The organism is Pseudomonas fluorescens, assembly GCF_000967965.1.
GTDB classification, from domain to species: Bacteria; Pseudomonadota; Gammaproteobacteria; order Pseudomonadales; family Pseudomonadaceae; genus Aquipseudomonas; species Aquipseudomonas grandcourensis.
Genome location: NZ_LACC01000011.1, coordinates 536891 through 594561 on the forward strand (window position 1 = coordinate 536891; position 57671 = coordinate 594561).

Annotated in this window: 49 protein-coding genes and 1 tRNA gene (1 of these 50 cut by a window edge); 26 read left to right on the forward strand and 24 right to left on the reverse strand. The window is 59.9% G+C overall.

Going from position 1 to position 57671, the window contains the following annotated elements:
* Positions 1-72: 72 nt before the first annotated feature.
* From VC35_RS09440 to VC35_RS09450, 3 genes are all read right to left on the reverse strand, one after another.
* Positions 73-867: a carbon-nitrogen hydrolase family protein gene (locus VC35_RS09440; protein ID WP_046039451.1), complete on the reverse strand. Its 795-nt coding sequence runs from the start codon at positions 865-867 to the stop codon at positions 73-75.
* Between the two features lie 12 nt (positions 868-879).
* Positions 880-2562, reverse strand: a complete 1683-nt coding sequence (locus VC35_RS09445) for a flavin monoamine oxidase family protein (protein ID WP_046039452.1) — start codon at positions 2560-2562, stop codon at positions 880-882.
* Positions 2563-2784: 222 nt separating this feature from the next.
* Entirely contained in the window at positions 2785-3246 is a 462-nt protein-coding gene (locus tag VC35_RS09450; RefSeq protein ID WP_046039454.1) for an Lrp/AsnC family transcriptional regulator, read from the reverse strand.
* 185 nt (positions 3247-3431) lie between these two features.
* Here VC35_RS09450 and VC35_RS09455 point away from each other — a divergent pair, with 185 nt between their 5' ends.
* Together VC35_RS09455 and VC35_RS09460 are read left to right on the forward strand one after the other, a co-directional pair.
* Positions 3432-5786: a glucose/quinate/shikimate family membrane-bound PQQ-dependent dehydrogenase gene (locus VC35_RS09455; RefSeq protein ID WP_046039559.1), complete on the forward strand. Its 2355-nt coding sequence runs from the start codon at positions 3432-3434 to the stop codon at positions 5784-5786.
* Between the two features lie 113 nt (positions 5787-5899).
* The gene (locus VC35_RS09460; RefSeq protein ID WP_046039455.1) at positions 5900-6532 is read left to right on the forward strand and encodes a zinc metalloprotease; all 633 of its coding nucleotides are present in this window, start codon (positions 5900-5902) and stop codon (positions 6530-6532) included.
* Between the two features lie 95 nt (positions 6533-6627).
* Here VC35_RS09460 and VC35_RS09465 read toward each other — a convergent pair whose 3' ends face one another.
* Positions 6628-6936, reverse strand: a complete 309-nt coding sequence (locus tag VC35_RS09465; RefSeq protein ID WP_046039457.1) for a DUF3077 domain-containing protein — start codon at positions 6934-6936, stop codon at positions 6628-6630.
* A 579-nt stretch (positions 6937-7515) separates the two neighbouring features.
* Between VC35_RS09465 and VC35_RS09470 the strand changes: the two genes are divergently transcribed.
* Positions 7516-7881, forward strand: a complete 366-nt coding sequence (locus VC35_RS09470; RefSeq protein WP_046039458.1) for a type II toxin-antitoxin system RelE/ParE family toxin — start codon at positions 7516-7518, stop codon at positions 7879-7881.
* Positions 7874-8179, forward strand: a complete 306-nt coding sequence (locus VC35_RS09475) for an XRE family transcriptional regulator (RefSeq protein WP_008051594.1) — start codon at positions 7874-7876, stop codon at positions 8177-8179. Before VC35_RS09470 ends, VC35_RS09475 begins: the two co-directional genes overlap by 8 nt.
* 74 nt (positions 8180-8253) lie before the next feature.
* Here VC35_RS09475 and VC35_RS09480 read toward each other — a convergent pair.
* From VC35_RS09480 to rpsU, 5 genes are all read right to left on the reverse strand, one after another.
* Positions 8254-8330, reverse strand: a tRNA-Ile gene (locus VC35_RS09480).
* 15 nt (positions 8331-8345) lie between these two features.
* Positions 8346-12092 (reverse strand): bifunctional diguanylate cyclase/phosphodiesterase, encoded by a 3747-nt coding sequence (locus tag VC35_RS09485; protein WP_046039460.1) that lies wholly within the window; start codon positions 12090-12092, stop codon positions 8346-8348.
* 122 nt (positions 12093-12214) lie between these two features.
* A complete protein-coding gene (gene rpoD, locus VC35_RS09490; RefSeq protein WP_046039462.1) occupies positions 12215-14062 on the reverse strand; it encodes an RNA polymerase sigma factor RpoD in 1848 nt (615 codons plus the stop codon).
* Positions 14063-14129: 67 nt separating this feature from the next.
* Entirely contained in the window at positions 14130-16097 is a 1968-nt protein-coding gene (dnaG, locus tag VC35_RS09495) for a DNA primase (protein ID WP_046039464.1), read from the reverse strand.
* Between the two features lie 481 nt (positions 16098-16578).
* On the reverse strand, positions 16579-16794 hold the full coding sequence (rpsU, locus tag VC35_RS28810) for a 30S ribosomal protein S21 (RefSeq protein ID WP_002551877.1): 216 nt from the start codon (positions 16792-16794) through the stop codon (positions 16579-16581).
* 199 nt (positions 16795-16993) lie between these two features.
* Between rpsU and tsaD the strand changes: the two genes are divergently transcribed.
* Complete coding sequence (gene tsaD / locus VC35_RS09505; protein ID WP_046039465.1) at positions 16994-18019, forward strand: tRNA (adenosine(37)-N6)-threonylcarbamoyltransferase complex transferase subunit TsaD; 1026 nt, start codon at positions 16994-16996, stop codon at positions 18017-18019.
* A gap of 23 nt (positions 18020-18042) precedes the next feature.
* On the opposite strand, the gene plsY is transcribed toward tsaD, so the two are convergent.
* Positions 18043-18612, reverse strand: a complete 570-nt coding sequence (gene plsY / locus VC35_RS09510) for a glycerol-3-phosphate 1-O-acyltransferase PlsY (protein WP_046039467.1) — start codon at positions 18610-18612, stop codon at positions 18043-18045.
* Between the two features lie 74 nt (positions 18613-18686).
* Here plsY and folB point away from each other — a divergent pair, with 74 nt between their 5' ends.
* Positions 18687-19043, forward strand: a complete 357-nt coding sequence (folB, locus tag VC35_RS09515) for a dihydroneopterin aldolase (protein WP_046039469.1) — start codon at positions 18687-18689, stop codon at positions 19041-19043.
* A complete protein-coding gene (folK, locus tag VC35_RS09520; protein ID WP_046039471.1) occupies positions 19034-19552 on the forward strand; it encodes a 2-amino-4-hydroxy-6-hydroxymethyldihydropteridine diphosphokinase in 519 nt (172 codons plus the stop codon). The genes folB and folK overlap by 10 nt, the downstream gene beginning before the upstream one ends.
* An 81-nt stretch (positions 19553-19633) precedes the next feature.
* Here folK and VC35_RS09525 read toward each other — a convergent pair whose 3' ends face one another.
* From VC35_RS09525 to VC35_RS09575, 11 genes are all read right to left on the reverse strand, one after another.
* Positions 19634-20863: a multifunctional CCA addition/repair protein gene (locus tag VC35_RS09525; RefSeq protein ID WP_046039473.1), complete on the reverse strand. Its 1230-nt coding sequence runs from the start codon at positions 20861-20863 to the stop codon at positions 19634-19636.
* A 63-nt stretch (positions 20864-20926) separates the two neighbouring features.
* On the reverse strand, positions 20927-22489 hold the full coding sequence (locus tag VC35_RS09530) for a SpoVR family protein (RefSeq protein WP_046039475.1): 1563 nt from the start codon (positions 22487-22489) through the stop codon (positions 20927-20929).
* On the reverse strand, positions 22486-23757 hold the full coding sequence (locus VC35_RS09535; RefSeq protein ID WP_007993202.1) for a YeaH/YhbH family protein: 1272 nt from the start codon (positions 23755-23757) through the stop codon (positions 22486-22488). Before VC35_RS09535 ends, VC35_RS09530 begins: the two co-directional genes overlap by 4 nt.
* A gap of 204 nt (positions 23758-23961) precedes the next feature.
* On the reverse strand, positions 23962-25884 hold the full coding sequence (locus VC35_RS09540) for a PrkA family serine protein kinase (protein WP_007982655.1): 1923 nt from the start codon (positions 25882-25884) through the stop codon (positions 23962-23964).
* A gap of 297 nt (positions 25885-26181) precedes the next feature.
* Positions 26182-26511, reverse strand: a complete 330-nt coding sequence (glpE, locus tag VC35_RS09545) for a thiosulfate sulfurtransferase GlpE (protein ID WP_008051614.1) — start codon at positions 26509-26511, stop codon at positions 26182-26184.
* A 33-nt stretch (positions 26512-26544) separates the two neighbouring features.
* Positions 26545-27426, reverse strand: a complete 882-nt coding sequence (locus tag VC35_RS09550; RefSeq protein WP_046039478.1) for a symmetrical bis(5'-nucleosyl)-tetraphosphatase — start codon at positions 27424-27426, stop codon at positions 26545-26547.
* A complete protein-coding gene (gene apaG, locus VC35_RS09555; protein WP_007980214.1) occupies positions 27426-27806 on the reverse strand; it encodes a Co2+/Mg2+ efflux protein ApaG in 381 nt (126 codons plus the stop codon). The genes VC35_RS09550 and apaG overlap by 1 nt, the downstream gene beginning before the upstream one ends.
* Before the next feature lie 115 nt (positions 27807-27921).
* The gene (gene rsmA, locus VC35_RS09560) at positions 27922-28731 is read right to left on the reverse strand and encodes a 16S rRNA (adenine(1518)-N(6)/adenine(1519)-N(6))-dimethyltransferase RsmA (protein WP_046039480.1); all 810 of its coding nucleotides are present in this window, start codon (positions 28729-28731) and stop codon (positions 27922-27924) included.
* Positions 28728-29717, reverse strand: coding sequence for a 4-hydroxythreonine-4-phosphate dehydrogenase PdxA (gene pdxA / locus VC35_RS09565; protein ID WP_046039481.1), 990 nt, complete (start codon positions 29715-29717; stop codon positions 28728-28730). Before pdxA ends, rsmA begins: the two co-directional genes overlap by 4 nt.
* Positions 29714-31030 carry a peptidylprolyl isomerase SurA gene (surA, locus tag VC35_RS09570; protein WP_404942351.1) on the reverse strand — a complete coding sequence of 439 codons (1317 nt, stop codon included), beginning with the start codon at positions 31028-31030 and terminating at the stop codon, positions 29714-29716. The genes pdxA and surA overlap by 4 nt, the downstream gene beginning before the upstream one ends.
* Positions 31011-33809, reverse strand: coding sequence for an LPS-assembly protein LptD (locus tag VC35_RS09575; protein ID WP_046039482.1), 2799 nt, complete (start codon positions 33807-33809; stop codon positions 31011-31013). Before VC35_RS09575 ends, surA begins: the two co-directional genes overlap by 20 nt.
* Before the next feature lie 130 nt (positions 33810-33939).
* On the opposite strand from VC35_RS09575, the gene VC35_RS09580 reads away from it, so the two are divergent.
* The 3 genes from VC35_RS09580 to VC35_RS09590 are packed head-to-tail and all read left to right on the forward strand — an operon-like array spanning position 33940 to position 36396.
* Positions 33940-34959: an aminoglycoside phosphotransferase family protein gene (locus tag VC35_RS09580; protein WP_046039483.1), complete on the forward strand. Its 1020-nt coding sequence runs from the start codon at positions 33940-33942 to the stop codon at positions 34957-34959.
* On the forward strand, positions 34956-35627 hold the full coding sequence (murU, locus tag VC35_RS09585) for an N-acetylmuramate alpha-1-phosphate uridylyltransferase MurU (RefSeq protein ID WP_046039484.1): 672 nt from the start codon (positions 34956-34958) through the stop codon (positions 35625-35627). Before VC35_RS09580 ends, murU begins: the two co-directional genes overlap by 4 nt.
* A 1-nt stretch (position 35628) precedes the next feature.
* Entirely contained in the window at positions 35629-36396 is a 768-nt protein-coding gene (locus VC35_RS09590) for a TerB family tellurite resistance protein (protein WP_046039485.1), read from the forward strand.
* 138 nt (positions 36397-36534) lie between these two features.
* Here the strand turns inward: VC35_RS09590 and VC35_RS09595 are convergent, their stop codons facing one another.
* Positions 36535-37524: an alpha/beta hydrolase family protein gene (locus tag VC35_RS09595; RefSeq protein WP_046039486.1), complete on the reverse strand. Its 990-nt coding sequence runs from the start codon at positions 37522-37524 to the stop codon at positions 36535-36537.
* A gap of 73 nt (positions 37525-37597) precedes the next feature.
* On the opposite strand from VC35_RS09595, the gene VC35_RS09600 reads away from it, so the two are divergent.
* The 10 genes from VC35_RS09600 to trpE all read left to right on the forward strand — a co-directional run bounded on the left by VC35_RS09600 (position 37598) and on the right by trpE (position 50123).
* Positions 37598-39994 (forward strand): PAS domain-containing sensor histidine kinase, encoded by a 2397-nt coding sequence (locus VC35_RS09600; RefSeq protein WP_046039488.1) that lies wholly within the window; start codon positions 37598-37600, stop codon positions 39992-39994.
* A gap of 102 nt (positions 39995-40096) precedes the next feature.
* Complete coding sequence (locus VC35_RS09605; protein ID WP_008051638.1) at positions 40097-40726, forward strand: response regulator; 630 nt, start codon at positions 40097-40099, stop codon at positions 40724-40726.
* A gap of 350 nt (positions 40727-41076) precedes the next feature.
* Complete coding sequence (locus VC35_RS09610) at positions 41077-42201, forward strand: ABC transporter ATP-binding protein (RefSeq protein ID WP_046039490.1); 1125 nt, start codon at positions 41077-41079, stop codon at positions 42199-42201.
* 48 nt (positions 42202-42249) lie between these two features.
* Positions 42250-43293: an ABC transporter substrate-binding protein gene (locus tag VC35_RS09615; RefSeq protein ID WP_046039492.1), complete on the forward strand. Its 1044-nt coding sequence runs from the start codon at positions 42250-42252 to the stop codon at positions 43291-43293.
* A gap of 226 nt (positions 43294-43519) precedes the next feature.
* Positions 43520-44767 (forward strand): ABC transporter permease, encoded by a 1248-nt coding sequence (locus VC35_RS09620; RefSeq protein WP_046039494.1) that lies wholly within the window; start codon positions 43520-43522, stop codon positions 44765-44767.
* 12 nt (positions 44768-44779) lie between these two features.
* Positions 44780-45604, forward strand: coding sequence for an ABC transporter permease (locus tag VC35_RS09625; protein ID WP_046039496.1), 825 nt, complete (start codon positions 44780-44782; stop codon positions 45602-45604).
* Positions 45605-45818: 214 nt separating this feature from the next.
* Positions 45819-46967: an iron-containing alcohol dehydrogenase gene (locus tag VC35_RS09630; RefSeq protein ID WP_046039498.1), complete on the forward strand. Its 1149-nt coding sequence runs from the start codon at positions 45819-45821 to the stop codon at positions 46965-46967.
* A 115-nt stretch (positions 46968-47082) separates the two neighbouring features.
* Complete coding sequence (gene rpe / locus VC35_RS09635; RefSeq protein WP_046039500.1) at positions 47083-47757, forward strand: ribulose-phosphate 3-epimerase; 675 nt, start codon at positions 47083-47085, stop codon at positions 47755-47757.
* On the forward strand, positions 47754-48572 hold the full coding sequence (locus VC35_RS09640; protein ID WP_046039502.1) for a phosphoglycolate phosphatase: 819 nt from the start codon (positions 47754-47756) through the stop codon (positions 48570-48572). Before rpe ends, VC35_RS09640 begins: the two co-directional genes overlap by 4 nt.
* Positions 48573-48641: 69 nt before the next feature.
* Complete coding sequence (gene trpE, locus VC35_RS09645; protein WP_046039503.1) at positions 48642-50123, forward strand: anthranilate synthase component I; 1482 nt, start codon at positions 48642-48644, stop codon at positions 50121-50123.
* Between the two features lie 75 nt (positions 50124-50198).
* On the opposite strand, the gene estP is transcribed toward trpE, so the two are convergent.
* The gene (gene estP / locus VC35_RS09650; RefSeq protein ID WP_046039504.1) at positions 50199-52109 is read right to left on the reverse strand and encodes an esterase EstP; all 1911 of its coding nucleotides are present in this window, start codon (positions 52107-52109) and stop codon (positions 50199-50201) included.
* 408 nt (positions 52110-52517) lie between these two features.
* Here estP and VC35_RS09655 point away from each other — a divergent pair, with 408 nt between their 5' ends.
* From VC35_RS09655 to VC35_RS09670, 4 genes are all read left to right on the forward strand, one after another.
* Complete coding sequence (locus VC35_RS09655) at positions 52518-53111, forward strand: aminodeoxychorismate/anthranilate synthase component II (RefSeq protein WP_007906885.1); 594 nt, start codon at positions 52518-52520, stop codon at positions 53109-53111.
* A gap of 9 nt (positions 53112-53120) precedes the next feature.
* Positions 53121-54170, forward strand: coding sequence for an anthranilate phosphoribosyltransferase (trpD, locus tag VC35_RS09660; RefSeq protein WP_046039507.1), 1050 nt, complete (start codon positions 53121-53123; stop codon positions 54168-54170).
* Positions 54167-55003 carry an indole-3-glycerol phosphate synthase TrpC gene (gene trpC / locus VC35_RS09665; protein WP_046039508.1) on the forward strand — a complete coding sequence of 279 codons (837 nt, stop codon included), beginning with the start codon at positions 54167-54169 and terminating at the stop codon, positions 55001-55003. Before trpD ends, trpC begins: the two co-directional genes overlap by 4 nt.
* A 99-nt stretch (positions 55004-55102) precedes the next feature.
* Complete coding sequence (locus VC35_RS09670) at positions 55103-55804, forward strand: lipoate--protein ligase family protein (RefSeq protein ID WP_046039510.1); 702 nt, start codon at positions 55103-55105, stop codon at positions 55802-55804.
* Between the two features lie 10 nt (positions 55805-55814).
* Here VC35_RS09670 and crp read toward each other — a convergent pair whose 3' ends face one another.
* Entirely contained in the window at positions 55815-56459 is a 645-nt protein-coding gene (gene crp, locus VC35_RS09675) for a cAMP-activated global transcriptional regulator CRP (protein ID WP_046039511.1), read from the reverse strand.
* 228 nt (positions 56460-56687) lie between these two features.
* On the opposite strand from crp, the gene VC35_RS09680 reads away from it, so the two are divergent.
* Together VC35_RS09680 and speD are read left to right on the forward strand one after the other, a co-directional pair.
* Complete coding sequence (locus VC35_RS09680) at positions 56688-57110, forward strand: OsmC family protein (RefSeq protein ID WP_007941657.1); 423 nt, start codon at positions 56688-56690, stop codon at positions 57108-57110.
* A 239-nt stretch (positions 57111-57349) separates the two neighbouring features.
* Positions 57350-57671: the beginning of an adenosylmethionine decarboxylase gene (gene speD, locus VC35_RS09685; RefSeq protein WP_007986012.1), read on the forward strand. It continues 470 nt past the right edge of the window; only the first 322 of its 792 coding nucleotides appear in the window; the start codon lies at positions 57350-57352; its stop codon lies off the right edge, out of view.

Below are 57671 nucleotides of genomic sequence, written 5' to 3' on the forward strand. Positions count from 1 at the left end.
GGCCTGCGCCTTGCCTGGCCCACTTTAAGGCGACAACGCGACGGGGAAACTAATTGAGAACGCCCCCTAGGACTAGCGCTTGTTCAGGTCGCCGTAAAGCTCGGGACGACGATCGATCAGGTAGCGATTGGCGGCACGGGAATCGACCATCAACTGACGATCCAGCTCACCGACAATCAGCGATTCATCCAGTCCCGCCTGAGCGATACGGCTGCCATCCGGCGCAGCGATGCTGCTCTGGCCGCAGTAGTGGATCTCGCCTTCATGGCCGCAGTAGTTGGCGTAAGCCACATAGCATTGGTTTTCGAAGGCGCGGGAGCGCACGGTGACATCGGCGACGAAATCGAACGGAATCATGTTCGCGGTCGGCACCAGGATCAGCTCGGCACCGGCCAGGACCAGGCGCCGGGCGTTTTCCGGAAACTCCAGGTCGTAGCAGATCAGGAAACCGAGCTTCCAGCCGTTGAGCTCAACGATGGGAAAGTCGTCGGAACCTGCGCTGAACATCGAGTGATCCAGATCGCCGAACAGATGGGTCTTGCGGTAGTTGCAGATGCGCTCGCCGTTAGCGTCGATCAACTGCACGGCGTTGTAGATCTGCCCGTCCTCGGTGCGCTCGGGATAGCCATACAAAATGGCGATCCCGGCAGCCTTGGCAATGCGCGCAATCTGCTGCGCCGATTCACCGTTGTGCACCTCCGCCAGCACGCTGACGGCATCAACGCCGATGTTGTAGCCGGTCAGGAACATCTCCGGCAGCACCAGCAGATCGGCACCTTTTGCCTCCAGCGCAAGCTGCTGCAAGCGTTGCAGGTTGCCGGCGACATCCAGAGGCAGCGGTGGGCATTGGTAAAGGGCTACGCGCATTTCGGATTCCTCTTACTCGGGCAGGGCGATCGGTCCGATCTCGTTGAATACATCTCCTGGACCCGGATTCTCGGCGTGAGTTGCACCGCCGAAGTGTTTCATGATGCCCCATACCGCGTTGAGCGAGGTCTGTACCGCGCCCTCAACCCAGGCCGGGGTCCACGAAACGTCGTCACCGGCGATGAAGATCCCGCGCTGCTCGGCAGGCATGTCGTCCTGCATGAAGTGCGCGTACATACGCTGGTTGTAGCGGTAGTGGCCGGGCAGGGCGCCTTTGAACGCGCCGAGGAAATGCGGGTCGGCTTCCCACGAAACGGTGATCGGGTCGCCGATGATCCGCGCGGCGATGTCGACTTTCGGATAGATCTTCTTCAACGCATCCAATGCCAGCTTCACGCGTTTTTCCACCGGCTGCGGCAGCATTTTCAGCGCGTCGCTCATCCACGAGTACGACAGGCAAATCACGCCGGGCTTGTCGTCGCCGTTGTCGAACAGGTAGGTGCCACGGGTCAGGCGATCGGTGAGGGTCATGCTCATCAGGTCGCGGCCGGTTTCCGGATCCTTGTCCTTCCAGAAAGGGCGGTCGACCATCACGAAAGTCTTCGACGACTGCATGTAGCGGGTGCGGTCCAAAGCCATCCACATCTTTTGCGAGAACAGGGTTTCGTCGCATTCGATCTGGGTGGTCAGCAGCCAGCTCTGGCAGGTGGTCAGCACGGCGGCGTATTCGCGGGTGTCGCCCCAGTTGTCGGTGACGGCGAAACGGCCGCCCGGCGCGTGGGCAATTTTCTTCACACCCGTGCGCGGTGCGCCGTTGTGCAGCGAGCTGAGGCTGGTACCCGCTGGCCAGTGCGCGCAACGCTCCGGCACATGGCGCCAGATGCCTTGTGGCACCTGTTCCACGCCACCGACCACCAGGTGCTGGTGATCGTCGCAATTGGTCATCACCACACGGAAGATTTCCAGCATCGAGTTGGGGAAGTCCGAGTCCCAGCCGCCGGTACCGAAACCGACCTGGCCGAACACTTCGCGGTGATGGAACGAGAGCTTGGCGAAGGCCTTGGAGGTGGCGACGAAATCGTAGAAGGTGCGGTCATCCCACAGCGGCACCAGGGTGTTCCACAACTCTTTCAGACGTGGCACATCGCGGTCGCGGATGGCTTGCTGGATATCGGCGAACTGCGAACCGGCTTCCAGGGCATCGGCCCAGGCGTCAGCCACTTCCTGGAACAGCGCAGGAAGGTCCGACAGCTTCTGTGCGTAATGGGTCTGGCCTTCGAGGTCGATCACCGTGCTGCCCGACGCGGGTGTCAGCGGGTTAGGGAAAGGTTTGGTTTCCAGACCGAGTTTGTCGACGTAGTGATAGAACGCGGTGGACGACACTGGAAAACGCATGCCACCCAGCTCGGCAATGATGCCTTCAGCGCCGTTGAACGCCTGGGAGCGCAGGCGGCCGCCCATTTTCGAGGCTTCGTAGACGACCGGTTTCAGGCCCAGCTTCATCAGCTCATACGCCGCCACCAGGCCGGCGATCCCGCCGCCGACAATCGCCACTTCGGCACCGTGATTGTGCTCGGGAATGCTGCCCAGGCCGGCCGGGTGTTCGATCCAGTCGTCGAAGGCGAAAGGAAAGTCCGGGCCGAAAATGGTGACTGGCTTTTTACCGTCTGCAGGATGGCGATTGTTCTTGTTCATGGTTGACCTTGCTGGCGACCCGACGCGGAATGCGCATCTGAGTATAGGAAAAGATGCCAGCCATTCTAGAGAGCACAGAACACGTTAATAAGACGCAAAGTGTCGTCATTTTGATATTTTATTGGTCAGTATGACGATCTTGATGTGCACACTGACCACTGTGGGAGCAAGCTTGCTCGCGATAGCGCCAGTTCAGTCACCGATGAACCCGGGCCTGAAAACTCAAACCGGCTGCCCCCGATCAATCTTGCTACTCAAGATGATCGACGTCGTGGTCTTCTCCACCCCATCCACACTGCCAATCTGATCCAGCAACTGATCCAGCTGCTCCGGCGAATCGGTGCGCAACCACGCCACATAATCAAATTCGCCACTCACCGCACACAACTGCTGCACCTGCGCCATCGCACTCAGGCGTCGCAACACCTCCTTACCGGAGCGCGGTTGCACGGTGATCCCCACATACGCCTGCAACCCGCCATCCACCACGCGCTGGCCGAGGCGCACGCCGTAGCCGGTGATCACCTTGGCCTTTTCCAGCCGCGCCAGGCGCGAAGTGACGGTGGTGCGGGCGATGCCCAGTTGCCGGGCAAGCATGGCCACGCTCTCGCGGGCGTTGATCTGCAGGGCGGCAATCAATTGGCGGTCGATTTCATCGAGAACAGGCGTGCGAGTGTCAGGCAAAGGGTTATCTCCAGCGGCATGGATCAGTGCGCAAGCATGTTACAGGCAGTTCCTGCAGGACGCTCGCGACGGAGATTTGATCTAGCCTCAATACCGTTCATGACATTTTTGCCTGCGACAAATTGCCATAAGTAACTAGGTAGTACATTATTGCGGCCTTGTCACAAATGGGGAAAATTTCCGACATGAACAATTCTGGGGCTGCCGCCGGCAGCAAATGGTTGCTGGCGGGGCTGGGTGTGCTGATTGCACTGATCGGGCTCGGCCTGGCCGGTGGCGGTGGCTATCTGATCGCGTTGGGTGGCAGCTGGTATTTTCTGTTGATGGGGCTGGCGATGCTGGCGTCCGGGTTGATGATTGCCCGGCGTAAGCCGCTCGGCGCCTGGCTGTATGGTGTGGCGTTGGTCCTCACTGCGATCTGGGCCGTATGGGATGCGGGCCTCGAATACTGGCCGCTGGTCTCGCGGGTACTGACCTTTGCCGTGATCGGTCTGGTGGTGGCGTTGATCTATCCGACCCTGGTCCGCGCTTCGGGTGCGACCGGCGGGCGTGGCGCCTACGGTCTGGCTGGCATTCTGGGCGTGAGCGTCGTTGCGACGATGTCCTACATGTTCGTGCCGACCCACGTGGTCAAGGCCACCACCGAACCTGCGGTAACGCCGGTCACTCCAGGCACCGAACAGAAAGACTGGGCCCACTGGGGCAACACCACCGCCGGCAACCGCTTTGCCGCGCTGGACCAGATCACCAAGGGCAACATCGACAAATTGCAGGTCGCCTGGACCTTCCGCACCGGTGACATCCCGCAAAGCACCGGCGCCGGCGCCGAAGACCAGAACACTCCGCTGCAAATCGGCGACACGGTCTACACCTGCACCGCCTACGGCAAAGTCTTCGCCCTGGATGCCGACACCGGCGCCCAGCGCTGGAAGTTCGACCCGCAAGGCACCGCGCCCAACTGGCAGCGTTGCCGTGGCCTGGGCTATTCCGAAACCCCGGCTTCTTCGGACAATCAGCCAACCGCCTGTACGAAGCGTCTGTTTCTGCCGACCGGCGATGCGCGCCTGATCGCGATCAATGCCGACACCGGTAAGCCTTGCGAAGAATTTGACAACAAGGGCACCGTTGACCTGACCACCGACATGGGCGAAGTGAAGCCCGGTTACTACCAGCAAACCTCGACCCCATTGGTCGCAGGAGACGTGGTAATCGTCGGCGGCCGCGTGGCCGATAACTACTCCACCGGCGAACCGCCGGGCGTGGTCCGTGCCTACGACGTGCGCAGCGGTGAGCTGGTATGGGCTTGGGATCCGGGTAACCCGAGCACCACCAAACGCCCACCGGCCGGCGAGACCTATACCCGTGGTACGCCGAACGTCTGGTCGGCCATGTCCTATGACGCCAAGCTCGGTCTGGTGTACCTGCCGACTGGCAACGCGACGCCAGACTTTTTCGGCGGTCAACGTACCGAGCTGGACGACAAGTGGAACTCGTCCATCGTCGCCATCGATGTGAAGACCGGCCAGGTGCGCTGGCACTTCCAGACCACTCACCACGACTTGTGGGACTTCGACCTGCCGGCGCAACCGCTGCTGTACGACGTGCCGGACGAAAAGGGCGGCACCCAGCCAGCCCTGGCGCAAGTCACCAAGCAGGGCGAGATCTTCCTGCTCAACCGCGAAACCGGCGTGCCTATCGCCCGCGTCGAAGAGCGCCCGGTGCCGCAAGGCAAGGTTCCCGGTGAGCGTTACTCGCCAACCCAGCCGTTCTCGGTGGACATGCCGTCAATCGGCAACAAGACCCTGACCGAATCCGACATGTGGGGCGCCACGCCGTTTGATCAATTGATGTGCCGCATCCAGTTCAAAGGCATGCGTCACGAAGGCGTCTACACCCCGCCGGGCATGGATCGCGCCCTGCAATTCCCGGGCTCGTTGGGTGGCATGAACTGGGGCAGCGTCTCTGTTGATCCGAACACCAACTACATGTTCGTCAACGACATGCGCCTGGGCCTGGCCAACTACATGATCCCGCGCGACAAGATCAAAGCCGGGGCCAGCGGTATCGAAATGGGCGTGGTACCGCAGGAAGGCACGCCGTTCGGCGCCATGCGCGAACGCTTCCTCTCGGCGGCCGGCATTCCGTGCCAGAAACCACCGTTCGGCACCATGTCGGCCATCGACCTCAAGACCCACAAACTGATGTGGCAAGTTCCGGTCGGCACCGTGCAAGACACCGGCCCGCTGGGCATCCGCATGCACCTGCCGATCCCGATCGGCATGCCGACCCTCGGCGCTTCGCTCGCCACTCAGTCGGGCCTACTGTTCTTCGCCGGCACCCAGGACTTCTACCTGCGCGCCTTCGATACCGGCAACGGCAACGAAATCTGGAAATCGCGCTTGCCGGTGGGCAGCCAGTCCGGGCCGATGACTTACGTTTCACCGAAAACCGGCAAGCAGTACATCCTGCTCACTGTGGGCGGTGCGCGTCAGTCGACGGATCGTGGGGATTATGTGATTGCTTACGCTTTGCCCAAGTAAGGGCTGAAGCTTGAGTCAGAAAAGCCGCGCCATTGCGCGGCTTTTTCATGGGCGAAAGAGCCAGTGTGGAAATCGGCTAGGATTGAGGCAGTCGAGGGTGCGAGGCGAAGGACATGACAACGAAGCTACCTGCTGCTGTACGGGACCGTGCCTTGCAGATCGCCCATCACGAAATGGGGCACTACGTGGTGGCTCGCGCCCTGGGGTTTGAAACGGGCGGCGTGACCCTGACAGTGACCAAGGATCTGCGGCACCAGGGAGGAGCCTCCATTACCCTGGTGCGCCCAATTTCGTCGATGGAAGCCATGAAGGAACATCTGGAAGCCCGGATGATGGTGCTCCTGGCTGGCTCACTGGCGCAGACCCTGCCTTCAAAACCTTCAGCCGCCAAACGCGTCGATAAGCCCAAGGCCACCGCCATCCTCAAAGGCAAGCAGGGGGCGGAACAGGATTACGCAAAAATCAGGGAGCTTCAGCATCTGCTGCGAAATATCGTCTACCCGGACACTGATCCTGCGTCGGGTGAGCGGATAACGGCGGAGCTTAAAGAGATGACAGGTCGGCTGTGGCTGCGGACGCAAAAAATCATAGAAGATCAGGCCGAGACGATTGCCGAATTGGCTGTGGCGCTGGTGGACGGCATGGTCATCGTGGAGCAGTGGGGACGGCCGGCGGATACGTATGAGGGCATGCTGACGGGGCAGGAGCTGGAGCGGCGGCTAGCCATGCAGGCCATGCCTTCATGATGTGTTTGAACTGAATAGCCGAAGCATTTGGCTCTAATCAGCCCCAAAAAGGGAACGCTCGGTCCCTATTTGGGAGCTTTGAGGCTCTGTGTGTTTTATTGATCTGCTTGTGCTCTCGTTTGAGCAGGTTTGCGCGTCAGTACCTTCACCACATCATCAATCACCGCTTTGCTCATCGTCGTCAGGTAATGCGCGGCCCAGGCGTGACGGTCGGAATCTTGGGCGTAGGCGGCGTCCACGGTGAGGGACTTGGCGAGGAACAGCAGGTCGGAGGCTTGGGCCAGAGCGTCGGCGATGGGGACGTCACGGCAGACGTGGAACAGTGGTTGATCCGAGAGATATAGGAAGGGGGTGAAGCCGATGGTTTTCAGTTCTGAAGGATCGTGCGAGATGGTTTTGCTCATGATGTAACTCCTTAATCCAAGAAGCCGCCACGTTCGTTTCCAAGCGAATGGGTGGCAGCTGTACGCAGGTTGGAAAACCGGGGATCAAGGAAACCGGCACGCCCGAAAGCGTCCCACGCACAGCTGCCATAACACAGTTTCGCAGTCGTAAAAAACGACTGGAGTAGTGGTAGATTCTGCTGCGATTTGATCCGACGGGTTTCCAAGCCCGATCGCTGAATGGTCAGCGACGACCGGAGACTATCCCGTCAAAGAAAAGCGCAACAAGGCGGCAAAGTGCCCAAAAGCAAGGTTCGGAGTTTGCCTACAAGGTTTACGGACGTCATCCGATATTGCGACACCCTCTGTAAACGAAGACTGGCGCGACGAGCGATTTTCCAGGCCGGTGCATCCTCTGAGTCGTTGAGCCAAACGCCTGGTTCCCGCGTTGTCATGAGGGCGCTGAAGCAATTGGCGAAACGGCAAACCCTCTGCGAGTAACCATCGTTAACAATTGACAGAGGAGTCAGGGTGGTTGGGCACCTCTGAAGCTCATACATTTATTCCTTTGAGGTTATATTCCTTTGGTGGCATATTTGTATGAAATGGGACGTCGAATACACGGATGAATTTGAGGCCTGGTGGGATCACCTGAACGAGTTCGAACAGGACTCGGTTCAGGCCACAGTGATGTTGCTGGGCGAGGATGGCCCACACTTGGGTTTTCCACATACCAGCGATATCAAGGGTTCACGGCATGGCAACCTTCGTGAGTTAAGGGTGCAGCACGCTGGCAGGCCGTACCGTGTGCTGTACGCGTTTGATCCACGGCGCAGCGCGATTCTGCTGATTGGCGGTGATAAAACCGGCCAGGCGCGTTGGTATACGGAACACGTGCCACTGGCCGAACGTCTCTACGACGAGCACTTGGATACATTGAAGAAAGAGGGCTATGACAATGGCTAAAAAATTTGCTGATTTGGTGGCGCGTCGCTCTCCAGAGTCTCAAGCACGTGTTGAGGCCTTGCATCAGAAGCTACGAGCACAAATGCCGCTGCACGAGTTGCGCCAGGCGCAAGCGTTGAGTCAGGACACACTGGCCAGGACACTGCATGTCAACCAGGCGGCGATCTCCAAGATGGAGCGGCGAACGGACATGTACATCAGTACTTTGCGCAACTACATCCGCGCCATGGGAGGCGAACTGGAAATCATCGCCACCTTCCCCGAGGGCCAGGTAAAGATCGAAAACTTTGCCAACTGAACGATTAAAAAGTGGCTCTACGGTTTCGGGCAATTCAGATACGCAAAAGCCGCGCATTGCGCGGCTTTCTTGTTTGGTGGGCCCACACGGACTTGAACCGTGGACCAAAGGATTATGAGTCCTCTGCTCTAACCAACTGAGCTATAGGCCCTCAGTAGGTCGCGGATTATAGCGACGGTTTTGCGACTGTGCTATCCGAAAAAGCCTTTACGGCTGTACGAAGAAACGTCGCGGCGAATTCGTCGGGGGGGAGGGGCAGGCTGACGATGTAGCCCTGGATTTGTTCACAGCCCTCGGCGGCGAGGAATTGTTGTTGCGCCTGGGTCTCGACCCCTTCGGCAATCACGGTGAATTGCATGCTGCGTCCGAGGGCGATGATGGCGCGTACGATGGCCGCATCGTGGGGGTCGTCGGGCAGGCCGCGGACGAAGGACTGGTCGATCTTGAGGATGTCCAGCGGCAGGCGCTTGAGGTAACTCAAGGACGAATAGCCGGTGCCGAAGTCATCGATGGCCAGTTGCACGCCCAGTTGTTTGAGTTGATGCAGCACCGCCAGCGCCTCCTCTGCCTGGCTCATGATGAAGTTTTCGGTGATTTCCAGTTGCAGGAAGCCGGGGTTGAGGCCGTTGTCCTTGAGCAACTGTTCTATGCGGCCCACCAGGTTGGGTTGGCGCAGTTGGGCGCCGGCCAGGTTGACCGACAGCGGGCCGGGACTTTCGTACAGCCTGTGCCATTCGGCCATCTGCCGGCAGGCGGTTTCCAGGACCCAGTCGCCGATTTGCAGGATCATGCCGTTTTCTTCGGCCAGCGGGATGAAGTGTTCCCGCGGCACGTCGCCAAAAGTCGGGTGGTGCCAGCGGATCAGGGCTTCGGCGCCGACCAGACTGTAGTCTTCGAGGCTGATTTTCGGTTGGTAGCACAGGTGCAACTCGTTGCGTTCGATGGCGCGGCGCAGTTCGTGTTCCAGTGCCACGCGCTCGCTGGCTTGGGCGGTGAGGTCGCGGGTGTAGCTTTCGACACGGTTGCGGCCCTTGGCCTTGGAGCGGTACATCGCGGCGTCGGCGTTCTTGATCAGTGTGGCAACGTCGCAGCCATCCTTCGGATAGAGGCTGGTGCCGATGCTGGCGCTGATGAAAAACTCGTGTTCGCCGGCCTGGAACGGCGCGGCGAAACAGTTGAGCAGTTTATTGGCGATGTGGTCGGCATCGCTGGATTGTTGCAGGCCCGGCAGCAGGATAATGAACTCGTCACCTCCCAGGCGCGCCACGGTGTCGATGTCACGCAACTGCTCCTTGAGGCGCACGGCAATGCCCTTGAGCAGAAGGTCGCCGACCGGGTGGCCGAGGCTGTCGTTGATGTGCTTGAAGCGGTCGAGGTCGAGGAACAGCACTGCGCCCTGGCCGCCGTTTTCCTGCTGGCTGTTGAGCGCGGTCAGCAGGCGGCTTTCGAACAGCGTGCGGTTCGGCAGGCCGGTCAGCGGGTCGTGGTGCGCCTGGTAGTCGAGTTTGGCCTGCGCGTGCTTGAGGCTGGAAATGTCGGCGAACACCGCGACAAAGTGGGTGATGAACTTCTCCCGGTTGCGCACGGCACTGATGGTCAGCCAGCTCGGGTACAGCTCGCCATTCTTGCGCCGGTTGGAGATCTCGCCTTGCCAGTGGCCTTCGGCGGTCAATTGGTGCCACATGGCCGCGTAGAACGCGCTGTCATGCAGGCCCGAGGCGAGCAGGCGCGGCGTGTGGCCCAAGGCTTCGCTTTCGCTGTAACCGGTGATTTCGGTGAACGCACGGTTGACCGCGCTGATGTGCTGTTGGGTATCGGTGATCAATACGCCTTCGGCGGTGCTTTCGAACACGGTGGCGGCCTGTTGCAGTTTTTCCTGCATCAGGTGCCGATCGGTGATATCCCGGGCGATGGTCAGCATGCAGTCTTCATCGCCAATCGGCAGCGGACGGCTGGACACTTCGCAGAGGCGGATCTGCCCGTCGCTGCGGCGGATATGGCAGCTGAAGTCGCGGACAAAACCGTCCCGGTGCAGCAGGTCGAGCATTTGCTTGCGTTCATTGAGGTTGACCCAGATCCCCAGGTCCAGCGCCGAACGATCCACCGACATGGCGCTGTTGAAGCCGGTGATGCGGCTGAAACCGTCGTTGACCTCCAGCAGCAAGCCATCGCTTTGCCGCGACAGCAGCAATCCGTCGGGGGAAGCGTGGAAGGCCTTGGCGAACTTTTCTTCGGACGTTTGCAGCTGTTGCTGGGTTTCCTTGAGCTGGGTGATGTCCCGCACCACGACCACCAGCGCAGGTGTCATGTCGAGGTTAAACGGTTCGGCGGAGATCAGGCCGGTAAACACCTGGCCGTTGCTGCGACGAAAGGGCATTTCCAGGTTGCGGATGCTGCCGGCCTGCAAGCGTTGCAACAGGCCCGGCCCAACACCGGGAATCCCCCAGATGTTCAGGTTGGTGGCGGTCTGGCCAATGACGTCCTCGGCCTTGAGGCCGATCTGTTCTTCGAACGCTTCGTTGACTTCCAGCAGGCAGCCGTCGCTCAGACGCGCAATCACCAGCATGTCCGGGCATTGCTGGAACACGGAAGCGAATTTCTGTTCCGACAGGCGTAGCGCTTCCTCGGTGCGCTTGGCGTCGGTGATATCGATCATCAACCCGCGCAGCACCGGCTCATGCCCGTGTTCGATCAGGCTGACGATATCGCGCACCCACAGACAGCGGCCGTCGGCGGTGATCACCCGGTAATCGAGGCGGTGATCGCGCCCGGCCAGCACTTCGTGATCGCAGAAGGTCTGGGCGCGGGTCAGGTCGGCGGGGTGAATGATGTTGCGCCAGAAGCCCGGAATCAGCCAGTGGGACAGGGGATAACCGAGAAGGTCTTCGGCATGGGGCGATACATAGCTGTAGGTGAAGTCGGTGACTTTTGCTTCCCAGGCGATGGCCGACAGGCTCTCCACCAGGCCGCGGTAGTGGTATTCGCTGCTGCGCAGTTCCTGTTCAAGGTTGACCCGGCGAGCGATTTCCGAGCTCAAGCGGCGGTTGATGCGGATAACCACCGCCAGCACGGTAGTCAGCAGCAGCAATCCGGGCAGGCCATACACCAGCAGGTCATTCCAGAAAGTTCGATGATCGAGGACGTTGCCGACCCAATGCTCCTGAATGGCGCTGATTTCAGCGGGGCTCATGTCCGCCAGGACTTTGTCGAGAATGCCGACCAGCATCTTGTTGTCGCGGGGTACAGCCATGGCCAGTTGATAGCGATAGGGGGTTTCACCGCTGACATACAACCCATCGAGCTTGAGTTGGCGCAGTCCCCAGACGCTGGAAGCCAGATCGCCTACCACGGCGTCCACTTCGTCGGTGGCCAGCGCCTGTAGCGCCGAGCTGACGTTGGGCACCGCCACCAGGTTCAAGTCGGGATGGTGGCTGCGCAGCAGTTCGTGGGGGGCGTAGTTTTCCACCACGGCGATTTTCAGGCCGTACAGGTCTTTCAGGTTATGTGGCTGGGGGCCCCCGACATGGGCCAGGATGACAATCGGAAAATCCAGATAGGGGCGAGTGAACGACAGGTATTTCTGGCGTTCAGGGGTCGACATGATGCCCGGCAGCAGGTCCAGTTTGCCCTTTTTGGCCTGTTCCAGGACGGCGGTCCAGCTCACCGGCTCGATGGGCGTGAGCCGGGTTGCCAGCCTTTTGCGGATGACCTCGATGTAATCCGCGGCAAGGCCCTGGTAGCGGCCCCCATCGTCACGAAACTCGAAGGGCGGCCACGACGCATCGACACCCAGGCGCAATTCCGGGTGAGCCGCCAGCCAGCTACGTTCTTCGTCAGTGAGAGTCAGCGCGCCAGCCGTTGCGGTCCAGGTCATCAGCGACAGCAAAAAAAGCACGGTCGGCAGTCTGGGCATAACGGTCTCGTTATGGCTCGGGGGAATGTTTCGAGTGTAGACGGCTACAGGGAGGAGGGGGGAGGTGGGGAGATTTAATCTGTGCAAAGCAAAACCCCCGGCCTGGGCCGGGGGTTCTGTGATCACTCGTCGAGGAAGGAGCGCAGATGCTCGCTTCTCGTCGGGTGGCGCAGCTTGCGCAGCGCCTTGGCTTCGATCTGACGAATCCGCTCACGGGTCACGTCGAACTGCTTACCAACCTCTTCGAGGGTGTGGTCGGTATTCATGTCGATACCGAAGCGCATGCGCAGTACCTTGGCTTCACGGGCAGTGAGGCCGGACAGCACTTCGCGAGTCGCTTCTTTAAGGCTCTCAACGGTTGCAACATCGATTGGCGACTGCATGGTCGAGTCTTCGATGAAGTCACCCAGATGGGAGTCTTCGTCATCACCGATCGGGGTTTCCATGGAGATCGGCTCTTTAGCGATCTTCAATACCTTGCGGATCTTGTCCTCAGGCATTTCCATGCGTTCGCCCAGCTCTTCCGGGGTCGGTTCGCGACCCATTTCCTGCAACATCTGGCGGGAAATGCGGTTGAGCTTGTTGATCGTCTCGATCATGTGCACCGGAATACGGATGGTGCGGGCCTGGTCGGCGATCGAGCGAGTGATCGCCTGACGGATCCACCAGGTGGCATAGGTCGAGAACTTGTAGCCGCGACGGTATTCGAACTTGTCTACCGCTTTCATCAAGCCGATGTTGCCTTCCTGGATCAGATCGAGGAATTGCAGGCCACGGTTGGTGTACTTCTTGGCGATGGAGATCACCAGACGCAAGTTGGCTTCAACCATCTCTTTCTTCGCGCGGCGGGCCTTGGCCTCGCCGATCGACATGCGACGGTTGATGTCCTTGATCTCGGCGATGGTCAAGCCGGTTTCGGTTTGCAGCGCGGTCAGCTTCTGCTGGCAACGGATGATGTCCGGCTGCAGACGACCAATGGCTTCAGCATATTTGCCTTTGCCTTTGGCCAGGGCATCACTCCAGCTTTCGTCGACTTCGTTGCCCGGGAACTGGCGCAGGAAGTCGGCACGCGGCATGCGTGCATCACGAACGCAGAGCTGCATGATTGCGCGCTCTTGCTGACGCAGGCGATCCAGGGCACTGCGAACACGCTCGACCAGGCCTTCGAATTGCTTCGGCACCAGTTTGATCGGCATGAACAGTCCGGCCAGGGCCAACAGCTCGGCAATCGTTGCCTTGTTGTTGCGACCGTGCTTTTTCAGCGCCTTGCGGGTGATTTCCATCTGATCGGCCACAGCGCCAAAGCGCTGTGCAGCGATGATCGGATCCGGACCGCTTTCGGCTTCTTCCTCGTCATCCGAGGCTTCGCCGTCTTCGTCGTCGGAATCGTCATCCGCCTTGACGGCTTTCGCGTCAACCGGTGGCGGCACTTCTGCCGCAGGCGGCGCGATGCCATCGTCCGGGTCGATATAACCGCTCAGGACGTCGGACAGGCGACCACCTTCGGTGGTGACGCGGGTGTACTCGGAGAGAATATGATCAACCGTGCCGGGGAAGTGCGCGATTGCGCTCATCACCTCACGGATGCCCTCTTCAATACGTTTGGCGATTTCGATTTCGCCTTCACGCGTGAGGAGCTCCACCGTACCCATTTCGCGCATGTACATGCGCACCGGGTCGGTAGTACGACCAATGTCGGTCTCGACCGCAGCCAACGCTGCAGCGGCCTCTTCGGCTGCGGCTTCGTCGGTATCGGCGTCGGCCAGCATAAGGGAATCCTTATCTGGCGCAACCTCGAATACGTTGATCCCCATGTCATTGATCATGCGGATGATGTCTTCCACCTGCTCCGGATCTGAAATATCCTCCGGCAGGTGGTCGTTGACCTCCGCGTAAGTCAGGTAGCCCTGCTCACGACCAAGTGTGATCAACTCTTTGATACGAGACTGCTGTTGCGCTTTTCCGGACATAACACCCTATCCACTGAAGGTCTTGGCGGGCAAAAAACAAGCCGAGGATTATACCTGAGCTATGACCTCACGCGCCAGTTGAGGTCGGGTTTGATGCGGAAACATTGCGACTCAAGAGGTCGCGCAGTTGATTTTTCTCTTCGCTGGTCAATTCGCTTTGACGCGCTTTTCGCAGAAGTTGTTCCAGGTTTCGCTCGCGTTGGCGGGCTGACAAGCTAGTAATGGTGTCGAAAAACTGTTGTTCAAGGTTATCTCCATCAATCAGCCATTCCTTTTCTGCCAGGGCCTTGAGCAAACGGCCTTGTTCTGTGCCGTGCCAACGCGCAATCAGTTGAATTGAGTTTAGCTTGGGATTCTTCTGCACGGCTTCGAGCAGCGCCACCAGCAATTGCGTGTTGGTGTGATCCTCGGCGGCGAAGTGCCCGGCATCCTCGACTTTTTCGGCCAGTTGCGGGTGATGCAGCAACGTGCGCAAGGCGGCGAGGGTCGGCGGTTCTACGGCGGCGGGCACCCGTGGCGCGCGGGGTTGATCACGATCACCGCCCCGTTTGCCATTCTTGTCCCACGGTTTCTTGTCCCATTTCTTGCCTCCTGCACCGGGTTTCTTCGGCGTCCATTCCTGCTGCGGCACATACATTTCCTGTGCCTGCGGCTGATGATAGTCGCTGTAATCGGGCATCGCGTCGTAATCGATGCCGGGGTCGTAGGCCGGCGGCGCTTCTTGCGGGGCGCTTTGTGCCAGCTGACTCACCGCTTCACCGCTCAGACCGGTGATTTCGCTCAGGCGTTGACGCATCAATATGCGCAGGTTGGCGCCCGGGACTTTGTCGATCAACGGCGCAGCGAGGGTGGCCATATGGGCCTTACCCTCAAGCGAGCGCGGGTCGGCTTCCTCCGTCAGTTGCTGGAAGAAGTAATCGGCCAGAGGCTGTGCGTGCTGGTTGATCCGTGCGCGGAAGGCATCGGTGCCTTCGGAGCGGACCAGGGTGTCCGGGTCTTCGCCTTCGGGCAGGAACAGAAAGCGTGCGCGACGACCGTCCTGCAGGCTCGAAAGTGTCGCCTCCAGTGCCCGCCATGCCGCATTGCGGCCGGCCTGGTCGCCGTCGAAGCAGAATAGAACGCTGGGCACGACGCGAAACAGCCGCTTGAGGTGTTCCTCGCTGGTGGCGGTGCCCAGGGTCGCGACGGCATTGCGCAGGCCTTGCTGGGCCAGGGCAATGACGTCCATGTAACCCTCGACGACGATGATCTCGTCGAGGTTGCGGTTGGTCTTGCGCGCTTCGTACAGGCCGTAGAGTTCCTGGCCTTTATGGAAAACCGGGGTTTCCGGGGAGTTCAGGTACTTCGGCTTGTCGTCGCCCAACACCCGGCCGCCGAAGGCGATGACGCGCCCGCGACTGTCGCGGATCGGAAACATCACGCGGTCGCGGAAGCGGTCGTAGCGTTTACCGCTTTCGGCGTTTTCGATCAACAGGCCGGCATCGATCATGGCTTTTTGTTGCAGGGTATCGCTGCTCAAGTGCTTGAACAGGTTGTCCCAGCCAGGAGGGGCAAAGCCCAGACCGAAGTCCCGGGCGATTTCGCCGGTCAGCCCGCGACCTTTCAGGTATTCCACGGCGGCCTTGCGCGATGGATGGCTTTTCAGGGCCTGGCGATAAAAGTCGGCAGCGGCGCTCAGTAGCGGATACAGCGGCGAATCGGTCGGCTGCCGCGGTTTGTGCGGCCGGCCGCTTTCTTCGCGGGGGATTTCCATGCCGGCGGCTTTGGCCAGTTCTTCGACAGCCTGGACGAAATCCAGGTTGTCGTGGTCCATGATGAAGCCGAGGGCGTTGCCACCAGCGCCGCAGCCGAAGCAGTAATAGAACTGCTTGTCGGGGCTGACGCTGAACGACGGAGTCTTTTCCTTGTGGAATGGGCAGCAGGCAGTGTGATTTTTGCCGGCTTTTTTCAGTTGCAGGCGCGAGCTGACCACGTCGACGATGTCGGTGCGGTTCAGAAGGTCGTCAATGAAGCTCTGGGGAATTAGCCCGGCCATGGCGTTCTCGTCATCTGCGCTGAAAGGAGCCCGTAACGTACTGCGATCGAACGCGGTCATTGTTTGAGGCGCGCAAAGTGTGCGGCTCGACCAGTGTCGTCTGCGTAATCGTTGTCGGGAAGTGTATCTGCCGAAAATCCACTGACGTTAATGCCAATTCAGTATTCGATTGTTTGAAAGTGTTGCGCTGAATCCGCTGCGGCCAATCATAGGCCTCGGATAGCTCATCATCTGGCACGCAAGCAGGTGCCTTGGGCTGATCGTCGTGAGAGGAATCAGTGGGTGTGCTCGTCAGTAGCCTTGAAAGGCTCGTCAGAAAAGACGTGCACCGCTGGCAAAAGAGCCAGGTCTGACGCGGTGAAGCAGATTTGTCTCGGTCGCGTCTGCGGCTTCGACAGTGAAGCATCAAGCGTTTTACGCAAATGCCATAAGCCCGGCTGAGGGCCGGGCTTGGCAGAAGCTTGCTACGATCGTCTGTGTATTAGTACAGACGAACGGCGCGGCGCTGTTCGCGCTGAACTTTCTTGGCGTGACGCTTAACAGCGGCTGCTGCTTTGCGCTTACGCTCAGAAGTTGGCTTCTCGTAAAATTCGCGGCTACGAACTTCAGCCAGTACACCGGCTTTTTCGCAGGAGCGCTTGAAACGACGCAGAGCTACGTCGAAGGGTTCGTTCTCTTTTACTTTGACGGCTGGCATCCAGAGCTACCTTCATTCATTACCGGGGTCAACATCCTCGCGGCAAAAGAGCACTTGAAGACGTCGGTTTTTAAGGGTTGCGGATGTTAACCCCTCATCGCTCGGAATGCAAAGCCTCTGATCGAAAACCGCTGGTCGGGGCATCACGCGACGACTATTATGCGCGCCTTCGAATTCAGCCTAAACAAGGCGCAAACCCATGCTAGTACTGGGATTAGAAACCTCCTGCGACGAAACTGGTGTCGCATTATATGACAGTGAGCGCGGCCTGCTGGCCGACGCGCTGTTCAGTCAGATCGACCTGCACCGCGCCTATGGTGGCGTGGTGCCGGAACTGGCTTCACGCGATCACGTCAAACGCATGCTGCCCTTGATTCGTCAGGTGCTGGCCGAGGCCGACTGCGTGCCGACCGAGATCGATGCGATCGCCTACACCGCGGGTCCTGGCCTGGTCGGTGCCTTGCTGGTTGGGGCTTCCTGCGCTCAGGCGCTGGCCTTTGCCTGGGGTATTCCGGCCCTCGGTGTGCATCACATGGAAGGCCATTTGCTGGCGCCGATGCTGGAGTCGCAACCGCCGGAATTTCCGTTCGTCGCTTTGTTGGTGTCGGGTGGTCATACGCAACTGGTTCAGGTCGACGGAATTGGCCAGTACACACTCCTGGGCGAGACCCTGGATGACGCTGCCGGCGAAGCATTCGACAAGACGGCCAAGATGATGGGCCTCAATTATCCGGGCGGACCGGAAATCGCTCGCATTGCAGAACAGGGCGTTGCAGGGCGTTTCGTCTTCCCGCGTCCGATGTGCGACCGCCCGGGCCTGGATTTCAGCTTCAGTGGCCTGAAAACCTTTGCGTTGAACACCTGGCAACAGTGCGTCAGCGCCGGGGACGACAGCGAGCAAGCCCGTTGCGACATCTCGCTGGCGTTCCAGCAGGCCGTGGTGGAGACTTTGACCATCAAGTGCAAGCGTGCCCTGAAAGCCGCCGGTATGAAGCGCCTGGTGATTGCAGGGGGCGTTAGTGCCAACAAGGCGTTGCGCACGTCCCTGGAAAAAATGCTCGGCGACATGAAAGGCGATGTGTTTTATGCCCGTCCGCAGTTCTGTACCGATAACGGCGCGATGATCGCCTTTGCCGGCTGCCAGCGCTTGCAGGCCGGTCAGCAGGAAAGTCTGGCGATCAGCGTGCAGGCGCGTTGGCCGATGGAGCAGTTGTCGGCGCTGTGATGAGCGGTGCTCATGCCTGCCCTTTAAAAATGCCGTTCGCGCCCGGCAAACAGGTCGCGTAGATTGCCGCGATGACGCCAGACGATCAGCCCGGTGAGCGTGCTCATGGGTAGCAGGGCGGCCGGTTCCTGCCAGGCCAGCAGCGGCAGGGTCAGCGGTGTGGCGATGAGGGCGGCCAGGGAGCTGGTGCGGGTCAGGTAGAACGTCAAGAGCCAGGTGCAGACCGCCAGAAGGGCGGCGGGCGGGTAGAGTCCCAGCAACATGCCGGCAGCGGTGGCGACACCCTTGCCGCCGCGAAAGCGAAAGTACAACGGAAACAGATGGCCGATGACGGCATAGACGCCGATCCAGGCCTGTTCCTGCTGCGAAAGGCCCGCAAGACGCGCAATCAGTACCGGCAGCAGGCCTTTGCAAAGGTCGCCGAGCAGGGTCAGGATGGCGAGTTTCTTGCCGGCCAGGCGCAACATGTTGGTGGCACCGGCATTGCCCGAGCCACTCATTCGCGGATCGGGGTTACCGGTCAGGCGGCTGAGCAAAATGGCAAAGGACAGAGAGCCGAGCAGGTAGGCGAGGATCGCCAATAACCAAAACATGCTAACTATTCCGGGCGAGGACGCCCTGATTCTAACGGCGCATTGCGCCCTTGTCGTGTAGCGGAGAGAAGTGCTTGGACAGAGTGTTTATCGAGGGCCTGGAAGTCGACACGGTGATTGGTGCCTACGACTGGGAACGAGGCATCCGACAGTGCTTGCGTCTTGATCTGAGCTTCGCCTGGGATAATCGCCCGGCCGCAGCCGGTGATGACCTGAGCCTGGCGCTCGACTACGCCAGTGTTTCCTCGCGCATCCAGGCGTTTGCCGAGCAGGCGCAGTTCCAGCTGGTGGAAACCTTTGCCGAGCGCCTGGTTGAAGTGCTGATGAGCGAATTCAAGATCACCTGGATGCGCCTGAAGCTGACTAAACCTGGCGCCATCCCGGCTGCCACCGGCGGTGTGGGCGTGGAGATCGAGCGCGGATGTCGCTGACTCAGGTGTACCTCGGGCTCGGTAGCAATATCGAGCGTGAAGCTCATTTGCGGGCGGGGCTCGACGCTTTGGCGGCGTTCCTTGTCGATATCCGCTGTTCGGCGGTGTTCGAAAGCCAGTCGGTGGGCATCAAGAGCGGGCCGTTCTTCAATTTCGTGGTGTCGGCGTATACCGATCTGCCGCTGATGGAGCTTGATCGTCGATTGAAGTTCATCGAGGCGGATAACGGTCGTTACGCGCCGGATCGCCGAGGTTTGCCGCTGGATATCGACGTGTTGTTGTTCGGTGACCTGGTGGGCAACTTCGATGGCTTGATCTTGCCGCGGGCAGAAATTCTGAAAAATGCGTTCGTTCTGTGGCCGTTGTCGTTGATAGCGCCGGATCGCGTGCACCCGGGTGCAGGCAAGAGCTTTGCGGCCTTGTGGGCTGAAGCACAGATTGATCAGGTGTTGGCGCCAGTGGCTTTCGAATGGCGCGGTGAGCAGCTGACACCTTCAGATTTGTTGTGACCTTACTGATGTCTTCGCAAGCAGGCTCGCTCCCACAGGGTTAGCGTAAGTCTGTGGGAGCGGGCCTGCTCGCGAAGCTTTTCAGATCGACGCGGTCTCTTTGTAGGCTTTCAAGGCTTTTAGTCGCTCGCGCTTGATCTCCTCCCCCAACTCCGGCCCCTTGAAGCCTTTCTCCAGCAACGGCTGAACCGCCACGCTACGAGCAGCGGTTGCCGCTCCGCGTAAATAATTCGCCTGTGGATAACTTCTTTCTTCCAGCCCTTTGCGCCCACGCGCATCCATCTCGCATGCCGCGATGAACTCCTCGAACCGCTGTGGGCGACGGTAAATGTCGAAGCTTTGCAGCAATTCCAGCAATGTCGATGGCTTCAGATCAAGGGCACGATGCCCGTGGGTGTGATACTCGCCCACCAGCAACGCCAGCTCCTGGCAGTCTCTCGGCGCCTTGAAGCGTTCGTTGATCGCTTTGATCAGCTTCAGGCCTTTGAACTCATGGGCAATGTGTCGCGGCCATTCTTCCTCTGGCGTCAGGCCCTTGCCCAGGTCGTGCAGCAGGCACGCCCAGCGCACGGTCAGCGGCTGTTTGTGCAACGCCGCTTGCTGCAACACGCTCAGTGTATGTGCACCTGTATCGATTTCCGGGTGGTGGGCGGGTGGTTGCGGTACGCCAAACAGCGCGTCGACCTCTGGCATCAGTACCTTGAGTGCGCCGCATGCGCGCAAAACCTCCACAAACACCTGTGGCTGATCTTCCATCAGGGCGCGGGAAATTTCCTTCCAGCTGCGCTCCGGGGTCAGCGCCTCAAGCTCGCCTGATTCGCTGAGTTGGCGCATCAGCGCCAGGGTTTCCGGGGCGACGGTAAAACCCAGCGTCGCGTAGCGCGCCGCGAAGCGGGCAACACGCAGGACCCGGAGCGGGTCTTCGGCAAATGCCGGGGAAACATGGCGAAGCAGGCGCGCTTCGAGATCGCGCTGGCCGTGGTACGGGTCGGTCAGGTTCTGCTGGTCGTCTTCGGCCATGGCATTGATGGTCAGGTCGCGACGGATCAAGTCTTCTTCGAGGGTGACTTCAGGGCTGGCGTGAAAAGTGAAGCCGCCGTAACCGCGCCCGCTTTTGCGCTCGGTGCGGGCGAGGGCGTATTCCTCACCGTTTTTTGGATGAAGGAACACCGGAAAATCCGCGCCCACCGGGCGAAAGCCCTTGGCGAGCATTTCTTCGGTGGTGGCGCCGACCACGACCCAGTCGATATCGGTAACCGGTTTGCCCAGCAGGCGATCACGTACCGCGCCGCCGACTTTATAAATACGCATAAAAAACCTCCGTTAGCTCGACAGGATAACCGTTGCATCGAGCTTTCGGAGGCACAAACCGGATCAAAGATGGATGACGGCCAGGTCCAGGCGGCCGTAATCGCCTTCGCTGTGCTCGCTCCGGGGCGGCACATGATGGGTTTTCATGACCTGATCGCCCTGCAGCGTTTCCAGGTGAATGTCGAAACCCCAGAGGCGGTGCAAGTGCTTGAGCACTTCCTCGGTGGACTCTCCCAGCGGTTTGCGGTCGTGTTGTTGGTGGCGCAGGGTCAGGGAGCGGTCACCACGCCGGTCGATGCTATAGATCTGCACGTTGGGTTCGCGATTACCCAGGTTGTACTGTGCCGCGAGGGTTTCACGGATGATGCGGTAGCCACCTTCGTCGTGAATGGCGGGTACCAGCAGGTCATCCTTCTGGTCGTCATCGAGAATGCTGAACAGCTTCAGGTCGCGGATCACCTTGGGCGACAGGTACTGCAGGATGAAGCTCTCATCCTTGAAGCTGCTCATGGCGAACTTGATGGCTGCCAGCCAGTCGGTGCCGGCAATTTCCGGGAACCAGCGGCGATCTTCCTCGGTGGGTTCTTCGCACATGCGCCGGATGTCCCGGTACATGGCAAACCCGAGAGTGTAGGGGTTGATTCCGCTGTAGTAAGGGCTGTCGAAGCCCGGCTGAAAGACCACGCTGGTGTGGGATGTCAGGAACTCCATCATGAAGCCGTCGGTGACCAGGCCCTCGTCGTACAGGTCGTTCATCAGGGTGTAGTGCCAGAACGTGGCCCAGCCTTCATTCATCACCTGGGTCTGACGCTGTGGATAAAAATACTGGGCGATCTTGCGCACGATGCGCACGATTTCCCGCTGCCATGGCTCCAGCAGTGGCGCGTGTTTTTCGATGAAGTACAGGATGTTTTCCTGGGGTTCGGCGGGGAAGCGTGCGTTGTCCTTGTCGCTGTACTTGTCCGCGCCCTTGGGAATGGTGCGCCACAGATCGTTGATCTGTTTCTGCAGATGTTCTTCCCGGTCCTTTTGCCGGCGACGTTCTTCTTCCGCGGAGATCGGGTAAGGGCGTTTGTAGCGGTCGACACCATAGTTCATCAGGGCATGGCAGGAGTCGAGCAAGTCCTCGACCGCGTCGATACCGTGGCGTTCTTCGCACTGCATGATGTACTGCTTGGCAAACACCAGGTAATCGATGATCGAGCTGGCGTCAGTCCAGGTGCGGAACAGGTAGTTGCCTTTGAAAAAGCTGTTGTGCCCATAGCAGGCATGGGCCACCACCAGCGCCTGCATGCAGATGGTGTTTTCTTCCATCAGGTAGGCGATGCAGGGGTCGGAGTTGATCACGATCTCGTAAGCCAGCCCCATCTGGCCGCGGCTGTAGGACTTTTCGGTGCTGAGGAAGTGCTTGCCGTAGGACCAGTGGTGATAACCCAGCGGCATACCGACCGAGGCGTAGGCGTCCATCATTTGCTCGGCGGTGATCACTTCGATCTGGTTGGGGTACGTATCGAGTGCGTAGCCAGCCGCAATACGACTGATTTCGCGGTCGTAGGCCTGGATCAGCTCGAACGTCCATTCGGAGCCGGTGGAAATGGGTTGGCGTTTCTGCTCTTTGGCGGTCATGTCACTAACCTGCGCTGGAAGAGTTCACGGAAGACCGGATAGATATCCCCGGCCGAGACCAGTTGTTGCTGGGCAAAAGTGTCGGAAAAGGCTTCGGCGATGCGCTCGTACTCGAACCACAGGGCCTGGTGTTCGCGCGGGGTGATCTCAACGTAAGTGTAGTACTGCACGAATGGCATGATCTGGTTGATCAGGATGTCGCGGCAGATCGGAGAGTCGTCGTTCCAGTTGTCACCGTCGGAGGCCTGGGCGGCATAGATGTTCCACTCGTTGCTCGGATAACGCTCGGCCATGATCTCCTGCATCAGTTTCAGGGCGCTGGAGACGATGGTGCCGCCGGTTTCCCGGGAGTAGAAAAATTCCTCTTCATCCACTTCGCGGGCGCTGGTGTGATGGCGGATGAATACGACGTCGATCTTTTCGTAGTTACGCTTGAGAAACAGGTACAGCAGGATAAAGAAGCGCTTGGCGATGTCCTTGGTCGCCTGGGTCATCGAGCCGGACACGTCCATCAGGCAGAACATCACGGCCTTGGAACTGGGGTTGGGTTGCTTGATGAGCAGGTTGTACTTGAGGTCGAATGTGTCGAGAAACGGTATGCGGTGAATGCGCGCGCTGAGTTTTTCGATTTCTGCTTCGATTTCTTGAATATCGCCGAAGTTATCTGGTTCTTCCTGCTTGAGTCGCAGAAGTTCCTCTTTGGCTTCGCGCAGTTTTGCCCGGCTGCTGCCGGACAGGGCGATTCGCCGGGCGTGGGCTGAGCGCAGGGTGCGGATGATGTTGATCCGCGACGGGTTGCCCTCATTACTGATTCCGGCCCGCACGGTCTTGAAGGTGTCGGTGCCGGTCAGGTTGCGCTTGACCAGGTTGGGCAGTTCGAGGTCCTCGAACATGAATTCGAGAAACTCTTCCTGGGTGATCTGGAAGACGAATTCGTCCATCCCTTCGCCGGAATTGCCAGCCTTGCCGGGGCCTCTGCCGCCACCGCCTCCCGGTGGACGGGCGATATGTTCGCCGCTGGTGAATTCCTTGTTGCCCGGGTGCACGACCGTCTGCTTGCCACCGCGACCGTGGTGAAGCACCGGCTCGTCGATGTCGCGACCGGGAATGCTGATTTGTTCGCCGTGTTCCATATCGGTAATGGAGCGCCGGCTGACCGCCTCTTCGACAGCCTTTTTGATGTGATCACGGTAGCGCCGCAGAAACCGCTGGCGGTTCACCGTGCTCTTGTTCTTGCCATTGAGACGTCGGTCGATCACATAGCTCATGACTGCTCCTTAGAAGCTGTCCTGAAAGGGGCGAGCGGTGATGCAGCAAAGGACTGAGAGCCAAGGGATGTACGACGCTCCCCCAAGCGCTGTGGATGCTGCTTGAACTCGCTACCGACTTTCGAACACCTTCCAGAGGCTTGTGTAACAGAAAATGCATACACAGGCCTCTGGCTGACGACAACCGGTCTGACCGGCAGCGGGTTATTGTGATTTTCTGACCCGCAGGTACCACTCGGACAGCAGTCGTACCTGTTTGTCGGTGTAGCCCCGCTCGACCATCCGTGTGACGAAGTCGTTGTGTTTCTGCTGGTCCTCTTTGCTTGCCTTGGCATTGAAGCTGATGACTGGCAGCAGGTCCTCGGTGTTGGAGAACATTTTCTTCTCGATGACCACCCGCAGTTTTTCGTAGCTGAGCCAGGTCGGGTTCTTGCCGTTGTTGTTGGCCCGGGCGCGCAGGACGAAGTTGACGATTTCGTTGCGGAAGTCCTTCGGATTGCTGATGCCGGCCGGTTTTTCGATTTTCTCCAGTTCTTCGTTCAACGCTACGCGGTTGAGGATCTCGCCGGTTTCCGGGTCGCGGTATTCCTGGTCCTGGATCCAGAAGTCGGCGTACAGCACATAACGATCGAAGATGTTCTGGCCGTACTCGCTGTAGGACTCGAGGTAGGCAGTCTGGATCTCCTTGCCGATGAATTCGATGTAGCGCGGTGCCAGGTACTCCTTGAGGAAGCGCAGATAGCGTTCGCGGGTCTCGGCCTGGAACTGTTCCTGCTCGATCTGTTGTTCCAGCACGTAGAGCAAGTGCACCGGGTTGGCGGCAATTTCGTGCGGATCGAAGTTGAACACCTTCGACAGGATCTTGAACGCGAAGCGGGTCGAGAGTCCGTTCATGCCTTCGTCGACGCCCGCATTGTCGCGGTATTCCTGGATCGACTTGGCTTTCGGATCGGTGTCCTTGAGGTTCTCGCCGTCGTACACGCGCATCTTCGAGTAGATGTTGGAGTTTTCCGGCTCCTTGAGGCGCGAGAGCACGGTGAACTGGGCCAGCATCTTCAGGGTATCCGGCGCGCAATGCGCCTTGGCCAGCGAACTGTTGAACAGCAGCTTGTCGTAGATCTTCACTTCGTCACTGACCCGCAGGCAGTACGGCACTTTGACGATGTAGATCCGGTCGATGAAGGCTTCGTTGTTCTTGTTGTTGCGGAAGGTGTGCCACTCCGATTCGTTGGAGTGCGCCAGCAGGATCCCGGTGAACGGAATTGCGCCGAGGCCTTCGGTACTGTTGTAGTTGCCTTCCTGGGTGGCGGTCAGCAGTGGGTGCAGCACCTTGATCGGTGCCTTGAACATTTCGACGAATTCCATCAGCCCTTGGTTGGACCGGCACAGTGCGCCCGAGTAGCTGTATGCATCCGCGTCATTCTGTGGGAACTCTTCCAGTTTGCGGATATCGACCTTACCCACCAGTGCCGAGATGTCCTGGTTGTTTTCATCGCCTGGTTCGGTCTTGGCCACGGCGATCTGGTTGAGGATCGACGGATAGAGTTTCACCACGCGGAACTGACTGATGTCGCCACCGAATTCAGCCAGGCGCTTGGTCGCCCATGGCGACATGATGGTGTTGAGGTAGCGCCGTGGAATGCCGAAGTCCTCCTCCAGGATCGCTCCATCTTCAGTGGAGTTGAACAGGCCCAGGGGCGACTCGAAAACCGGCGAGCCCTTGATGGCATAGAAGGGCACTTTTTCCATCAGTTGTTTGAGCTTCTCGGCCAGGGACGATTTACCACCACCGACAGGGCCGAGCAGGTAAAGGATCTGTTTCTTCTCTTCCAGGCCCTGAGCGGCATGGCGGAAATACGACACGATCTGGTCAATGCATTCTTCCATCCCGTGGAAGTCTTCAAAGGCCGGATAGCGGCGGATGACCTTGTTGGAGAAGATGCGCGACAGTCTCGAGTTGGTCGAGGTGTCGAGCAGTTCTGGTTCACCGATGGCCAGTAACAGACGCTCGGCGGCAGAAGCGTAGGCGCTGCGGTCTTTTTTGCACAGCTCAAGATACTCTTGCAGAGAGAGTTCTTCCTGGCGTGTGGACTCGAAGCGTTGTTGGAAGTGGCTAAAGATACTCATGACGTCACCTCGCTCGATACGTGGAGCCGACGCCGGATCACTCAGTCGATGCTGGCAGCAACCGTACAGGCGATTGCTGTTTACCCCCCAGAACTCTCCCGGAGCTGACTACTCCGAAAGCTACTCCCGATGACCCGTGCGCCGGTGTACCGGCTCTCCCCTGTTTTGGATGGCCTGGGCTTAAGGATAGTTGGGAATTCGGGAGGTAAAGGCGAGATACGTAATTAGTTGTGGCAGACCGTTCGTCTGCCACCGCGCCAGCCCGCGAGAGTCGGGGCTTGCAACGTTACAAAAAAATTATTCAGTGGTGCCTTGCGCCGTTTCCGCAGGATACGTCGTACGCCACAACTCGAATCCGCCATCCATGCTGTAGACGTCGGAGAAGCCCTGGCTGATCAGGTAGGCGGCCGCGCCCTGGCTGGAATTGCCGTGATAGCAGACCACCACGGTCGGTGCATCGAGGTCGGCACCCTGGATGAAAGCGTGCAGGGAATGATTGTCCAGATGCTTCGAGCCTGCGATGTGCAGGGCGGCAAAAGTGGCCGGGTCGCGGACGTCGACCACCACTGCGCCTTGTTCGCGCAGGGCCTGGGCCTGTTCCGGGGGGATACGTTTGAATTCGCTCATGGCGGGCTCCTGTGGCTCGGCTGAATGGGCAGTCTAGCGCGGGGCGCTGGCTGGCGATGTTTGGGGAATGGATGAGGCGACTGGCGGCACGGCATGACCGTGTTCGTCGCATTTGCAGGACCGGCGCTCAAGGCTGTCGACGTTCATCAGGGTCAGGGCGCCGCCCCAGACGCAACCGGTGTCGAGGGCCGAGATACCCGGCTCGTCGCACTTGCCTTCCAGTGCTGCCCAGTGACCGAAGATGATCTTCAGATCCTTGGTCTTGCGTTCCTTGTGCTGGAACCAGGGCTTGTAGCCTGCTGGTGCGGTATCAAGACCTTCCTTGCTCTTGAGGTCGAGTTTGCCTTCGGCGGTGCAAAAGCGCATGCGCGTGAGATAGTTGGTGATCACCCGCAGGCGCGTCACGCCTTTGAGGTCGTTGTCCCATTTCGCCGGATCGTTGCCGTACATGCCATCGAGGTAGGGCGGCAACATGTTGTCGTCACGCAAGGCGGTCTCGACTTCGGCAGCACATTTCAAGGCTTTGCGCAGCGACCACTGCGGTGGAATGCCGGCATGGACCAGTGCAAGGTTGCGCTGTTCGTCGTAGTGCATGAGTTTTTGCTGGCGCAGCCATTCCAGCAGTTCGGCGCTATCGGGCGCTTCAATGATCTCGCGCAGGGTGTCGGCCTTCTTCAGGCGTTCGATGTTGCGTCCGGCCGCCAGCAGGTGCAGGTCATGGTTGCCGAGCACGCACACCAGCGATTCGCGAATGCTGTAGAGGAAGCGCAAGGTTTCCAGCGACTGCGGGCCACGGTTGACCAGGTCGCCCACCAGCCACAGACGATCCCGTTGTGGGTCGAACGCCACTTGTTTGAGCAGGCATTGCAGGGCTTGAAGACAGCCTTGCAGGTCACCGACAGCGTACGTTGCCATCAGTGCAGGGCTCCGGGCACCGCCAGGCGGAAGGGCGCGATGATGGCATCGAAGTGTTTGCCGTCGTCGGACAGCATCTGATAGGTGCCTTGCATGGTGCCGACCTTGGTGGTCATGACCGTGCCGCTGCTGTAGGTGTGGCTCTTGCCGGGGTCGATCAGCGGTTGTTGGCCGACTACGCCTGCGCCGCGCACTTCTTCGACATGCCCGTCACCATCGGTGATGACCCAGTGCCGTGAAAGCAGTTTTGCTGGCATTTCGCCATTATTTTGCACGGTGATGGTGTAGGCGAAGGCAAAGCGGTCATGCTCGGGTTGCGATTGTTCTGCCAGATAGCGGGTGACGACGCTGACGTCGACCTGATAACGAGGATCGGACATGCAAGGGGCCTTAAAAACGAAGCGGGACGCGGGGCGTAGCTGTTGGGGTTCAGTCTAGGCCAAGTATCGGGTAGTAGACCAGAGTGGCGCCCTACCCGATAGCGTTCATCGCCTGTCAGTCAGCGGCAGGCTTTTGTTCGCTGAGCTTGTCAGCCAGGCGCACGAACGCGGCCAGGTCGAGTTGCTCGGGGCGCAGGCTGCCATCGACGCCGGCGGCTTCGATTTCGGCATTGCTCAGCAGCAGCTTGAGGGTGTTGCGCAGGGTTTTGCGGCGCTGGTTGAAAGCTTCGCGCACGACGCGTTCCAGCAGGCGGTGATCCTTGGCCGGGTGTGGCAGTACCGCGTGGGGCACAAGGCGCACGATGGCCGAGTCGACTTTCGGCGGCGGATTGAACGCGCCCGGTCCGACGTTGAACAGGTGCTCGACCCGGCAATGGTACTGAACCATGATCGACAAGCGACCCCAGTCACCGCCGCCAGGCCCAGCGGCCAGGCGTTCGACCACTTCCTTTTGCAGCATGAAGTGCATGTCGCGGATCAGGTGCGAGTTGTGCAGCAGGTGAAAAATCAGCGGCGTGGAGATGTTGTACGGCAGGTTGCCGACCACACGCAGGCTGCCAGGCGCGGCATTCAGGCTGTTGAAGTCGAACTTCAGTGCATCGCCCTGATGCAGGTTGAAGTTGCTCTTGCCGGCAAACTGTTGGTTGAGGATCGGGATCAGGTCCTTGTCCAGTTCCACCACATCGAGTTGCGCGCCGCTGCTGAGCAGGCCTTGGGTCAGTGCGCCCTGGCCCGGGCCGATTTCCAGCAGGCGGTCTTCTGCCTTGGCATGAATGGAGCGCAGGATGCGGTCGATAACGCCGGCATCGTGCAGGAAGTTCTGGCCAAAGCGTTTGCGCGCCTTGTGTTGGTAGTGCTCGGTCATAAACGGGTCTCGGCCATCTGGTAGGCGGTTTCCAGGGCGACTTGCAGGCTGCCGGTGTCGATCTTGCCGCTGCCGGCCAGGTCCAGGGCTGTGCCGTGGTCGACCGATGTGCGGATGATCGGCAAGCCGAGGGTCACGTTGACTGCCGCGCCGAAGCCTTTGTACTTCAGCACCGGCAGGCCCTGGTCGTGGTACATCGCCAGCACTGCATCGCAGTGCTCCAGATATTTGGGGGTAAACAGAGTGTCGGCGGGCAGGGGGCCACGAAGGTCCATGCCCTCGCCGCGCAGGCGCTCTAATGTGGGTTCGATGATATCGATTTCTTCATGGCCCAGGTGTCCGCCTTCGCCGGCATGGGGGTTGAGCCCGCAGACCAGGATGCGTGGCCGGGCGATGCCGAACTTGTTTTGCAGGTCGGCATACAGGATTCGCGTGACGCGTTCCAGACGCTCCGGCGTGATTGCGTCGGCAATTTCGCGAAGGGGCAGGTGAGTGGTCACCAGGGCCACGCGCAAACCGCGTGTGGCCAGCATCATCACCACTTGCGCGGTGTGGGTCAGGTCGGCGAGGAATTCCGTGTGCCCGGAAAAGGCGATGCCGGATTCGTTGATGACACCCTTGTGCACCGGCGCGGTAATCATGCCGGCGAAATCTCCGTCCAGGCAGCCCTGGCCGGCGCGGGTCAGGGTTTCCAGTACGAAGGCGGCATTGGCCTTGTCCAGTTGCCCGGCGACGACCTTGGCTTTGAGCGGTGTATCCCAGACATACAGGCTGTTGGCTGGCGCGGGTGCATCCGGCCAGTTGTCCGGTGTGACCGGCAGCAAATCGACAGCCACACCCAGTTGCGCGGCCCGCTCAATGAGCAGGTCGCGGCTGGTAATGGCAATCAGGGGGTGAGGCTGGGCTTGCGAGGCGAGCAGCAGGCACAGGTCGGGACCTATGCCGGCCGGCTCGCCGGGTGTCAGCGCGAAACGTTGGGGTTTCACTGCGCTGCCTGGTCGGTGCCAGGGAGTTTGATTTCCACGTACGCTTCGTCACGGATCTGACGCAGCCAGGTTTGCAGCTCTTCGTCGTATTTGCGGTTACGCAAAGCGGTCATTGCTTGCTGCTCGCGAGCCTGTGTAGTGCTGTCGGTGGCGCGACGGCCAAGGACTTCCAGGACATGCCAGCCGTATTGAGTCTGGAACGGCTTGGACAGCTGACCTTGCGGGGTCTTGGCCATCACTTCGCGGAACTCGGGCACCAGTGCGTTCGGGTCGATCCAGTTCAGGTCGCCGCCGTTGAGGGCAGAACCCGGGTCTTCCGAGTAGCTTTTCGCCAGCTCGCCGAAGTCTTCGCCAGCCTCGATTCGGCTGTAGAGCGATTCAGCCAGGGCCTTGGTTTTTGCTTCGTCGCGAATCGGGCTCGGTTTGACCAGGATGTGGCGCACATGCACTTCATCGCGCATCTGGGTCTGGCCGCCACGCTTTTCGAGGATCTTCAGGATGATGAAGCCGCCCGGGGTGCGCATTGGCTGGGTGACGTCACCCACCGGCATGGTGCTCAGCAGGCGATCGAACGGCGGAGGCAATTGAGCGGCTTTACGCCAGCCCATTTCCCCACCTTCCAGTGCGGTTTCGCTGGCGGACTTGGCGATTGCCAACTGAGCGAAGTCAGCGCCTTGCTTGAGCTGCTGGTAAATTGCATCGGCCTGCTTGGCTGCACTCTGAATCGCGTCGGAGTTGGCGCTTTCCGGTGTAGGAATCAGGATGTTGGCCAGGTGGAACTCTTCAGACAGCTGCATTTTGCCCAGGTCGGATGCCAGGAAGTTCTTCACTTCCTGCTCGGAGATCTGGATGCGTTCGGCGACCCGACGCTGACGTACACGGCTGATGACCATTTCGCGGCGAATCTGCTCACGCGCATCGTCGTAGGACAGGCCGTCGCGAGTCAGGGCGGCGCGGAACTGCTCGACCGACATGTTGTTGCGCTGGGCAATGGTGCCGACAGCCTGGTTCAACTCTTCGTCGGTAATGCGGATGCCGGAGCGCTCGCCGATCTGCAATTGCAGGTTTTCGACGATCAGGCGCTCAAGTACCTGCTGCTCCAGCACGCTGGCCGGCGGCACGGCAGAACCACGCTTGGCAATGGTTTGCTGAACTTCATGAACCCGTTGGTCCAGTTGGCTCTGCATGACCACGTCGTTGTCGACGATGGCCACCACTTTATCGATGGACTGCACTGCAGCGCTTGCCGCAGTACTCAGGAACAGCGCGCCCAGCATCAGCGGGCGCAGACAATCAGAAAGCTTGGTCTTCACGTTCACGATAACCTTGAATGCCTTTGTCGAGGAAGCTCTCTACTTTGGCGCCAGTCAGGCCGCCGAGTCCCTTCAGAACAATTTGGAGGAAGACGCCATGGTCGCCTTTTTCGTTTTGCGGTGCTTCCTGACTGAACTCGTCATAGGAAACAAAGTAACGGTTGATCAGGCGCAGTTTCCAGCAGCAGTTGTCGTACTCGAAGCCACCGAAGGCTTCCAGGGTACGGTTGCGGTTGTAGTCATACTGCCAGCGGCTGATGGCGTTCCATTGCGGCACGATCGGCCAGATCACCGAGAAGTCGTGCTGTTCGATCTTGTAGTAATCCTTCACGTAGCCAGGCTGGCCGGGGACGCCGTAATCCCCCCCACCCACGGTCCACTTACCAGTGTTCTGATCATAACGGACCTGGTCGTTGCGATAGCGATAGCCGGCGTTGATGACCTTGTTCGGGTTGTCTTCAGGCTGGTAATGGAACATCGCGCTGCCCGAGCGAGGGCTGCGGCTGTCCGGGTCCCAGTTGTAGTCGGCCGTGGTACGCCAGTCGCGGTTCCAGCGATATTCGTACTCCAGGGCGTAAGGCGAAACGTTGGCCTGGGTATCCTTGCGGGTTTTTGCATCGATACCCGGCAATTGAACTTCGCGGTCCTTGAAATACAAGGCCTGGCCGACGCTGATGCGTTGACGTTCGAAGCCGTTGTCTTCGATCCAGCGACTGGTCAGGCCCAGGGATAGTTTGTTCTCGTCGCCGACACGGTCGGAGCCGGAGAAGCGGTTGTCACGGAACAGCGACGAGTAGTTGAAGGTGTATTCGCTGGTATCGAATACCGGGATATCTTCCTGGTCGACCTCAGGCACGTACAGGTAGAACAGACGCGGCTCGAGAGTCTGGCGATAGTTCTTGCCGAAATACTGGGTATTGCGATCGAAGTACAGGCCGCTGTCGATGCTGGCGATCGGTACGCCCCGGTTCTGGTTGCTGTCGAATGTTCCCAGGAGACTGTCCTGTTCTGCGTTCTGACTGGCAATCTGAGCTTTGCCAGTGTTGTCCAGCTCCAGTTGGTACTGGGTGTACTGGTACTTGAGCTTCGGTGTCAGGAAGCCGTAAGTCGCGTTCATCGGCAAGCTGACGGCGGGCGCGAGATTCAGGCGGTCGCCAGTGGCGCGTGCCAGGCCTACAACGTTGGTGTCCAGACGTGGGGTTACATTACCGTCTTCATCGGAGTAATTGCCCTTCTGCAGATCCCGGTCAAACCGCACGATTTCGGTGTTGTACGAAAAATTCAGACCGTTCGGATGATACGGCAGCGCACCATCAAAGGTGATCTCCGGCAAGCGGTCATACGGCGTAATGTTCGATACGGTCGCCAGCTGATAAGCCTGAGCGTTCACGCGAGCCACATAGTTGTCGCCACGATAGCTGACGGAACCTTGCTGGTTTACGTAGTCAGCACTTTTCACGCCGATCTGGTCAGTTTGCAGATCCTGGAAGTAATACGGATCGCTGATCTTGGTGTAGTCGACTTGCGTGAGCACTCGCGAGTCGAGACCACCCCTGTGCTGCCAGTTGTACATGTAGCGGGTTTTCTCGGCGTCGGACTGCTTGTCGCGCTCGTCGCTTTCGTCGTTGAGGTACGACGCACCGAACTGGCCTTCGCTGGACTTGGTCAGGTAGCGGAATTCGCCTTCCATCAACAAGCCGTGCTTTTCCATGTAGCGCGGGTACAACGTGGCGTCGTAGTTCGGTGCCAGGTTGAAGTAGTAAGGTGTGACAAGCGCGAAGCCGGTATCGCTGCCGGTACCGATGGTCGGCGGCAGGAAGCCGGATTGGCGACGGTCGTCGATCGGGAAATAGATGTACGGCGTGTACAGGACTGGAATGTCCTTGACCCGCAGCGTTACGTTGGTCGCCGTACCGAAACCGGTAGCCGGGTTCAGGGTGATGTTGTTGCCCTTGAGCTGCCAGGCGTTGCTGTTCGGTTCGCACGTGGTGTACGTACCGTCCTTGAGGCGGATGATCGCGTTCTCGGCACGTTTGGCGTACAGCGCATTACCGCGGATGCGCGATTTGTGCATCACGTATTCGGCGTTATCGACCTTGGCTTCACCGGTGTCGAGCTGCACGTCGGCGTGGTCGCCGACGATCAAGGCGCCGTTGTCGCGAATGCGCACGTTGCCGTTCAGGTCGCCACGGCTCTCGGCCTGGTACAGGTTGGCTTCGTCGGCTTCGACCTGCATGCTGCCCTGACGCATGACAACGTCACCGGCCAAGGTCGCGACCTGCTCATCCTGCTTATAGCGGGAGGCTTTTGCGCCGATAAAGGTGGGAGCATCACTTTTATCCGTCTTGTCATTCATGCCAGGACGAATCGGTTCGATATAGGAACCAGAGCAATAAGGACCGGTTTCGGCCAATTGTGCGGCGGTGAGCTGCTCGCGGGGAACCCAATCGAGGTGACTGTAGTCTGCGCTACGCGACTTCAGGCCACGGCCTTTGGATTCGGTGACCAGCACCGGCTTGGCGCCGACGTCTTCGCTGGAACCGTTCTCGGCTGGGGCTTCACCGGTGGCGGAAACTGCGCTGCCGTCATGGACGGGACGCGGTGGCAATGCAGCCGCCGGCGTCTTTGGCGCACAGTCCCAGGAACCCGAAGCAGAGACTGAGCAGTCAAACTGTTCCGCGGCGACCACGTAGGAAGTGGCAAGGGGTTGCAGCGCCAGCAAACTGCCGGTAACCAACAACGGAAATTTTTTACGAAACGCGGGGGATTTCAATGCCATCTTATTAGTCCGGGCTTCCTGCGTGCCATCTGCCCGCGGTGTGGGCCGCACGCCTCTCGATGGTCTGAAAAAGATGCTGGATAATAAAGCATGACCCGCTTGACGGCTAGCGCCGTCGGAGACCCTTGCAATGCCTGATCAAGATGTACGCTTGCAACACCTGAAAGTTTGGCTCGATGAACAATTGGCGACCCTTTTTGCCGAGCAAGGCTGGGGCGTCGTACCCCCGGCCACGTTGACTGCGGCCAGCAGCGACGCGAGTTTCCGGCGGTATTTCCGTTGGGAGGGCGATGGCAAAAGTTTCATCGTGATGGACGCGCCGCCCCCCCAGGAAAACTGTAAACCTTTCGTGGATATCGCCTTTTTGCTGGCGAAATCCGGAATAAATGTGCCGAAAATTTATGCCGACGACCTCGAGCGCGGTTTTCTTTTGCTCAATGACCTGGGCAACAAGACCTATCTGGACGTCATCGACAGCGAAAACGCCGACGATTTGTTCAAGGATGCCCTGCAAGCGTTGCTGGCTTTCCAGCAGTTGCCGATGGTTGCGCCTTTGCCGAGCTATGACGTGGCCTTGCTGCGTCGCGAGCTGGAGCTGTTCCCCGAGTGGTACGTGAAGCGCGAACTGGGCATCGAATTCGACGCGGCGCAGCAAGTGCTCTGGCAGCAGGTCAGCGAACTGTTGATCGACAGCGCCCTGGCACAACCAAAAGTCCTGGTGCATCGCGACTACATGCCGCGCAACCTGATGCTCAGCGAACCCAATCCCGGTGTGCTGGATTTCCAGGATGCGGTGTATGGCCCGGTGACCTACGACGTGACCTGCCTTTTCAAGGACGCATTCCTCAGTTGGCCCGAGGAGTGCGTGCACGGCTGGCTCGAAAGCTACTGGCAGCAAGCGGGTGCCCTCGGGATTCCGGTTCAGTCCGACTTCGAGGACTTCCAGCGTGCCAGCGACCTGATGGGCGTGCAACGTCACCTGAAAGTCATCGGCATTTTCGCGCGCATTTGCCATCGCGACGGCAAGCCGCGTTATCTGGGCGACGTGCCGCGTTTCTTTGCGTACATAGAAGCGGTGATCGCTCGCCGTCCTGAACTGGCCGAGCTGGATGTGTTGCTGGCCAGTCTGCGCGCCGGAGTGCAAGCATGAAGGCAATGATTCTGGCCGCGGGCAAAGGCGAGCGCATGCGCCCGCTGACCCTGACCACGCCAAAACCGCTGGTTCTTGCCGGCGGTGTGCCGCTCATCGAGTATCACCTGCTAGCGCTGGCCGCCGCCGGGTTCATAGACATCGTGATCAATCACGCTTGGCTCGGTCAGCAGATCGAAGACTACCTGGGCGATGGTTCGCGTTATGGCGTGAACATTCAGTACTCGGCCGAAGGTGAGCCCCTGGAAACCGGCGGCGGGATTTTCCGCGCGTTGCCGTTGCTGGGGGATGAAGCGTTTGTCGTGGTCAACGGCGACATCTGGACCGATTACGACTTCAGCGTGTTGCATCAGCCCATCAACGGCCTGGCGCACCTGGTGCTGGCCAGCAACCCGCCCCATCATCCGGCCGGGGACTTCAGCCTGGTCGGAACTCAGGTGCACGATGGTCAGCCGGAGGCCGCCACTCTGACCTACAGCGGTATCGCCGTGTTGCATCCGCAGCTGTTCGACGGTTGCACTGCGGGGGCCTTCAAGCTCGCGCCGCTGCTGCGCAAGGCCATGGCTGACGGGCAGGTGAGCGGCGAGCAGTTGAGGGGGCACTGGGTCGATGTCGGCACTCACGAGCGTCTGGCCGAAGTTGAAACATTAATAGAAGCGAGCCGCTGAGATGCTTTGGCCAGGGACTCTGATCGGAGCCGGAGCAGGCTTTGCCATAGCCAGCATTCCGGGGGCCATGCTCGGCGCGTTGTTGGGGCAGGCGCTGGACAGGCGCTTGCACCTGCAAAGCTGGGGGCACTTGCGGGAAAAACTGGGCGGTCGCCCGGTGCTGCGTAACGATGAATTGCTGTTTGTCCTGTTGGGGCGCCTGGCCAAGTGTGATGGCCAGGTGAAGGCCGGGCATATCGAACAGGCCCGGGCGGAAATGCGCTCGCTGGACATGTCCGAGTCGGCCCAGCGTCGTGCGATTGCCGCATTCAATCGCGGCAAGTCGGGCCGCGACCGGCTGCGCGGTTATCTGCGTCGCCTGAGTGCCCAGCCCCATGCGGCAGAAGGTGTGTTGCGCGCCTGCTGGCGAATGGTCTGGGCCGATGGTCGTGCCGGCAGCAGTGAACGTCAATTGATCGGCCAATGGGGCAAGTGGCTGGGCTGGACATCCCATCAGGTGCAGGCGTTGGCCCACGACTATGAGCCGCAGAAGCGACCATTGGGTAACAGCGTGCCCAGTTATCAGGACGCGCTGAGGCTTTTGGGGGTGTCGGCCACCGCTGAGCCGGCACAGATCAAGCGTGCTTATCGGCGCCTGCTCAGTCGCCATCATCCGGACAAGATTGCCGGCACTGGCGCGACGGCGACGCAGGTTCGTGAAGCCACCGAGCGAACGCGTGAACTGCATAACGCCTACACGCTGATTCGGGAGCGGCGGGATTTTCGCTAGCCCGGAAAATTTGCGTCGCCAGTGATGCCGCTATCGCGAGCGAGCTCGCTCCCACAGGTTTTGTGTCGATCGCAATTTTGTGATCGGCATAAAACCTGTGGGAGCGTGGCTTGCCCGCGATGAAGGCTCTTCGGTCTGTCAGTCCGCCGGGCTCTGCGGATTCAACCAACCCCGCACCCGACGGAACAGTTGCTCCTGTTCGGCCTTGGTATCCGGCAACGCCTTGAGCGCGACCTGGTTGAATGCCGATGACTTCAGGCGTTTGCTGGCCTGCAGGCGTTCCAGTGCTGCGTCGCGATCCAGCGCTTTGTCCTTGTAGAAAATATCCGCGGTCGGCAGTTTCAGGGTCGGGGTCAGCTCTGCCAGCCCGGGCGTGGCCGCCACAGGTGTCCGGGCGGCAACCATCACCAGTTTTTCGACCTGCGATGGCTGCTTATCGCTCAGGTAGCGCGCGGCCCAATAGGCGCCCGAACCATGCCCCAACACCACGATACTGCGGGCGCTTTGCTGTTCGGCGAAGGCGATCGCGGCGTCGATCCGGGCAAAGATGCGCTCGGCATCTGCCTTGGACTGTTCCTCGGTGGTTTCGGCGATGGCCTTGTCGGCCACATCGGCCTCGCCACCGGCCACTTGTTCGATAGGGGCTGCTGTGGTCGAGTCTTTACTGCCGGTTTCGGAGGGCTTGGGTGCCGGCGCGGCTTCGACGATTCGTGGCGCAATGGCATCGCTTTGCAGGTCCGGCAAGGTGATACTCAGGCTGCTCCATTCGGCATCCGGCAATTTGCGCCGCAAAGGGCCGATCGCTTGCGGCCAGTCAACGGTTTCGCCGGCGCCCGGGATGATAATCACCGCGCCTTTGGGTTCGGCGGTATTGGCCGGCTTCCACAAGGCCAGGAATGTGTCGGTGCCCGCTTGCAGTTGTTGCTGTTCCTGAGGCGGGATTTTTCGCTCAAGTGCAGTCGCTTCCTCCTGACTGCGCTCAGGCAGCGGCTGACGTTCGAGTGGTTTTTCTTCGGCGGTTTTTTCCTCCGCGGCGGGCGCCGGGTCGGCCGCCTTGACGGAAAAAGCGCAAGGCAGGATCAGCGACAGGCACAATGCTGGCAGTGCCAGGCGGTAGACAGGGGGCATCGGATATTCCAGGCCAGAAGATGTTCCGGCAGCCTAATGGGTTGGTCAGTATTTGTCAGTGTGTGAGAGTTCAATGATGCGTTTTCGCTGCCTGTGGGTTATCGGCTGTTTGTGGTTTCCCTTGATGGGCTGGGCGGCCGCCGCGCCTCCGGCGCCCATTGCCCAACTGTCCCCGAAACAACAGCACTGGCTGGCGCAGCAGAGCGAGTTGCGGGTCGGCGTGGTGTTGCAGGCGCCCTATGCGCAATACGATCGCCGCTTGCAGCGCCTGTCCGGGGTGAACGTCGAGTTGATGAAGTGGCTCGCAAAAAACCTCAATGTCGAATTGAGCTGGCGCAATTTTCCCGACCTTGAGCAATTGGAAGCCGCGGCCCGCGAGGGCGAAATCGACATCGCCCCGGGGCTGACCCAGACCCCTGGCGGGCTGCGCCTCTGGCAGTTTTCCGACCCCTACATGCGGGTGCCGCAGCTGGTGGTCAGCGACCAGAAAAGCGCTGGCGCTGTCGAGCTGGAAAAGCTCGACAGCCAGACCCGCGTCGCCGTGCGCATGCCCAGTGCCATCGCCGATTACCTGCGCGGCAACTACCCGCACCTGAATCTGCAAGGCGTACCGATGGAGCGCCAGGCATTGCAATTATTGGTCGGCCAGCAGGCAACTTATGCGGTGATCGATGAGGCGCAGCTGGGACGCTTGTCGGTCGAGACGGAGTTCTCCGGGTTAGTGGTAGTGGGGGATGTCGGCCTGCCGCAGTTGCTGCGGGTGGCCACGCTCCGCGACAAGCCGGAACTGGCGGACATCGTCGAAAGTGCATTGCGGGCGATCCCGGCCAAGGACCTGGAGCAACTGCACAATCAATGGCTGCAACCCAAGTATCCGCGGCTCACCGAGTCGCCGGGGTTTTGGCAAAACCTCTGTCTGTTGCTGGCCGTGCTGGCGTTGAGTTGCATGGCCATTGTGTTCTGGCAGCGTCGCCAGCAGCACAGCCTGGAATTGCGCCTGCTGGCCGCGCAAGAAGACATCGCCTTGCGCGCCGCCAGCGAAGAGGCCTTGCGACTTACGCAGTTTTCCATCGACCAGAGCACCGTCGGCATCCTCTGGGTCAACTGGGACAGCCATGTGCGCTACGCCAACCGCGCGGCGGAAAGCATGCTGGGCTATCCGGCCGGCGGGATCATCGATCGGCCCCTGATCGACTTCGAGCCCGGCCTGCACATGGACCGTTGGCTGAACCTGTGGAAGCGCGCCCGGGCCAGTGAAGACGGCCCGCAAAGCTTCGAATCCAATTGCGTGCGGGCCGATGGCAGCATCCTGCCGGCCGATGTCTCGTTGAGTTTTCTGCGCTTTCGCGATGGCGAATACCTGGTGGTTTACCTCAACGATGTCACCGAGCGGCGTCGTGCCCTGGCGGCCTTGCAGGAAAGCGAGGCGCGGCTGCAGGGCATCGCCGCCAACGTTCCGGGACTGGTTTTCCGGCTGGAGCGGGCACCGGTGACCGGTCAGATCGACTTTGCCTACATCAGCGAAGGCAGCGAAAGCCTGGTGGGTTACTCGCCGGCCACGCTGGCCCATCGCGATAAAGGCCTGCGCAGTCTCGTGCATCCGGATGACAAGGCCAGCTATCACCAGACCCAGGATCATGCGCTGGATACCGACAGCGACTGGTCGTGGCAGGGGCGAATCCTCACGCGTCAGGGCGAACAGCGCTGGGCGGAAATCAAGGCCATCACCCGTCGGCTGGAGGACGGCGCCTATGTGTGGGACGGGATCGTCTGGGACATCAGCGAGAGCAAGCGCATCGAACTTGAACTGGCCAGTTCCCGGGAGCAACTGCGTGAGTTGTCCGCGCACCTGGAAAGCGTGCGCGAAGAAGAAAAGGCGCGCATTGCCCGGGAAGTTCACGACGAGTTGGGTCAGATGCTCACCGTGTTGAAGCTGGAAACCTCCATGTGTGAACTGGCCTACGCCCAGCTTGATCCGGGTCTGAACGAGCGCTTGAACAGCATGAAGCGCTTGATCGCTCAGTTGTTTCAGTTGGTCCGCGATGTGGCCACAGCATTGCGACCGCCGATTCTCGACGCTGGCATCGCCTCGGCCATTGAGTGGCAGGCCCGACGATTTGAGGCGCGTACGCAGATCCCGTGTCTGGTGCAGGTGCCGGACAATTTGCCAATGCTCAGCGATGCAAAGGCAATCGGCCTGTTTCGAATCCTTCAGGAGGCGCTGACCAATGTCATGCGGCACGCCCAGGCGCATACTGTTGAACTGACACTGACCCTTGAAGGCGGCGAGTTGTGTCTGACGGTCAGCGATGATGGCGTAGGATTTGTCGCCGCGCCTGGCAGGCCAACGTCCTTTGGGATCGTCGGCATGCGTGAGCGGGTGTTGATCCTGGGCGGCGAGTTGTCGCTGGAGAGTGAGCCGGGTGAGGGCACGACGTTAGAAGTGCGCGTGCCTCTGGACGAAGCCTGAAGAATTTTTGGTGTCTGTGCTGACGCTTTCGCGAGCAGGGGAAACGCATTCCAAATGTGGGAGCGAGCCTGCTCGCGATAGATCTTGAACCTGGAGAAGAACGTGATCCGTGTACTGGTAGCCGAAGACCACACCATTGTCCGCGAAGGCATCAAGCAGTTGATCGGCCTGGCCAAGGACTTGCTGGTAGTGGGGGAGGCGAGCAATGGCGAGCAGTTGCTCGATACGTTGCGTCATGTGCCCTGCGAAGTGGTGTTGCTGGATATCTCCATGCCGGGCGTCAACGGCCTGGAAGCGATTCCGCGGATTCGCGCCCTGAACAATCCACCGGCGATCCTGGTGTTGTCGATGCATGACGAAGCGCAGATGGCCGCCCGGGCGTTGAAGGTGGGCGCTGCCGGTTATGCGACCAAGGACAGCGACCCGGCGCTGTTGCTGACGGCCATTCGCAAAGTGGCGTCAGGTGGGCGTTATATCGATCCTGAACTGGCCGACCGCATGGTTTTCGAGGTCGGTCTTACCGACTCGCGTCCATTGCATTCGTTACTCTCCGAGCGCGAATTCTCCGTGTTCGAACGCCTGGCCCAGGGCGCCAACGTCAACGACATCGCCCAGCAACTGGCGCTGAGCAGCAAAACCATCAGTACCCACAAGGCGCGGCTGATGCAGAAGCTCAACATCACCTCGCTGGCGGAGCTGGTGAAGTACGCGATGGAACACAAGCTCCTCTAACAACACCGCAATCAAAACTGTAGGAGTGAGCCTGCTCGCGATCGCGGTGGATCAGTCAATGCAATGTTGACTGACAAGACGCCATCGCGAGCAGGCTCACTCCTACAAGGGATCTCCGTCTGGTTTGGGATGGCAGGCATATCCAATAGCGACAGCCGTTTTGCTCGCTTTTGTGGCTTGCAGCTCGACACTTGTAGCAGCCTTATCCATTTGCGCCATCCTTGTAGGGCAATCCCTACCCCCAACCTTCCATCCGGCTGAGGCCAATCTCTCTTGCGCCCCGATTTGCGCGGTCCCCAGCGTCCACTAGGCTTAGTCCCACAGCAGTCATCAATAACAAAGGTGTGGGTATGAGCCAGGTCGATTCAAGCGCAGGGGCCAATGATGTTCTGGTCAGCTTTCGTGGAGTGCAGAAGAGCTACGACGGCGAGAACCTGATCGTCAAGGACCTCAACCTGGACATTCGCAAAGGCGAATTCCTCACGTTGCTCGGGCCGTCCGGCTCCGGCAAGACCACCAGCCTTATGATGCTCGCCGGCTTCGAAACGCCGACCGCGGGCGAAATCCTGTTGGCCGGGCGCGCCATCAACAACGTGCCGCCGCACAAGCGCGACATCGGCATGGTGTTCCAGAACTACGCATTGTTCCCGCACATGACGGTGGCCGAGAACCTGGCGTTCCCGCTGACCGTACGCGGCATGAACAAGAGCGACGTCAGTGCCCGGGTCAAGCGCGTGTTGAGCATGGTCCAGCTCGATGCCTTCGCCCAGCGCTACCCGGCGCAGCTTTCCGGCGGTCAGCAACAGCGTGTGGCATTGGCCCGCGCGCTGGTGTTCGAGCCGCAACTGGTGCTGATGGACGAACCCCTCGGCGCACTCGACAAACAACTGCGTGAACACATGCAGATGGAAATCAAGCACCTGCACCAGCGTCTGGGCGTCACCGTGGTCTACGTGACCCACGATCAGGGCGAAGCCTTGACCATGTCCGACCGTGTGGCGGTGTTCCATCAGGGCGAAATCCAGCAGATCGCGCCACCGCGCACCCTCTACGAAGAGCCGAAAAACACCTTCGTCGCCAACTTCATCGGTGAGAACAACCGCCTCAATGGCCGACTGCACAGCCAAACCGGCGACCGTTGCATTGTGGAGCTCGGGCGCGGTGAGAAGGTTGAAGCCTTGGCGGTCAACGTCGGCCAGACCGGCGAGCCGGTGACCCTGTCCATTCGTCCGGAGCGAGTGAGCCTCAATGGCTCCAGCGACCAATGCGTCAACCGCTTCTCCGGGCGAGTCGAGGAATTCATCTATCTGGGCGACCACGTCCGGGTTCGCATGGAAGTCTGCGGCAAGACCGACTTCTTCGTGAAACAGCCGATTGCCGAGCTTGATCCCTCGCTCGCCGTCGGCGACGTGGTACCGCTTGGCTGGCAGGTCGAGCACGTTCGCGCACTCGATCCTCTTTTAGAGGCGCATTGATCGCCCCGGCAACACCAACACCAACCCTGCACGTGGAGAGAACAATAAATGTTGAGATCCCTGAAATTCACCGCTTTGGCACTGGGCATGATGGGCGCGGCACACGCAATGGCGGCCGGCCCGGACCTGACCGTGGTGTCCTTTGGCGGCGCGAACAAGGCAGCTCAGGTCAAAGCCTTCTACGCACCGTGGGAAGCGGCAGGCAACGGCAAGATCGTGGCCGGCGAGTACAACGGCGAAATGGCCAAGGTCAAGGCCATGGTCGACACCAAGAGCGTGTCCTGGGATCTGGTAGAGGTTGAATCGCCGGAGCTGTCCCGTGGTTGCGACGAAGACATGTTCGAGCAGCTTGATCCTATGTTGTTCGGCAAGACCGAAGACTACGTCAAGGGCGCGATCCAGCCTTGCGGCGTGGGTTTCTTCGTATGGTCGACCGTGCTGGCCTACAACGCCGACAAACTGAAAAGCGCACCGACCAGCTGGGTGGATTTCTGGGACACCAAGCAGTTCCCGGGCAAGCGTGGCCTGCGTAAAGGCGCCAAGTACACCCTGGAATTCGCACTGATGGCCGACGGCGTTGCGCCGAAGGACGTCTACAAAGTGCTGGCCGGCAAGGACGGTCAGGACCGCGCGTTCAAGAAGCTCGATGAGCTCAAGCCAAACATCCAGTGGTGGGAAGCTGGCGCACAACCGCCGCAATACCTCGCTTCCGGTGACGTGGTCATGAGCTCGGCCTACAACGGTCGTATCGCTGCCGTGCAGAAAGAAAGCAACCTGAAAGTCGTGTGGAACGGCGGCATCTACGACTTCGACGCATGGGCCATTCCAAAAGGTCTGGATGCCAAGCGCGCTGAAGCGGCGAAGAAGTTCATCGCCTACTCGGTGATGCCACAGCAGCAGAAGACCTATTCGGAAAACATCGCCTACGGCCCGGCCAACACCCAGGCCGTACCGCTGCTGGGCAAGGATGTCCTGAAAGACATGCCGACCACCCCGGAAAACATCGCCAACCAGGTGCAGATCGATGTCAGCTTCTGGGCTGACAACGGCGAGCAACTGGAACAGCGCTTCAACGCCTGGGCTGCGAAGTAAGCACAAGCCAATGTGGGCGCGGTTTTTTGTGGCGAGGGAGCTTGCTCCCGCTTGAGTGCGCAGCACTCACAAAATTGGCAATTGCCAACAGAATTTTGGGGCCGCTTCGCAGCCCAGCGCGAGCAAGCTCGCTCGCCACATAAATCGCTCCCACTGGTTGCGGTGTTTCAACACAACAGGGGCGGTTCGCCGCCTCTGTAACGATCAAAGATTCCCGGAGTACGTCATGGCTATCGCCGTTCCCCTGAACGAGGGCACCAGCCCCACCTTGAAGCAGCGGCTCAAGCACGCCGAGCGGGTCAACCGCTGGAAGGCCCAGGCGTTGATCGCGCCGCTGGTGCTGTTTCTGTTGCTGGTGTTCCTGGTGCCGATCGTGGCGCTGCTCTACAAAAGCGTTGGCAACCCGGAAGTGGTCGGCGGCATGCCGCGCACCGTGACCGCCATCGTCAGTTGGGACGGCCGCGGCCTGCCCGCTGAACCGGTTTATAAAGCAGCGGCCGAAGACCTCGCCGAGGCTCGCAAGAATCAGACCCTGGGTGATCTGTCCAAGCGCCTGAACATGGAACTGGCCGGCTACCGCAGCCTGCTGACCAAAACCGCCCGCGCCTTGCCGCTCGCCACTGAGCCGGCTTCTTATAAAGAAGCACTGGAAGGCCTCGATGAGCGTTGGGGTGACCCGGCCTACTGGCAAGCGGTACGCCGCAACACCAGCAGCATTACCCCGTATTACCTGCTGGCGGCTGTCGATCATCGCATCGACGACCTCGGCGAAGTCGCCCCGGCCACCCCGGATCAGGCGATCTACCTCGACATCTTCGCCCGCACCTTCTGGATGGGTCTGGTCATCACCGTGATCTGCCTGGTGCTGGCGTATCCACTGGCTTACCTGCTGGCCAACCTGCCGTCGCGCCAGAGCAACTTGCTGATGATTCTGGTGCTGTTGCCGTTCTGGACGTCGATTCTGGTTCGAGTCGCGGCGTGGATCGTTTTGCTGCAATCGGGTGGCCTGATCAACAGCGGCCTGATGGCCATGGGCATCATCGATAAGCCGATCGAGCTGGTGTTCAACCGCGTCGGTGTCTACATCTCCATGGTGCATATCCTGCTGCCGTTCATGATCCTGCCGATCTACAGCGTGATGAAAGGCATCTCGCCGACCTACATGCGCGCCGCGATTTCCCTCGGCTGCCATCCGTTCGCCAGCTTCTGGCGGGTGTACTTCCCGCAGACCTATGCCGGTGTAGGCGCCGGTTGCCTGTTGGTGTTCATCCTCGCCATCGGCTACTACATCACCCCGGCATTGCTGGGCAGCCCGAACGACCAGATGGTCAGCTACTTCGTCGCCTTCTACACCAACACCAGCATCAACTGGGGCATGGCGACCGCACTCGGTGGGCTGCTGTTGCTCGCGACGGTCGTGCTTTATCTGATTTACAGCTGGCTGGTGGGCGCAAGCCGCCTGCGCCTGAGCTAAGGGGAGAACGAAATGCTGAGTCCTTATATGTCGCCCATCGAACGGGTGTGGTTCTACAGCTTGCGGATTCTCTGCGGCTTGATTCTGTTGTTCCTGATCCTGCCGGTGCTGGTGATCATTCCGCTGTCGTTCAACTCGGGGAGTTTTCTGGTCTATCCGCTGCAAGGCTTTTCGCTGCACTGGTACCAGGATTTCTTTGCCTCGGCGGAATGGATGCGTTCGTTGAAGAACAGCATCATCGTGGCCCCGGCAGCGACGGTACTGGCGATGATCTTCGGCACGCTGGCGGCGATCGGCCTGACCCGAGGCGATTTCCCGGGCAAGCCGCTGGTGATGGCGCTAGTGATTTCGCCGATGGTGGTGCCGGTGGTGATCATTGGTGTGGCCAGTTACCTGACCTTCGCTCCACTGGGATTTGGCAACAGCTATACCTCGCTGATCGTCGTGCATGCCGTGCTCGGTGTCCCGTTTGTGATCATCACAGTGTCGGCGACCTTGCAGGGGTTCAACCAGAACCTGGTACGGGCTGCGGCAAGCCTGGGCGCTTCGCCGCTGACCACGTTCCGCCGGGTGACCTTGCCACTGATTGCGCCGGGCGTGATCTCCGGGGCGCTGTTTGCCTTTGCGACTTCGTTCGATGAAGTGGTGGTGACGCTGTTCCTTGCCGGCCCCGAACAAGCGACCCTGCCACGGCAGATGTTCAGCGGCATCCGCGAAAACCTCAGCCCGACCATCGCCGCCGCCGCGACGCTGCTGATTGCCTTCTCGGTGATCCTGCTGCTGACCCTGGAATGGCTTCGTGGGCGTAGCGAGAAACTGCGTACTGCGCAGGTTTAAGTCTCCACACCAATCAACTGTAGGAGCGAGCCTGCTCGCGATAGCGGACGTTCAGTCGACATCCATAGTGACTGTCAGTCCGTCTTCGCGAGCAGGCTCGCTCCTACATTGGATCTCTAGTGTCTGTTTGGTCATTCACGACCTGAATGGCAGACAAAGCCCAATCCCCAGCTACTATTGTGCCCAGCTCCCCTACCTATAAGAGGCTGCGCACATGAGTCTTTCCTCTTTCAAAATCGCTCACAAACTGATCACCGGCGCAGGTGCCATCGAGCAGCTGTCTGCCGAGCTGACACGCCTGGATATCGACAACCCGCTGATCGTCACTGATGCCGCCCTGGTCAAGTCCGGCACGGTTGAACTGGCACTGGCGCAGCTGGGCGAACGCAGTTACGAGATTTTCGACCGGGTGTTGCCGGACCCGGAAATCGCCATCGTCGAAGATTGCATGCAGGCCTATCGCGACGGTGGGCATGACGGCTTGATCGGCCTCGGCGGCGGCAGTGCCATCGACATTGCCAAGAGCGTGGCGGCCTACGCCGGGTACCACGGTGCGCTGGAGGATCTGTTCGGTATCGATCAGGTCCCGCGCAAAGGCCCGCCGTTGATCGCCATTCCGACCACCGCCGGCACCGGCTCGGAAGTGACCAACGTCGCCATCCTTTCCGACAAGGTCGCGCAACTGAAGAAGGGCATTGTCAGCGACTACCTGTTGCCGGATGTGGCGCTGGTCAGTCCGCAAATGACCCTGACCTGTCCGCGCAGCGTCACGGCGGCCAGCGGCGTCGATGCGCTGGTGCATGCCATCGAATCCTATCTGTCGGTCAACGCCTCGCCGATTACCGATGCCCTGGCCATCGGCGCCATCAAGTTGATCGCCAAGGCGTTGCCCAAGGCCTACGCCAACCCGTCGAACCTGCAAGCCCGGGAGGATATGGCCACTGCCAGCCTGATGGCCGGCATGGCGTTCGGCAATGCCGGGGTTGGCGCGGTGCATGCGCTGGCGTATCCGCTGGGCGGGCGCTTCAACATTGCCCATGGGGTCAGTAATGCCTTGCTACTGCCCCATGTCATGACCTGGAACAAGATGGCCTGCATCGAACGCATGCAGGATATCGCCGAGGCCATGGGCGTGAAGACCGCTCACTTGAGCATCAACGAAGCGGCCGATAAAGCCGTGCAAGCCATGACCGAACTGTGTGCCGCGGTGGAAATTCCCCAGGGGCTGCGCAGTTTCGGTGTACCCGAGGACGCCATCCCGTCCATGGCCGTGGAAGCGGCGGGGATCGAGCGCTTGATGCGCAACAATCCTCGTAAGTTGAGTGCCGTCGATATCGAAAAGATCTATCGCGCGGCGTACTAGGGGCCTTGCCGTCGATGGATGATGGCAAGGTCCAATCATCGCGCTCACGGTGCGCGCGTCAAAGCATGAGGTATACAATGCGCGCCATCGTGATTCTGCTCAGAAAAGGTGCGTCATGCAGCCCTTCGTAATTGCTCCGTCGATTCTCTCCGCCGACTTCGCCCGCCTGGGTGAAGAAGTGGACAACGTCCTGGCCGCCGGCGCCGACTTCGTGCACTTCGATGTCATGGACAATCACTACGTGCCCAACCTGACCATCGGCCCGATGGTCTGCTCGGCGCTGCGCAAGTACGGCGTGACCGCGCCGATCGACGCGCACCTGATGGTCAGCCCGGTGGACCGTATCGTCGGCGACTTCATCGAAGCCGGCGCGACCTACATCACCTTCCACCCGGAAGCCTCCCAACACGTCGACCGCTCCCTGCAACTGATCCGCGACGGCGGCTGCAAGTCGGGCCTGGTGTTCAATCCGGCGACCCCGCTGGATGTGCTCAAGCACGTCATGGACAAGGTCGACATGATCCTGTTGATGAGCGTCAACCCGGGCTTCGGCGGGCAGAAGTTCATCCCCGGCACCCTCGACAAGCTGCGTGAAGTGCGGGCGCTGATCGATGCGTCGGGCCGTGACATTCGCCTGGAAATCGACGGTGGCGTGAACGTGAACAACATTCGCGAAATCGCTGCGGCTGGCGCTGACACCTTCGTCGCCGGCTCGGCCATCTTCAATGCGCCGAACTATCAGGAAGTCATCGACAAGATGCGTTCCGAACTGGCGCTGGCTCGCCCATGAGTGGATTTGAGCAGTTGTTCCCGGGGCAACTGCCGCGGCTGGTGATGTTCGATCTGGACGGTACCTTGATCGACTCGGTCCCGGACCTGGCAGTGGCTGTGGACAAGATGCTGCTCAAACTCGGTCGTAAGCCCGCGGGCCTGGACGCGGTACGCGAATGGGTCGGCAACGGCGCGCCGGTGCTGGTGCGCCGTGCGCTGGCTGGCGCTATCGATCATTCGGCGGTCGATGACCACGAGGCCGAACGGGCGCTGGAGCATTTCATGCAGGCTTATGGCGAGAGCCATGAGTTGACCGTGGTTTACCCCGGCGTACGCGACACCCTCAAATGGCTGCAAAAGCAGGGCGTCGAGATGGCGCTGATCACCAACAAGCCGGAGCGTTTCGTCGCGCCGCTGCTGGATCAGATGAAAATCGGCCGTTATTTCCGCTGGATCATCGGCGGCGACACCCTGCCACAGAAAAAGCCCGATCCGGCCGCGCTGTTTTTCGTGATGAAAATGGCCAACATTCCGGCTTCGCAGTCGTTGTTTGTCGGCGATTCGCGCAGCGATGTGCTGGCGGCGAAAGCGGCGGGGGTCAAGTGCGTGGCCCTGAGCTACGGCTATAACCACGGTCGGCCGATCGCGGAAGAATCTCCGGCACTGGTGATCGACGATCTGCGCAAACTAATTCCCGGTTGCCTGGATCCGGCCGCTGAGATAACGTTGGCCGACGCTGTCAAACCCCCTTCTGGAAACGCCATTGTGGTGGTCACTCGCAAACTCTGGATGAAAGTCATCAAGGCCCTGGCCCGCTGGCGTTGGCGCGCCTGACTTGATCCTGGCCGGTTTCCGGCGCGTTTGCATACCTGACTGTTCGACCCTCAAGCCACGAGGCACCTCATGATCCGCGAAGAATTCCTGCGTTTGGCCGCTGCCGGCTACAACCGCATCCCGCTTGCCTGCGAAACCCTGGCCGATTTCGACACGCCGTTGTCGATCTACCTGAAGCTGGCCGACGAGCCCAATTCCTACTTGCTGGAGTCCGTACAGGGGGGCGAGAAGTGGGGCCGTTACTCGATCATCGGCCTGCCGTGCCGCACCGTGATGCGGGTTCACGATCATCACGTCAGCGTGACCGTCGATGGCGTCGAAACCGAAAGCCACGACGTGGAAGACCCGCTGGCCTTCGTCGAGGCCTTCAAGGCGCGCTACAACGTGCCGACCATTGCCGGCCTGCCGCGTTTCAACGGCGGCCTGGTGGGTTACTTCGGCTATGACTGCGTGCGTTATGTCGAGAAGCGCTTGGGCAAATGCCCGAACCCGGACCCGCTGGGCGTACCGGACATTCTGCTGATGGTGTCGGACGCCGTGGTGGTGTTCGATAACCTGGCCGGCAAGATGCACGCCATCGTACTGGCCGACCCAGCGCAGGAAGACGCCTTTGAGCAAGGTCGCGCGCGCCTGGAAGAGCTGCTGGAAAAACTCCGTCAGCCGATCACTCCACGCCGTGGCCTGGACTTCAGCAAGCAGCAATCGGCTGACCCGGTATTCCGCTCCAGCTTCACCCAGGACGATTACGAAAAAGCCGTCGACACCATCAAGGAATACATCCTGGCCGGTGACTGCATGCAGGTCGTGCCGTCCCAGCGCATGTCGATCGACTTCAAGGCAGCCCCCATCGATCTGTATCGCGCGCTGCGCTGCTTCAACCCGACGCCTTACATGTACTTCTTCAACTTCGGCGACTTCCACGTCGTCGGCAGTTCGCCGGAAGTACTGGTGCGGGTGGAGGACAACCTGATCACCGTGCGCCCGATTGCCGGTACCCGTCCGCGGGGCGCCAACGAAGAGGCTGACCTGGCGCTGGAAAAAGACCTGCTGTCGGACGACAAGGAAATCGCCGAACACTTGATGCTGATCGACCTCGGCCGCAACGACACCGGTCGCGTTTCGGAAATCGGCTCGGTGAAGCTCACCGAGAAGATGGTGATCGAGCGTTACTCCAACGTGATGCACATTGTGTCCAACGTCACCGGGCAACTGAAAGCAGGGCTGACGGCGATGGATGCACTGCGGGCGATTCTGCCGGCGGGCACCTTGTCCGGCGCGCCGAAGATCCGCGCGATGGAAATCATCGACGAACTGGAGCCGGTCAAGCGTGGTGTCTACGGCGGTGCAGTCGGTTACTTCGCCTGGAACGGCAACATGGACACCGCCATTGCGATCCGCACGGCGGTGATCAAGAACGGCGAGCTGCATGTGCAGGCCGGTGGTGGCATCGTTGCCGACTCGGTGCCGGCGCTGGAATGGGAAGAAACCCTGAACAAGCGCCGCGCGATGTTCCGCGCCGTTGCCCTGGCTGAACAGACCACGGAAAACTGAGTTCACCACAAAGACCTCACCACCATAAAAAAACGCGGCGCCTGTGAGGGCGCCGCGTTTTTTATTGGCTGCACATCAGAAGTCCAGCGCAACACCTACGTTGATGCCCTGTTGGGTGAAGTCATCGTCCTTGCGGATGTTGTAGCTGGCGCGCAGTGCCAGGTCCTTGGTGAGGTTGTGGCTCACACCCAGGTTCACTCGTTGCAAGTGACTTTGCGGGGTGTAGCCTTCCAGCGTGAACTGGTTGTTTGGCAGGGTATTGAGGTTGATGTCCACGTCCTGGGTATCGTCGTTGTACTCGCGCTCGATTGCCGCTTCGCCGAAAACCTGGGTTTGTGGGGTGATCTGGTATTTGCCCTGCAGGCCAGCGCCCAGGCGCCGGGAAATACGCTCCTGATCGGCGAAGGTCAGCGCCGTGGAATTGTTGCCGTCCTCCGAGTAACCATCGACTTGCACCTTGGAGAAGTCGGCGCTGACAAACGGCGACAGGTGCCAGGGGCTGCTGGCTTGTTGCGCAATGTCGTAACCCACGCGTGCGCTGAAGGCTTCGACGTAGCCGCTTGTATCACCTTTTTCGCCGCGTTCGTTGGCGCCCAGCTGGAATTTACGCTTGAGGCTGTCGTAATCCAGATGCCCGGCCGTCAACGCCGCATCAGCCCACACACGATTTTGCTGGTACTGGGCGAAAGCCGTGCCCAGGTAAGTGTTGAGCTTGTAGTCGGAGTCGTTGTTGCCGGCCTCGAGTTTCTGGTTGTAGAAACCGGCCACCAGACCAACACGCCAGGCGTCATCGAGACGATAGCTGCCACCGATGTTCAGGTTGGCGCCGTTGCCGTCGGCGCTTGCCACGCTGTCCTGACCGTCAAAGTCCTGATGCTGTCCGCCGCCGGAAACAATGGCTCGCCATTGGCCGACGCCTTGCCAGTTTTCCCAATCGGCCAGCCACTGGTTGCGCAATTCATCCTGATGCGCGCGCACGGTGCCCTGGGCCATTTCCGGCAGCAAGGTCAGCTCCCATGGCGCCGCCAGCAGGGAGTAGGCGTAATCGGCAATCAGGCGCTGCCCGGCTTCGGTGGGGTGCACCGAGTCGTTGTAGATCAGCTTGGTCGGGTCCGGCGTCGCGCTGTTGATGCCGTAGCGGGCGTTCTCGGTGCAACCGTTGCCGCTGAAGCAGGTGGTGATGAGGTTCTGGTCGGTGGCCAGGCCAAACTGTGCCGGGTTGGCGAACGTCTCTTTGAGCAGTACCGGAATGTTGAGCGGGATGACTTCGGCATTGATGTTTTGCAGTCGGCTTACCAGTTCAGTGTTGAACTGGGCGCTGAGTTGGGACGTGAACGCTTGCAGCGGGGTGCCGTTGAACGCCGGGGTAAAGCCGATATCGGGCAGCAACCAGACCATGACGTATTTGGCGCCGGCGGTTTGCAGCGTCTGCACGCTGTCGGCCAGGCGGTCGGCGGCGGCACTGGCCTGGGGCAGGCTGGTCACGCGACCTTGCAGGAAGTCATTACCGCCACCCGACAGGTAATACAGTGCATTCGGGTCGGCACGGAAGTTATTGGATGGAAGATAGCCGGCCCGGGTGCGCTCGCCAGTGGCGGAGGTGCTGGTAATCGAATCAAGAATCTGGTCGGTACGGTAGCCGCCTACAGCCCAGTTGTTACCATCAGGCAGGCCTTCGTTGGCGCGAACGGCTGAAGCAGAGGATGCCGTTTGGTCCGGTGAAAACCCCAGTTTCCCACCCAGGATCTGTGTGGAGTTGAGAGAGCGGACTTCGCCGCTGCCATCCAGGTACACCGGCCCCGTCCGGTTGGTGAAGCGCTGTGTCGCCCCGGCAGGCCCGCCCGTGTCGGCAAAGGTCCCAGCGTCGTTAAGGCTGTCCCCGAAGACAATGAAACTTGTATAAGGATTAGGTGCGGCGTTCGCCTGGGCGCATGCCATCGCGAGCAAGCATCCTGCGAGCGGTACAAACAACGACTGTTTGATCATGAGCAAGTCCGTTTATTTATTGTTTTAGTGAACGAAACGACAGTACCAAAAACTTCCGGCCTTTTGCCATCTGTCGCGAAGCCTTTGATAGTTTCGCGGGCAGTGCCCCCGGCGATATTGCGCGCTCTGCCCAGCTAAGTTACTGTGCCGGGACGTACGAACGAGACCTTCCCCGTGTTGATCATCAGTAAACTCCTGGATCAAGTCATCAAGGCACACGCCCGCTGGCGTTGGCGCGCCTGAATTCTTTTGCCGGCTTCGCCGGACCTGTACCGCTTTGCCTTATTTACCTGTTTGAAATGCCGCTTTGCTGGCGCTACTCCGGCACCTGACAAAGCGCAGCACTCTGCGGGTAAATCATTCGAAGGCCATCTTCAAAGTCAGTGAATTCAAGAGGTTCTATACGCCATGTTGCTGATGATCGATAACTACGACTCCTTTACCTACAACGTTGTGCAATACCTGGGCGAGCTTGGCTCCCAAGTCAAGGTCGTGCGCAACGATGAGCTGACCATCGCTGAAATCGAAGCCCTCAACCCTGAGCGCATTGTTGTATCCCCCGGTCCTTGCACCCCGACCGAGGCCGGCATCTCGATTGAAGCGATCAAGCATTTCGCCGGCAAACTGCCGATTCTAGGTGTCTGCCTCGGCCACCAGTCCATCGGCCAAGCCTTTGGCGGTGATGTTGTGCGCGCCCGCCAAGTGATGCACGGTAAGACTAGCCCGGTATTTCACGAGGACAAGGGTGTCTTCGAAGGCCTGAATCGTCCGCTGACGGTCACGCGCTATCATTCATTGATCGTCAAGCGCGAAACCCTGCCAGATTGCCTGGAGCTGACCGCCTGGACCCAACTCGAAGACGGCTCGGTCGACGAGATCATGGGCCTGCGCCACAAGACTCTGAACATCGAAGGCGTGCAGTTCCACCCTGAGTCGATCCTCACCGAACAGGGCCACGAACTGTTCGCCAACTTCCTCAAGCAAACCGGCGGCACGCGCTAAGGACTTTTCATGAATATCAAGACAGCCCTGAGCCGTATCGTCGATCACCTCGACCTCAGCACCGATGAAATGCGCGATGTCATGCGCGAGATCATGACCGGGCAATGCTCGGACGCGCAGATTGGCGCGTTCATGATGGCCATGCGCATGAAGAGCGAAAGCATCGACGAAATCGTCGGTGCGGTGTCGGTGATGCGCGAACTGGCGGACAAGGTCGAACTCAAGACCCTCGACGGTGTGGTCGATGTGGTGGGCACCGGCGGCGACGGCGCCAATATCTTCAACGTGTCGACCGCTTCTGCGTTCGTGGTTGCCGCTGCTGGCTGCACCGTGGCCAAGCACGGCAACCGTGCAGTCTCGGGCAAGAGCGGCAGTGCCGATCTGCTGGAGGCGGCCGGTATCTACCTGAACCTGACGCCGGTTCAGGTGGCACGCTGCATTGACAACGTTGGTATCGGTTTCATGTTTGCCCAGACCCATCACTCTGCGATGAAATACGCCGCCGGCCCGCGCCGGGATCTGGGCTTGCGTACCTTGTTCAACATGCTCGGCCCGCTTACGAATCCGGCCGGCGTGAAACATCAGGTGGTAGGCGTATTTACCCAGGCCTTGTGCCGGCCGCTGGCGGAAGTGTTGCAGCGTCTGGGCAGCAAGCATGTGCTGGTGGTGCATTCGAAGGATGGCCTGGATGAGTTCAGCCTGGCAGCACCGACCTTCGTGGCAGAGCTGAAAAACGACCAGATCACCGAGTATTGGGTCGAGCCGGAAGACCTGGGCATGAAGAGCCAGAGCCTGCATGGCCTGGCCGTGGAAAGCCCGGCGGCTTCCCTGGAGCTGATTCGCGATGCCCTGGGCAAGCGCAAGACCGAAAACGGTCAAAAAGCGGCCGAGATGATCGTGCTCAATGCCGGTGCCGCACTGTACGCGGCCGACCATGCCAGCAGCCTGAAAGAAGGCGTTGCCTTGGCGCACGATGCGTTGCACACCGGCCTCGCTCGAGAAAAGCTTGAGGAACTGGGTGCATTTACCGCGGTATTCAAAGTGGAGAATGAGGGATGAGTGTACCGACGGTTCTGGAAAAGATTCTGGCGCGCAAGGTCGAGGAAGTCGCCGAGCGTAGCGCTCGCGTCAGCCTCGCCGAGCTGGAAAACCTGGCCAAGGCGGCCGATGCACCCCGTGGTTTTGCCAAGGCCTTGCTGGCTCAGGCCAAGTTGAAGCAGCCGGCAGTCATTGCTGAAATCAAGAAAGCCTCGCCGAGCAAAGGCGTGATCCGTGAGAACTTCGTTCCCGCCGATATCGCCAGAAGCTACGAGAAGGGCGGCGCGACCTGCCTGTCGGTACTCACCGATATCGATTATTTCCAGGGCGCTGACGCCTACCTGGAGCAGGCCCGTGCGGCATGCAAGTTGCCGGTGATCCGCAAGGACTTCATGATCGATCCGTACCAGATCGTCGAAGCCCGGGCCCTGGGCGCCGATTGCGTGCTGTTGATCGTTTCCGCACTGGATGACGTGAAAATGGCCGAACTGGCAGCCGTGGCCAAAAGCGTCAACCTCGACGTGTTGGTGGAAGTCCATGATGGCGATGAGCTGGAGCGGGCCTTGATAACCCTCGATACTCCGCTGGTTGGTGTGAACAACCGCAATCTGCACACTTTCGATGTCAGCCTGGAAACCACCCTCGACCTGTTACCGCGCATTCCACGCGATCGTCTGGTCATCACCGAGAGCGGCATTCTCAACCGCGCCGATGTCGAACTGATGGAAATCAGCGACGTCTACGCGTTCCTGGTCGGCGAAGCATTCATGCGCGCCGAAAGCCCGGGTACCGAGTTGCAGCGTCTGTTCTTCCCTGAGCGCGGTATTCCCGTCAGCGGCTCGACCCTCGACTGAATACATCTTCACAGGCAATCCGCTTCCACTGTGGGAGCGGGCTTGCCCGCGAAGAGGCCCGCAAATCCCCTGAAGACCTCTGGTCTGTCGGAGCCTTCCATGTCGCTGCCAACCTCCCTCACCATCGAAGCCGGCCTGCAAGCCGAGCAGGATCTGTTGGCCTCGGTCTGTGCCGGCGACGCGGAGTTCGGCCTGCTGTTCTGGCAGCCGAGCGATCGGGCGCTGGTCATGCCGCGCCGTTTGAATCGCTTGCCGGGTTTCGAGGCTGCATGTGAAGTGTCGGCGGCGGCAGGTTGGCCAGTGCTGCTGCGCGATACCGGCGGCGAGCCGGTTCCACAATCGGCCACAACGATCAACATCGCCCTGGTTTACGCACCACCACGCAGCGAAGGTGATTTGAACCGCATCGAAACCGGTTACCGGCGCCTGTGCGATCCCATCTGCCAGTTGCTGGATGAATTGGGTGGTTCGTCGTCCCTTGGCGAAATCGACGGCGCGTTCTGCGATGGCCGCTTCAACGTCAACCTTGATGGACGCAAGATGGTCGGCACCGCGCAACGCTGGCGCCAGAGCCAAGGTGGTCAGCGACCGGTGGGGTTGGTGCACGGTGCGATGCTGATGGACAACGACCGAGAGTCGATGGTCGCCGCAGTCAATCGTTTCAACGAGGCCTGCGGTCTGGAGCAACGAGTACGCGCCGAAAGCCACATCGCGTTACATGAGAAGTTCGCGGCGCACGATGCCCTGGCGCGCCTCGACGAACTCTACCGGTTGATGCTGGCGCAGATGTTCAGCGGCTAGGTTTTCGAGCTTATCGCGTACCGAAGACCACCATGGTCTTGCCTTTGACGTCCACCAGGTTGCGCTCCTCCAGATCCTTGAGCACGCGACCGACCATCTCCCGCGAACAACCGACAATCCGCCCGATTTCCTGACGGGTCACCTTGATTTGCATGCCATCGGGGTGCGTCATGGCGTCTGGCTGTTTGCACAGCTCCAGCAGACAGCGGGCGACTCGGCCGGTTACATCAAAGAATGCCAGGTCACCGACCTTGCGCGTGGTGTTGCGCAGGCGTTGTGCGATTTGTCCGCTGAGGACGTAAAGAATGTCCGGATCCTGCTGGGACAACTCGCGGAATTTCGCGTAGCTGATTTCCGCGACTTCGCATTCAACCTTGGCCCGCACCCAAGCGCTGCGCTCCTGCTCCAGGCCGGCTTGCTCAAACAGGCCCAACTCGCCGAAAAAGTCCCCGGCGTTCAGGTAGGAAATGATCATTTCCCGGCCGTCGTCATCTTCGATCAGGATGGTGACTGAGCCTTTGATGATGAAGAACAGCGTTTCCGAGCGGTCGCCGGCACAAATGATGTTGCTCTTGGCCTGATAACGGCGGCGCTGGCAATGCATCAACAGCTTGTCGAGGTTCTTGATCTTGGAGTTGGGGGCAATAGCAACCATGGTTGTATCCCGAAAAAACTGCACGGTATGTTTGGTTTTTATAAAAAGTGAATGCTGGAGTAAAGCTGGCTATGCGCCATAGAATTGGCGTCAGCTTAACAGACACTTCCAGCAATATTCGAGCATTTACCTACAAGGCAGTGGGATATGTCCTAGGACGCCGGGCGCTGTCAATCACGGGGCCTGTGCTAAGCTGGCGACCCTTTTTTATACAGTGGAGTCTTGGCGATGAAGGCACGCATCCAATGGGCTGGCGAAGCCATGTTCCTCGGCGAATCCGGTAGCGGTCATGTCGTGGTCATGGACGGTCCGCCCGATGCCGGCGGACGTAACCTGGGTGTCCGGCCGATGGAAATGCTGCTGCTGGGTGTCGGCGGTTGCAGCAATTTCGATGTGGTCAGCATCCTCAAGAAGTCCCGCCAGGCGGTCGAAAGCTGTGAAGCCTTCCTCGAAGCCGAGCGTGCGACCGAAGATCCAAAGGTGTTCACCAAGATCCACATGCACTTTGTGGTCAAGGGCCGCGGGCTGAAAGAGGCCCAGGTCAAACGCGCCATCGAGCTGTCTGCCGAGAAGTATTGCTCGGCCTCGATCATGCTCGGCGCGGCTGGTGTGGCAATTACCCACGACTACGAGATCATCGAGCTCGGTTGAATCGACATTCAACTATCATAAAAGCTGTGCAGACTCTGGCGATCCCAAGCTGACGTCTGCATAATGCGCCACTTTTTTCAGGGTAGTGGCCCGTCAGCCGACAGGCCGCGCTCCCGAACAGACAACCAAAATCGCCATCGCGAAGAGGTGTTAACCGTCCTACGCAGGTGCGTTGTTCGCATTTGACGGGCATGCTTGATCACGCGGCCGGGCCGCAAACACATAGAGAGTTTTTAACGGTGAAAAGCAAACTCAAGCTCCACGGGTTCAATAACCTGACAAAGACCTTGAGCTTCAACATCTATGACATCTGCTACGCGGAAACCCCGCAAGACCAGCAGGCTTACGTCGAGTACATCAATAAAGAGTACAACGCGAAACGCCTGACGCAGATCCTCACGGAAGTTGTCGATATCATTGGTGCCAACATCCTGAACATTGCCAGTCAGGACTATGAGCCGCAGGGCGCCAGCGTCACGATCCTGATCTCGGAAGAGCCGGTAACCCCGACCGACAGTCAGATCGAAGAGTCTCCGGGCCCGCTGCCCGAAATCATTCTGG

Excerpts from the sequence above, each read along its gene's own strand:
- murU (WP_046039484.1), top strand. The coding sequence starts at position 34,956 with ATGAAGGCAATGATTCTGGCCGCGGGCAAAGGCGAGCGCATGCGCCCG.
- VC35_RS09455 (WP_046039559.1), top strand. The coding sequence starts at position 3,432 with ATGAACAATTCTGGGGCTGCCGCCGGCAGCAAATGGTTGCTGGCGGGG.
- VC35_RS09575 (WP_046039482.1), bottom strand. The coding sequence starts at position 33,809 with ATGGCATTGAAATCCCCCGCGTTTCGTAAAAAATTTCCGTTGTTGGTT.
- VC35_RS09610 (WP_046039490.1), top strand. The coding sequence starts at position 41,077 with ATGAGCCAGGTCGATTCAAGCGCAGGGGCCAATGATGTTCTGGTCAGC.
- VC35_RS09670 (WP_046039510.1), top strand. The coding sequence starts at position 55,103 with ATGTCGCTGCCAACCTCCCTCACCATCGAAGCCGGCCTGCAAGCCGAG.
- VC35_RS09445 (WP_046039452.1), bottom strand. The coding sequence starts at position 2,562 with ATGAACAAGAACAATCGCCATCCTGCAGACGGTAAAAAGCCAGTCACC.
- VC35_RS09440 (WP_046039451.1), bottom strand. The coding sequence starts at position 867 with ATGCGCGTAGCCCTTTACCAATGCCCACCGCTGCCTCTGGATGTCGCC.
- VC35_RS09655 (WP_007906885.1), top strand. The coding sequence starts at position 52,518 with ATGTTGCTGATGATCGATAACTACGACTCCTTTACCTACAACGTTGTG.
- VC35_RS09465 (WP_046039457.1), bottom strand. The coding sequence starts at position 6,936 with ATGAGCAAAACCATCTCGCACGATCCTTCAGAACTGAAAACCATCGGC.
- VC35_RS09595 (WP_046039486.1), bottom strand. The coding sequence starts at position 37,524 with ATGCCCCCTGTCTACCGCCTGGCACTGCCAGCATTGTGCCTGTCGCTG.
- VC35_RS09475 (WP_008051594.1), top strand. The coding sequence starts at position 7,874 with ATGGCTAAAAAATTTGCTGATTTGGTGGCGCGTCGCTCTCCAGAGTCT.
- dnaG (WP_046039464.1), bottom strand. The coding sequence starts at position 16,097 with ATGGCCGGGCTAATTCCCCAGAGCTTCATTGACGACCTTCTGAACCGC.
- VC35_RS09630 (WP_046039498.1), top strand. The coding sequence starts at position 45,819 with ATGAGTCTTTCCTCTTTCAAAATCGCTCACAAACTGATCACCGGCGCA.
- VC35_RS09460 (WP_046039455.1), top strand. The coding sequence starts at position 5,900 with ATGACAACGAAGCTACCTGCTGCTGTACGGGACCGTGCCTTGCAGATC.
- VC35_RS09535 (WP_007993202.1), bottom strand. The coding sequence starts at position 23,757 with ATGAGCTATGTGATCGACCGACGTCTCAATGGCAAGAACAAGAGCACG.
- rpe (WP_046039500.1), top strand. The coding sequence starts at position 47,083 with ATGCAGCCCTTCGTAATTGCTCCGTCGATTCTCTCCGCCGACTTCGCC.
- VC35_RS09580 (WP_046039483.1), top strand. The coding sequence starts at position 33,940 with ATGCCTGATCAAGATGTACGCTTGCAACACCTGAAAGTTTGGCTCGAT.
- trpE (WP_046039503.1), top strand. The coding sequence starts at position 48,642 with ATGATCCGCGAAGAATTCCTGCGTTTGGCCGCTGCCGGCTACAACCGC.
- VC35_RS09550 (WP_046039478.1), bottom strand. The coding sequence starts at position 27,426 with ATGGCAACGTACGCTGTCGGTGACCTGCAAGGCTGTCTTCAAGCCCTG.
- estP (WP_046039504.1), bottom strand. The coding sequence starts at position 52,109 with ATGATCAAACAGTCGTTGTTTGTACCGCTCGCAGGATGCTTGCTCGCG.
- trpC (WP_046039508.1), top strand. The coding sequence starts at position 54,167 with ATGAGTGTACCGACGGTTCTGGAAAAGATTCTGGCGCGCAAGGTCGAG.
- VC35_RS09525 (WP_046039473.1), bottom strand. The coding sequence starts at position 20,863 with ATGCGTATTTATAAAGTCGGCGGCGCGGTACGTGATCGCCTGCTGGGC.
- tsaD (WP_046039465.1), top strand. The coding sequence starts at position 16,994 with ATGCTAGTACTGGGATTAGAAACCTCCTGCGACGAAACTGGTGTCGCA.
- VC35_RS09485 (WP_046039460.1), bottom strand. The coding sequence starts at position 12,092 with ATGCCCAGACTGCCGACCGTGCTTTTTTTGCTGTCGCTGATGACCTGG.
- VC35_RS09625 (WP_046039496.1), top strand. The coding sequence starts at position 44,780 with ATGCTGAGTCCTTATATGTCGCCCATCGAACGGGTGTGGTTCTACAGC.
- VC35_RS09470 (WP_046039458.1), top strand. The coding sequence starts at position 7,516 with ATGAAATGGGACGTCGAATACACGGATGAATTTGAGGCCTGGTGGGAT.
- VC35_RS09600 (WP_046039488.1), top strand. The coding sequence starts at position 37,598 with ATGATGCGTTTTCGCTGCCTGTGGGTTATCGGCTGTTTGTGGTTTCCC.
- plsY (WP_046039467.1), bottom strand. The coding sequence starts at position 18,612 with ATGTTTTGGTTATTGGCGATCCTCGCCTACCTGCTCGGCTCTCTGTCC.
- crp (WP_046039511.1), bottom strand. The coding sequence starts at position 56,459 with ATGGTTGCTATTGCCCCCAACTCCAAGATCAAGAACCTCGACAAGCTG.
- folK (WP_046039471.1), top strand. The coding sequence starts at position 19,034 with ATGTCGCTGACTCAGGTGTACCTCGGGCTCGGTAGCAATATCGAGCGT.
- rpsU (WP_002551877.1), bottom strand. The coding sequence starts at position 16,794 with ATGCCAGCCGTCAAAGTAAAAGAGAACGAACCCTTCGACGTAGCTCTG.
- VC35_RS09620 (WP_046039494.1), top strand. The coding sequence starts at position 43,520 with ATGGCTATCGCCGTTCCCCTGAACGAGGGCACCAGCCCCACCTTGAAG.
- VC35_RS09530 (WP_046039475.1), bottom strand. The coding sequence starts at position 22,489 with ATGACCGCCAAAGAGCAGAAACGCCAACCCATTTCCACCGGCTCCGAA.
- VC35_RS09540 (WP_007982655.1), bottom strand. The coding sequence starts at position 25,884 with ATGAGTATCTTTAGCCACTTCCAACAACGCTTCGAGTCCACACGCCAG.
- rpoD (WP_046039462.1), bottom strand. The coding sequence starts at position 14,062 with ATGTCCGGAAAAGCGCAACAGCAGTCTCGTATCAAAGAGTTGATCACA.
- VC35_RS09680 (WP_007941657.1), top strand. The coding sequence starts at position 56,688 with ATGAAGGCACGCATCCAATGGGCTGGCGAAGCCATGTTCCTCGGCGAA.
- apaG (WP_007980214.1), bottom strand. The coding sequence starts at position 27,806 with ATGTCCGATCCTCGTTATCAGGTCGACGTCAGCGTCGTCACCCGCTAT.
- VC35_RS09615 (WP_046039492.1), top strand. The coding sequence starts at position 42,250 with ATGTTGAGATCCCTGAAATTCACCGCTTTGGCACTGGGCATGATGGGC.
- rsmA (WP_046039480.1), bottom strand. The coding sequence starts at position 28,731 with ATGACCGAGCACTACCAACACAAGGCGCGCAAACGCTTTGGCCAGAAC.
- VC35_RS09590 (WP_046039485.1), top strand. The coding sequence starts at position 35,629 with ATGCTTTGGCCAGGGACTCTGATCGGAGCCGGAGCAGGCTTTGCCATA.
- trpD (WP_046039507.1), top strand. The coding sequence starts at position 53,121 with ATGAATATCAAGACAGCCCTGAGCCGTATCGTCGATCACCTCGACCTC.
- glpE (WP_008051614.1), bottom strand. The coding sequence starts at position 26,511 with ATGAGCGAATTCAAACGTATCCCCCCGGAACAGGCCCAGGCCCTGCGC.
- VC35_RS09640 (WP_046039502.1), top strand. The coding sequence starts at position 47,754 with ATGAGTGGATTTGAGCAGTTGTTCCCGGGGCAACTGCCGCGGCTGGTG.